General features: G+C 68.6%; 47 protein-coding genes and 1 pseudogene (2 of these 48 running past the window's edge). 31 read left to right on the forward strand and 17 right to left on the reverse strand.

Features of this window, described 5'->3' with window-relative positions; translation table 11 throughout:
• The 3 genes from RTY13_RS08455 to RTY13_RS08465 form a co-directional block, all read right to left on the reverse strand.
• Positions 1-826 carry the 5' portion of a type II secretion system protein N gene (locus RTY13_RS08455; RefSeq protein ID WP_312782637.1) on the reverse strand. The gene continues 50 nt to the left of window position 1, outside the view, so the window shows 826 of its 876 coding nt (coding positions 1-826); its start codon is at positions 824-826; its stop codon lies beyond the left edge, outside the window.
• Between the two features lie 124 nt (positions 827-950).
• Entirely contained in the window at positions 951-3,596 is a 2,646-nt protein-coding gene (locus RTY13_RS08460) for a TonB-dependent receptor domain-containing protein (RefSeq protein ID WP_312782639.1), read from the reverse strand.
• A 98-nt stretch (positions 3,597-3,694) separates the two neighbouring features.
• On the reverse strand, positions 3,695-5,185 hold the full coding sequence (locus tag RTY13_RS08465) for a hypothetical protein (RefSeq protein WP_312782641.1): 1,491 nt from the start codon (positions 5,183-5,185) through the stop codon (positions 3,695-3,697).
• A gap of 302 nt (positions 5,186-5,487) precedes the next feature.
• Here RTY13_RS08465 and RTY13_RS08470 point away from each other — a divergent pair, with 302 nt between their 5' ends.
• Entirely contained in the window at positions 5,488-6,267 is a 780-nt protein-coding gene (locus RTY13_RS08470) for an A24 family peptidase (RefSeq protein WP_312782643.1), read from the forward strand.
• 15 nt (positions 6,268-6,282) lie between these two features.
• On the opposite strand, the gene RTY13_RS08475 is transcribed toward RTY13_RS08470, so the two are convergent.
• Positions 6,283-7,098, reverse strand: coding sequence for a hypothetical protein (locus RTY13_RS08475; RefSeq protein ID WP_312782645.1), 816 nt, complete (start codon positions 7,096-7,098; stop codon positions 6,283-6,285).
• Between the two features lie 385 nt (positions 7,099-7,483).
• Between RTY13_RS08475 and RTY13_RS08480 the strand changes: the two genes are divergently transcribed.
• Positions 7,484-8,056, forward strand: coding sequence for an OmpA family protein (locus RTY13_RS08480; RefSeq protein WP_409450297.1), 573 nt, complete (start codon positions 7,484-7,486; stop codon positions 8,054-8,056).
• 42 nt (positions 8,057-8,098) lie between these two features.
• Here the strand turns inward: RTY13_RS08480 and RTY13_RS08485 are convergent, their stop codons facing one another.
• Positions 8,099-9,718: an acyl-CoA dehydrogenase family protein gene (locus RTY13_RS08485; RefSeq protein ID WP_312782647.1), complete on the reverse strand. Its 1,620-nt coding sequence runs from the start codon at positions 9,716-9,718 to the stop codon at positions 8,099-8,101.
• Positions 9,719-9,805: 87 nt separating this feature from the next.
• Positions 9,806-10,744: a rhodanese-related sulfurtransferase gene (locus RTY13_RS08490; RefSeq protein ID WP_312782649.1), complete on the reverse strand. Its 939-nt coding sequence runs from the start codon at positions 10,742-10,744 to the stop codon at positions 9,806-9,808.
• A gap of 127 nt (positions 10,745-10,871) precedes the next feature.
• Here RTY13_RS08490 and RTY13_RS08495 point away from each other — a divergent pair, with 127 nt between their 5' ends.
• Entirely contained in the window at positions 10,872-11,942 is a 1,071-nt protein-coding gene (locus RTY13_RS08495; protein WP_312782651.1) for a chemotaxis response regulator protein-glutamate methylesterase, read from the forward strand.
• A complete protein-coding gene (locus tag RTY13_RS08500) occupies positions 11,939-12,745 on the forward strand; it encodes a protein-glutamate O-methyltransferase CheR (protein ID WP_312782652.1) in 807 nt (268 codons plus the stop codon). Before RTY13_RS08495 ends, RTY13_RS08500 begins: the two co-directional genes overlap by 4 nt.
• A 243-nt stretch (positions 12,746-12,988) precedes the next feature.
• Here the strand turns inward: RTY13_RS08500 and RTY13_RS08505 are convergent, their stop codons facing one another.
• Genes RTY13_RS08505 through RTY13_RS08515 form a run of 3 tightly spaced genes read right to left on the reverse strand, consistent with a single transcriptional unit; the run spans position 12,989 to position 18,232 of the window.
• Complete coding sequence (locus RTY13_RS08505) at positions 12,989-14,944, reverse strand: PAS domain-containing methyl-accepting chemotaxis protein (protein ID WP_312782653.1); 1,956 nt, start codon at positions 14,942-14,944, stop codon at positions 12,989-12,991.
• A 22-nt stretch (positions 14,945-14,966) separates the two neighbouring features.
• Entirely contained in the window at positions 14,967-15,431 is a 465-nt protein-coding gene (locus RTY13_RS08510) for a chemotaxis protein CheW (RefSeq protein WP_312782654.1), read from the reverse strand.
• Complete coding sequence (locus RTY13_RS08515) at positions 15,428-18,232, reverse strand: chemotaxis protein CheW (protein ID WP_312782656.1); 2,805 nt, start codon at positions 18,230-18,232, stop codon at positions 15,428-15,430. The genes RTY13_RS08510 and RTY13_RS08515 overlap by 4 nt, the downstream gene beginning before the upstream one ends.
• A 176-nt stretch (positions 18,233-18,408) precedes the next feature.
• Between RTY13_RS08515 and RTY13_RS08520 the strand changes: the two genes are divergently transcribed.
• The 3 genes from RTY13_RS08520 to RTY13_RS08530 all read left to right on the forward strand — a co-directional run bounded on the left by RTY13_RS08520 (position 18,409) and on the right by RTY13_RS08530 (position 20,906).
• Positions 18,409-18,795 carry a response regulator gene (locus RTY13_RS08520; RefSeq protein ID WP_312782658.1) on the forward strand — a complete coding sequence of 129 codons (387 nt, stop codon included), beginning with the start codon at positions 18,409-18,411 and terminating at the stop codon, positions 18,793-18,795.
• Between the two features lie 2 nt (positions 18,796-18,797).
• Positions 18,798-19,127, forward strand: coding sequence for a hypothetical protein (locus RTY13_RS08525; protein WP_312782660.1), 330 nt, complete (start codon positions 18,798-18,800; stop codon positions 19,125-19,127).
• A 111-nt stretch (positions 19,128-19,238) separates the two neighbouring features.
• Positions 19,239-20,906, forward strand: a complete 1,668-nt coding sequence (locus tag RTY13_RS08530) for an MFS transporter (protein WP_312782662.1) — start codon at positions 19,239-19,241, stop codon at positions 20,904-20,906.
• A gap of 65 nt (positions 20,907-20,971) precedes the next feature.
• On the opposite strand, the gene RTY13_RS08535 is transcribed toward RTY13_RS08530, so the two are convergent.
• Together RTY13_RS08535 and RTY13_RS08540 are read right to left on the reverse strand one after the other, a co-directional pair.
• Entirely contained in the window at positions 20,972-22,273 is a 1,302-nt protein-coding gene (locus tag RTY13_RS08535; RefSeq protein WP_312782664.1) for a sugar MFS transporter, read from the reverse strand.
• A 127-nt stretch (positions 22,274-22,400) separates the two neighbouring features.
• Positions 22,401-25,178, reverse strand: a complete 2,778-nt coding sequence (locus RTY13_RS08540; protein ID WP_312782666.1) for a TonB-dependent receptor — start codon at positions 25,176-25,178, stop codon at positions 22,401-22,403.
• Positions 25,179-25,450: 272 nt separating this feature from the next.
• Here RTY13_RS08540 and RTY13_RS08545 point away from each other — a divergent pair, with 272 nt between their 5' ends.
• Together RTY13_RS08545 and RTY13_RS08550 are read left to right on the forward strand one after the other, a co-directional pair.
• Positions 25,451-27,295 (forward strand): alpha-amylase family glycosyl hydrolase, encoded by a 1,845-nt coding sequence (locus RTY13_RS08545; protein WP_312782668.1) that lies wholly within the window; start codon positions 25,451-25,453, stop codon positions 27,293-27,295.
• The gene (locus tag RTY13_RS08550) at positions 27,292-28,920 is read left to right on the forward strand and encodes an alpha glucosidase (protein WP_312782670.1); all 1,629 of its coding nucleotides are present in this window, start codon (positions 27,292-27,294) and stop codon (positions 28,918-28,920) included. Before RTY13_RS08545 ends, RTY13_RS08550 begins: the two co-directional genes overlap by 4 nt.
• 7 nt (positions 28,921-28,927) lie before the next feature.
• On the opposite strand, the gene RTY13_RS08555 is transcribed toward RTY13_RS08550, so the two are convergent.
• The gene (locus RTY13_RS08555) at positions 28,928-29,941 is read right to left on the reverse strand and encodes a LacI family DNA-binding transcriptional regulator (protein WP_312782672.1); all 1,014 of its coding nucleotides are present in this window, start codon (positions 29,939-29,941) and stop codon (positions 28,928-28,930) included.
• Positions 29,942-30,096: 155 nt separating this feature from the next.
• Between RTY13_RS08555 and RTY13_RS08560 the strand changes: the two genes are divergently transcribed.
• The 6 genes from RTY13_RS08560 to RTY13_RS08585 all read left to right on the forward strand — a co-directional run bounded on the left by RTY13_RS08560 (position 30,097) and on the right by RTY13_RS08585 (position 39,874).
• A complete protein-coding gene (locus RTY13_RS08560) occupies positions 30,097-32,160 on the forward strand; it encodes a glycoside hydrolase family 97 protein (protein ID WP_312782674.1) in 2,064 nt (687 codons plus the stop codon).
• Positions 32,161-32,240: 80 nt separating this feature from the next.
• The gene (locus RTY13_RS08565) at positions 32,241-33,707 is read left to right on the forward strand and encodes an MFS transporter (protein WP_312783141.1); all 1,467 of its coding nucleotides are present in this window, start codon (positions 32,241-32,243) and stop codon (positions 33,705-33,707) included.
• Positions 33,704-34,633 carry an alpha/beta hydrolase-fold protein gene (locus RTY13_RS08570; RefSeq protein WP_312782677.1) on the forward strand — a complete coding sequence of 310 codons (930 nt, stop codon included), beginning with the start codon at positions 33,704-33,706 and terminating at the stop codon, positions 34,631-34,633. Before RTY13_RS08565 ends, RTY13_RS08570 begins: the two co-directional genes overlap by 4 nt.
• Before the next feature lie 15 nt (positions 34,634-34,648).
• Positions 34,649-37,024, forward strand: a complete 2,376-nt coding sequence (locus RTY13_RS08575) for a glucan 1,4-alpha-glucosidase (RefSeq protein WP_312782679.1) — start codon at positions 34,649-34,651, stop codon at positions 37,022-37,024.
• Positions 37,025-37,171: 147 nt separating this feature from the next.
• Positions 37,172-38,428 carry a D-amino acid dehydrogenase gene (locus RTY13_RS08580; RefSeq protein ID WP_409450298.1) on the forward strand — a complete coding sequence of 419 codons (1,257 nt, stop codon included), beginning with the start codon at positions 37,172-37,174 and terminating at the stop codon, positions 38,426-38,428.
• Positions 38,429-38,521: 93 nt separating this feature from the next.
• Positions 38,522-39,874: a Gfo/Idh/MocA family oxidoreductase gene (locus tag RTY13_RS08585; protein ID WP_312782680.1), complete on the forward strand. Its 1,353-nt coding sequence runs from the start codon at positions 38,522-38,524 to the stop codon at positions 39,872-39,874.
• Positions 39,875-39,879: 5 nt separating this feature from the next.
• On the opposite strand, the gene RTY13_RS08590 is transcribed toward RTY13_RS08585, so the two are convergent.
• A complete protein-coding gene (locus RTY13_RS08590) occupies positions 39,880-40,155 on the reverse strand; it encodes a hypothetical protein (protein WP_312782681.1) in 276 nt (91 codons plus the stop codon).
• A 123-nt stretch (positions 40,156-40,278) separates the two neighbouring features.
• Between RTY13_RS08590 and RTY13_RS08595 the strand changes: the two genes are divergently transcribed.
• From RTY13_RS08595 to RTY13_RS08615, 5 genes are all read left to right on the forward strand, one after another.
• Positions 40,279-40,530, forward strand: coding sequence for a hypothetical protein (locus RTY13_RS08595; protein ID WP_312782683.1), 252 nt, complete (start codon positions 40,279-40,281; stop codon positions 40,528-40,530).
• A gap of 39 nt (positions 40,531-40,569) precedes the next feature.
• Positions 40,570-41,037, forward strand: a complete 468-nt coding sequence (locus RTY13_RS08600; protein ID WP_312783145.1) for a ribonuclease T2 family protein — start codon at positions 40,570-40,572, stop codon at positions 41,035-41,037.
• Positions 41,038-41,096: 59 nt separating this feature from the next.
• Positions 41,097-41,474: a hypothetical protein gene (locus tag RTY13_RS08605; RefSeq protein WP_312782685.1), complete on the forward strand. Its 378-nt coding sequence runs from the start codon at positions 41,097-41,099 to the stop codon at positions 41,472-41,474.
• Between the two features lie 27 nt (positions 41,475-41,501).
• On the forward strand, positions 41,502-42,275 hold the full coding sequence (locus RTY13_RS08610; RefSeq protein ID WP_312782687.1) for a hypothetical protein: 774 nt from the start codon (positions 41,502-41,504) through the stop codon (positions 42,273-42,275).
• A gap of 97 nt (positions 42,276-42,372) precedes the next feature.
• Positions 42,373-42,924 (forward strand): hypothetical protein, encoded by a 552-nt coding sequence (locus RTY13_RS08615; protein WP_312782689.1) that lies wholly within the window; start codon positions 42,373-42,375, stop codon positions 42,922-42,924.
• Here the strand turns inward: RTY13_RS08615 and RTY13_RS08620 are convergent.
• The 3 genes and pseudogenes from RTY13_RS08620 to RTY13_RS08630 form a co-directional block, all read right to left on the reverse strand.
• On the reverse strand, positions 42,921-43,874 hold the full coding sequence (locus tag RTY13_RS08620; RefSeq protein ID WP_312782691.1) for a hypothetical protein: 954 nt from the start codon (positions 43,872-43,874) through the stop codon (positions 42,921-42,923). The two genes, RTY13_RS08615 and RTY13_RS08620, sit on opposite strands and share 4 nt — an antisense overlap.
• Before the next feature lie 98 nt (positions 43,875-43,972).
• Positions 43,973-44,740, reverse strand: a pseudogene (locus RTY13_RS08625) (ABC transporter permease).
• Positions 44,740-45,687: an ABC transporter ATP-binding protein gene (locus RTY13_RS08630; protein WP_312782693.1), complete on the reverse strand. Its 948-nt coding sequence runs from the start codon at positions 45,685-45,687 to the stop codon at positions 44,740-44,742. The pseudogene RTY13_RS08625 and the gene RTY13_RS08630 overlap by 1 nt, the downstream one beginning before the upstream one ends.
• 149 nt (positions 45,688-45,836) lie before the next feature.
• Here RTY13_RS08630 and RTY13_RS08635 point away from each other — a divergent pair, with 149 nt between their 5' ends.
• The gene (locus RTY13_RS08635; protein WP_312782694.1) at positions 45,837-47,156 is read left to right on the forward strand and encodes a sorbosone dehydrogenase family protein; all 1,320 of its coding nucleotides are present in this window, start codon (positions 45,837-45,839) and stop codon (positions 47,154-47,156) included.
• A gap of 55 nt (positions 47,157-47,211) precedes the next feature.
• On the opposite strand, the gene RTY13_RS08640 is transcribed toward RTY13_RS08635, so the two are convergent.
• Positions 47,212-47,781: a hypothetical protein gene (locus tag RTY13_RS08640; RefSeq protein ID WP_312782695.1), complete on the reverse strand. Its 570-nt coding sequence runs from the start codon at positions 47,779-47,781 to the stop codon at positions 47,212-47,214.
• 338 nt (positions 47,782-48,119) lie between these two features.
• Here RTY13_RS08640 and RTY13_RS08645 point away from each other — a divergent pair, with 338 nt between their 5' ends.
• From RTY13_RS08645 to RTY13_RS08690, 10 genes are all read left to right on the forward strand, one after another.
• Positions 48,120-49,919 (forward strand): long-chain-acyl-CoA synthetase, encoded by a 1,800-nt coding sequence (locus RTY13_RS08645; protein WP_312782696.1) that lies wholly within the window; start codon positions 48,120-48,122, stop codon positions 49,917-49,919.
• A gap of 98 nt (positions 49,920-50,017) precedes the next feature.
• Positions 50,018-50,887 carry a flagellar motor stator protein MotA gene (gene motA, locus RTY13_RS08650; RefSeq protein WP_312782697.1) on the forward strand — a complete coding sequence of 290 codons (870 nt, stop codon included), beginning with the start codon at positions 50,018-50,020 and terminating at the stop codon, positions 50,885-50,887.
• A gap of 89 nt (positions 50,888-50,976) precedes the next feature.
• Entirely contained in the window at positions 50,977-51,261 is a 285-nt protein-coding gene (locus RTY13_RS08655; RefSeq protein ID WP_312782698.1) for a hypothetical protein, read from the forward strand.
• A 101-nt stretch (positions 51,262-51,362) separates the two neighbouring features.
• Positions 51,363-51,644: a hypothetical protein gene (locus RTY13_RS08660; RefSeq protein ID WP_312782700.1), complete on the forward strand. Its 282-nt coding sequence runs from the start codon at positions 51,363-51,365 to the stop codon at positions 51,642-51,644.
• 186 nt (positions 51,645-51,830) lie between these two features.
• Positions 51,831-52,115 carry a hypothetical protein gene (locus RTY13_RS08665; RefSeq protein ID WP_312782702.1) on the forward strand — a complete coding sequence of 95 codons (285 nt, stop codon included), beginning with the start codon at positions 51,831-51,833 and terminating at the stop codon, positions 52,113-52,115.
• A 115-nt stretch (positions 52,116-52,230) separates the two neighbouring features.
• The gene (gene mnmC, locus RTY13_RS08670) at positions 52,231-54,045 is read left to right on the forward strand and encodes an FAD-dependent 5-carboxymethylaminomethyl-2-thiouridine(34) oxidoreductase MnmC (protein WP_312782703.1); all 1,815 of its coding nucleotides are present in this window, start codon (positions 52,231-52,233) and stop codon (positions 54,043-54,045) included.
• A gap of 53 nt (positions 54,046-54,098) precedes the next feature.
• Positions 54,099-54,488, forward strand: coding sequence for a DUF6491 family protein (locus RTY13_RS08675; protein WP_312782704.1), 390 nt, complete (start codon positions 54,099-54,101; stop codon positions 54,486-54,488).
• A gap of 109 nt (positions 54,489-54,597) precedes the next feature.
• Positions 54,598-55,011, forward strand: a complete 414-nt coding sequence (locus RTY13_RS08680) for a DUF6491 family protein (RefSeq protein ID WP_312782705.1) — start codon at positions 54,598-54,600, stop codon at positions 55,009-55,011.
• A gap of 155 nt (positions 55,012-55,166) precedes the next feature.
• Positions 55,167-56,303 (forward strand): efflux RND transporter periplasmic adaptor subunit, encoded by a 1,137-nt coding sequence (locus tag RTY13_RS08685; RefSeq protein ID WP_312782706.1) that lies wholly within the window; start codon positions 55,167-55,169, stop codon positions 56,301-56,303.
• A gap of 9 nt (positions 56,304-56,312) precedes the next feature.
• Positions 56,313-57,671, forward strand: the beginning of a protein-coding gene (locus RTY13_RS08690; RefSeq protein ID WP_312782707.1) for an efflux RND transporter permease subunit. Its footprint extends 1,749 nt past the window's final position; the window shows 1,359 of its 3,108 coding nt (coding positions 1-1,359); its start codon is at positions 56,313-56,315; the stop codon falls past the right edge of the window.

The raw sequence follows: 57,671 nt of genomic DNA on the forward strand, positions 1-57,671 counted from the left end.
AGCGGATCTCGGCGGCGCTGCTGCCGGAAAGCTCGCCGCCCAGTTCGGACAGGCGTTCCAGACTGTTCAGTTCGGCCCCGTTGACGGCCAGGATGACGTCGCCCGACTGCAGCCCCGCCGCCCTCAGCGCCGCCCCGTCGCCACGCGCGGCCAGGGTGAAACCCTTGATGCGAAGCCCGTCCATGCGCGGACGCAGCGAAGCCTGGGCCATCAGCCGCTGCGGATCGACCACCGGCCCGGTCGGCGCGGGAGCGGCCGGGGCCGGTGCCGAAACCGGAGCCGGGGCGCCGCTGGTCGGGGTCATGACCTGGGCGGTCGAAGGCGGCGGCGGCGGCGTCGCCGCGCCTGCGGGCGTCTCGGTGAAGACCAGTCGGCTGACCGATCCGCCGCGCGACACGGTGACGAAGTCCTCGCCCACCGAGGCCAGGGTCAGGCCCTCGGAAATGTTTTCGCCCACGCCGACCGAGACCTGCCGTCCGTCGGGCAGGCCGATGATGGCCGAGCCGCCTCCCTCGCCGCCCGCCCGAACCCCGAACAGGCGCAAGGAATCGCTGTCGGCGCCGGCGGCCTCGGCCAGGCTGCTCTTGTCGCCGGTGCGGAAGAAGGCGTCGAAACGCTGAAAGACGGAGGCGTCCACGGGCGCGACGGCGGCGCGCGCGGCGACCGCCGTTTCAGGCTGGGGCGCGACGAAGATCCAGGCCAGACGCCCGGCCTGCACCGCCAGAAGGGCGACCAGGGCGATCTCGACGCCCGCACGAATCCGCCCCGGCCGCGCGGCCATGGCCGTGCGCGCCTGACGTCCCCATTCCCCGACCCGTGCGATCACGCCCGACGCTCCGAACACCCCCGAAAAACGGGACCCCGGCTGCTTACTCCAGCAACCGGGGTCGAAGCCTCACGCGACGATGACGGCCTTGAGACGTTGTCGTGACAACGCCGCCGTATGCGGATCAGAAGGTCGTGGACAGGCTCAGCGAGAAGGTGGTGCCCAGCTTGTAGCCTTCCACCACGCCCTTGCCGCCGTTGGCGAAGGACTGGCTGCGCTCGTATTCCTCGCCCAGGATGTTCTCGACCTTGGCGCCGACGTCATAGTCGCGACCGCCGACGGTGAAGGTCTGGCTGGCGACCAGATCCAGCAGGATCGGCGGGGTCTCGACCACGTCCGGCAGGCGGGTCGAGCCGGTGATGATGCCGGCGTCCGAAATCCGCTCGCCCTGATAGTTGACCAGCAGGGTGGCGCGGCGACGGGCCGTGGTGTTTTCAAAGCCGAGCTGCAGGTTGCCCAGCCACTCCGACTGACCCTGCAAGGCGCGGGTATAGGCGGCGTCGGTCACCTCGGAATCCGACCAGGTGACGTTGGCGACGACGAAGACTTCGTTGTCCTGGAACCAGGTCAGGTTCGGGGCCCAGAGGTCCATCGGCAGGGTGTAGTCGATCTCGGCCTCGACGCCCTTCAGCGTGGCTTCCTGCGCGTTCTGGAACGAGCGGCCGAAACCCTCGCCGATCGGCTGATAGGTGCGCTCGATCGGGTTGTCGAAGGCCTTGTAGAACAGGCCGATGGTGGCCGACTGACGCTGGCCGAAATACCATTCCCAACGCAGGTCGTAGTTCTGGATCTCGGCGATCTTCAGGTTCGGATTGCCGCGCTCCAGGGTGTTGGAGTCGTCGTCCAGGAACAGGGCGTTCGACAGTTCGCGCAGGTCGGGACGGTTGATCGTCTTCGAGTAACCGAAGCGCAACTGCATGTTGTCGGCGAACTCCCAGGTCGCCGTCGCGGTCGGCAGCCAGAAGTCCTGGGCCAGGTTGGCGGCGATGGGGTCGCCCGCGCCCGTCTCGCCCAGCGGGATGAAGCTGTTCACCTGCTGCTTGGAGTCTTCGTAGCGGACGCCCGCCGTGACGCGCAGGTCCTTGATGACCTCGACCTCAGCCGAGGCGTAAGCCGCGTTGATCTCCATGGTCGCGTCGAAGAAGTCCGACGGATCGGTGATGTCGCGCAGAGTGTAGCCGGCGTCGCCGCCGATATTGTCCGGGCTGAAGATGATCTCGGGCACGTAGGACCGCAGTTCCGGCGTGATGATGACGCCCGCCGCCGGCTGGAAGGAGTAGCGACGGCTGGCGAAGTCACGCTCGCGTTCCTGATGCAGGCCGCCGGCCTTCAGGGTGATCTCGCGGTCGGCGATCATGCCGTTCAGGGTGAAGTCGAGGCCGAACTCGATGTTCTCGTCTTCCAGGGCGCTGAAGAAGTTGCGGTTGGAATCCGATCCCGGCGTCAGGCGGAAGACGTTGTCCGGCTCCAGACGATAGGAGTATTCGCGGCGGTAGGGCGTGTCGCGCGAGGCGGTGGAATAGGCCGCGCGCCAGTCGACCTGCAGCTGGTCCAGCGCCATCGGCAGCATGAAGACGTGACGGCCCGACAACTGGTTCGAGTTCATCTGCTGCTCGATCCAGTTCAGACGCTGGAAGCTGCGGATCAGGCCGGGGTCGGCCGAGAACAGGCCGCGCTCGATCAGGGCCTGCTGGCGCGTCTTGCGCAGCAGCAGGGTGGTCAGCTTCAGCTCATGGTTCTCGTTGAACTCGACGCCGAAGGCGCCCAGGGCGTTGAGGGCGTATTCCTGCTCGGTGCGCTGGAAGCCGCATCCCGTCGCGTTCGACAAGCCGCCGGCGCCGGCGCAGGCCTCGGGGCTGATCTGGTCGTTGACGCCGCCGTTGACCTCGAAGGAGTTGCGCACGCCCTCGCGGTTGCGGACCTGGTAGTCGTAGTCGAGGGCGACGAAGCCGCCGAGACGGATGCCGTTCGACAGGTCGACGATCTCGGCGCCCGAGATGTTGAAACCGAAGTCCGGCAGGTTCTTGTCGCCGTCGATCGACCAGATGTTGCGCAGCGAGCGGCCCGCCGCCTGCAGCATGACCGGGTCATTGGCGAAGGATTTCAGCGAGGGGTCGATGGCGATGAACTTGGGCAGGTTCAGACTGTTGTCGGCGATGCCGATGTTCGACAGCTTGCCGCCGGCGTCCCAGTAGAGACCTTCCTTGCCGGTCGATTCCGTCTCGGCGCTGATCGAGGCGCCGAAGGACAGGAAGCGTTCATTGGGAATGGCGCGCGTCGACAGGGCGATCAGGCCGCCGCCGAACTCGCCCGGATACTGGGCCGAATAGGTCTTCTGGATCTGGGCGTTCGAGACCAGCGAGGTCGGGAACAGGTCCAGCGGCACGACGCGCTTCAGCGGCTCGGGGCTGGGCAGGGTCGAACCGTCCAGCACGATGCTGGAATAGCGATCGCCCAGGCCGCGCACATAGACATAGCCGTCGCCGACGATGGACAGGCCGGTGACGCGGGCCAGGGCCTCGCCGATTTCCGAGTCGCCCGAACGCTTGATGTCTTCTTCGGTCAGGATGTTGGCGACCGCCGAGGTCTCGCGCTTGACGTCCGGCACGAAGCGGCCGCGCACGACGATGTCCTCGACCGTCGAGACGGCTTCGGGATCCTGCGGCGCCGGGGCCGAAGGGGCGGCGTCCTGGGCCCAGGCCAGGGCCGGGGCGGTCAAAACCGTGCTGGCGAGCAGGCCGGCGAGGCCGATCGTGCGGGTAGGCGTCATCTCAAGAAGTCCTTCGGTGCGAGCGCCGGAGAGAAGGAGGAAAGGCGAGACGGCGGGCGGCTGATCAGCCGCCCGCCGCTCAAGGATCGAAGCGACCCTTAGTCGTTCAGCCAGCGGGTCCAGTTCAGCGTCCAGTTGGAGGCCGAGTCACGGACGGCGCCGGCGTAGGGGGCGGCGTCGAAGAAGGCGTCGATCGTGCGCGGATCGACCGAGGTCACGCCGTTCTCGTTGACGCCGTTGATGTAGGCCTTGCCGCCCGAAACGTAGGACGACAGGGTCGAGGCGCCCGTGCGGTTGTTGGCGTCCTTGGTGAAGACGGCCTGGGCCTGGGTGCTGTGGAAGGGCGTCGCCGTCGAGATGTAGAAGGAGCGCAGCGACAGGTGACCGGCGTCGGCCTGGGCATAGGTGGCGGCGTCGTCGATGCGCAGACCGCGCTGGAAGTTCCCCGACACGACATGGTTGTAGAGCTTGCCGGCGGTGCCGCGACGCAGGCGCAGACCGGCGCCGGCCGTAGTGTTGCCCACCAGGGTCACGTTCGAGATGGTCGGGGCCGAACGCGGCAGGATGTCGAAGCCCAGCTCGTTGTTGTCGGCCTCGTAACCGGCGTCGCCGGCGGCCTGCAGCGGGTTCTGGGCGATGACCACGTGCTGGACCTTGCCGTTCCAGCCGAAGGTCCAGTCCAGGCTGTCGTCGTCGGCGCCCGTCAGCACCAGGTGCTTGGCGTTGACCGAACCGCCGAAGAACTCGACCGTGTCGTCGCCGCCGTTGTGGGCCTGGACATAGTCGACCGTCGAGCCCGAACCGACGCCCCAGAAGGCGATGGCGTTCAGTTCGTTGGTCTCGGTGAAGCGCACGCCGGCGTATTCGACGCGGACGTAGCGCAGGGTGCCCGAGGTGTCGTTCGGCACATTGCCGCCATAGAGGCCCGAGCCGCCTTCGGCTTCAGCTTCACAGACGGCCGGAGCGGCCGGGCAGTTGTTGATCACGCCGCGGCCGAGCAGCGACAGGCCGCCCCACTCGCCCGAATAGGGGTCGTCGCGGACGCCGGCGCCCAGAGGCGAACGGGCGTTGGCCAGACCCAGGGTCGTGGCGTAGCCGAGCGCATCGGCGCTGGTCAGGATGATGGGCTGGGCGGCCGTGCCCTGGGCATTGATGCGCGAGCCGCGCTGGATGGCCAGTTGCGAGGTGCGGGTGCCGGCGTAGATCTTCACGCCCGGGTCGATCGACAGGACGGCGGTGACGCCGCCAGCCTTCTGGCCGTCGAAGCCGACGTCCTTGCCGACCTTGACCGTGCCGTTCAGCTGATAGGCCGGGCCGGCCGTCAGGGTCAGGTTGGTGGTGATCTCGCCCGAGATGCGGCAGTGCTCCTCGGTGCCGACGGTGACCTTGGTCACGTTCGGGTGGGTCGGGCAGGCGCCGTTCGAGCCGCCCGTGCCGCCGCCGCCGTTGTTGCCGCCGCCGCCCGTTCCCGGGTTGCCGCCGGTATCGCCAGGGTTCTGCAGTTCAGAGGTGCCGTCGCCGCCGCAGGCGGCCAGGGCCAGGGCGCTGGCGGCGACCGCGAGCAGGGTTTTCGTCTTGAGAGCGGTCATCGTCTGCACCGTGTCTGAGCCAATAAGACATGCAGGTGGACGTCCGGACGGATTGTCCGGAGTTGGATGATCGGCGCCCGCCTGCCCGGTGCTTCCCCTAGAAGCTGGATGTGACATGGCCGCCGCCGAACCACGACAGATCAGACGCCGTTCCGTGAAGCTGTGGCGCCGCTTGCGTGAAAAGCCGTCCCGATACGGTGCGGATTTCACAATTCATCGGGACATCGCCGACGATTGCCCCTCCCCCAAAACGCCCGCGCCCGCTAGTGCAGGACAACGACCACGCGCCGGGGAGGCGACCCATGTTGATCCATGCCGCCTTCCTGGGGGGCGTCGGCCTGATCGTCGGCAGTTTCCTGGGACTGGTCAGCCTGCGCCTGCCGCGCGGCGAGGACGTGGTGTTCGACCGCTCGCGGTGCGGCGGCTGCGGGCGCACGCTGAAGCCCTGGCGCATGATCCCCGTCCTCAGCTGGGCCCTGTCGCGCGGGCGCTGTTCCGACTGCGGCTCTGTGATCCCCGTCCGCTATCCGCTGATCGAGCTGGGTTCGGGCCTGATCGGGGTCTGGGCGGGCCTGTCTTCCGGCGACTTCACCATGGCCCTGATGACCGGGGTGCTGGGGTGGAACCTGCTGATCATCGCCCTGGTCGACGCCGAGCATTTCTGGCTGCCCGACCAGCTGACCCTGCCCCTGTTCGTCGGCGGCCTGCTGGCGGCGGTCCTGCTCTATCCCTACGGGTTGAGCGCGGCCGTCCCCTCGGCCCTGATCCCGCTCCCGCCCCTGATCGGCGCGGCGGTCGGTTTCGGCGGTCTGTGGCTGCTGGCGCGTCTTTATAGACTCGTGCGCGGGCGCGAGGGTCTGGGCGGCGGCGACCCCTTCCTGCTGGGCGCGGGCGGCGCCTGGGTCGGCTGGGCCGGACTGCCCAGCGTCCTGCTCTGGGCCTCGGCGGCGGGGCTCAGCATCGTGCTGGCCATGCTGATCGTGCGGCGGCGCGTGTCGGCGACCGACCGCCTGCCGTTTGGCGTCTTCCTGTCCATCGGCCTCTGGCTGACCTGGCTCTACGGCCCCTTGGGTCTGGCCTAGACGCTCTGAGCTAGATCAGCGCAGCAGGTCGGCCCAGCGCCACTGGCCGGTCCCCAGAGCCAGACGCGGCGCGCCGGGGCCATCGCCAAGCGTCAGCAGGACATAGCCCCGCACCGTCTCAGTCTTGCAGGCCCGCGGCGAGAAGCCGACGGTGACGGCCACGGCCTGACGCACGCCCGCCAGCCCCTTGCCCTCCTGGCCCGGGCTCAGCACCCAGTCGCCGTCCCAGACCAGAATGGCCCGACCGTTGGCGCCCGAGGTGCGATAGGCCTCGGTCAGGGCGGCGCGAACGCCGGGCGCGTCGCGCAGGGCGTTCTGCAGACGGCGCACCATGTCGCAGGACCCGCCCTGGCCGGAGCCGGAGCCCCCGCCGCTGCCGGAACCGCTGCCGACGCCGGTCCCGCTGCCCGTTCCTGAACCTGCGCCGTTCCCGGCCCCGCCGCCCGCCGTCATGGCTCCGGCCAGGGCGGCGTCGCCCATGAAGACGTAGGAGACGCTGGGCGCGGGGGCGGTGATCGGCACAGGCGCGACGGTCGGCGAGCGCGGCGCCGGGCGGCTGGGCCGAGGCGAAGGCCGGGTCGGCGCGGCGCGCTGCGCCTTGGCCGGCTTTTTCTCGGGCGTGGGCGTGGGGACGGGCGCAGGGGCCGGCGTCGGCGCAGGCGCGGGCGATCCCCCGCCGCCTTCATCCGGGGCGGCAACCGGCGCCGGGGGCGGAGGATCAACCAGCATCACTTCGATCGGTTGATACTCAGGCGGATAGATCGGCGCCTTGGTCGGGGCCAGAAGTATAAGGGCCAGCACCGCCAGATGAGCGCCGAGGCTGGCCACCACCGTCAGCGCCCGTCGCCTCGCCCTGCGCCGTTCCCGCGAGGCGGCATGGCGTGGAACCGAAAACGCACCGCCTGTTCTTGCCTCGCTCAAGCAGTCGACCCCGCAAGCTTCACTATAAGCAAGATTAAGTTGAACAACATGAATATTTCGCCACGCAACCTCAGGACATAGAGCCTCCATGTGGTAACCCCTCATCCGCGTCAGCATCATGGCGCCGCGCCATGAATACGCCCAACTTTGCAAAACCGGTGATTTCTAAAGTTTTTCTATAGTTAAGCTGAAACCATGTCCTTCGTTGCGCGTCTTTGCTGCGCCGTCTCCTGCATCCGCGGGTGCAGCAACGCGCAATCCCCGGAGTAGCGCCCCGGCACGAAGGAGACATAACTTGATCAAACTGACATCTAAGGCGGTCGCGACCAGTGCAGTGGTGGCGTTGGTGGGACTGACCGCAAGCGGGTGTGCAAGCCATCGCTTCGTGCGTGACAATGTGGCCGTGGTCGACGAACGCGTCACCCAGGTCGACAATCATCTGACCCAGGTCGAAGGCACCGCCGGCGAGGCCCTGGCCCGCGCCAATGCGGCGCACAAGCTGGCCGAGGGCAAGTTCCTCTATGAAATGGTCCTGTCGGACGATTCGGTGAAGTTCCCGGTCGCCCGCGACGCCCTGTCGCCCGAGGCCGAACAGCGGCTGGCCGAACTGGTCCAGCGCCTCAAGGCGGAAAACCGCAACGTCTATCTGGAAATCCAGGGCCACACCGACTCGGCCGGCGACGAGCACATGAACGAGCAACTCGGTCAGGCCCGCGCCGAAGCCGTGCGCCGCTACCTCAGCGACCAGGGCATCGCCCTGAACCGCATGGCCACCATCTCCTATGGCGAGGCCAAGCCGGTCGCGCCGAACAACACCCGCGAAGGCCGGGCCCAGAATCGCCGCGTGGCGATCGTCGTCCTCAGCTGATCGGCGGCGGCGGCTCGCTTGCCCGAGCCGCCGCCTGTTGTTTCAGGCGGGCGAGGCCCGATCCAGGATCGCAGCCGCATCAATCTTCGTCTCGAACGCGCCATAGGCTGCGCCACGCGGCTCCAGACGCAGACGGCAAAAGGCCCCGGCGACGGGGCTTTCGTGCATCAGCAGCACCGCGGCCTGAGCCGCCAGCGCCAGCCGCTCGATCGCCAGACGCGCCGCGCCCTCCGACGACAGGGAGAAGTCCAGACCGTCCAGCCAGAGGTCATAGGCGCCGTCCCGCCCCCGCGCCGCCTCCAAAAACCCGCGCAGCGCCCCGGCCGCCTCAGGCTCGCGCCCGAAGGCCCGCAGAACGTCCAGGGCGATGACATTGCCCGAGCCCTCCCAGATGGCGTTCAGCGGCGACTGGCGGAACAGGCGCGGCATGGGGCCGGTCTCGACGTAGCCGGCGCCGCCCAGGGACTCCATCGCCTCATAGATCATCCCCGGCGCCCGCTTGCAGACCTGGTATTTGGCGATCGGCGTCAGCAGCCGCCCGACCGGGTCGTCGCGATCGAACGTCCCCGCCAGATGCAGCGACAGGGCCGTGGCCGCCTCGCTCTCCAGCGCCAGATCGGCCAGGACTGAGGCCATCATCGGCTGATCGATCAGCCGCTTCTGAAAGGCGGTGCGGTGCTGCGCGTGCCAGATCGCCTGGGCCAGGGCGCCGCGCATCTGCTGGGCCGAGCCGACCACGCAGTCCAGCCGCGTGTGCTGGACCATGCGGATGATGGTGGCGACGCCCCGCCCCTCCTCGCCGATCCTCTGGGCCAGGGCGCCATGGTACTCGACCTCGGACGAGGCGTTGGAGCGGTCGCCCATCTTGTCCTTCAGCCGCATGACGCGGAAGCCCGCGTTGCGCGTCCCGTCCGGCAACCAGCGCGGCAGCAGGAAACAGGTCAGGCCGCCCGACGCCTGGGCCAGAGTCAGGAAGGCGTCGGACATGGGGGCCGAGCAGAACCACTTGTGCCCGGTCAGGCGATACCAGCCGTCCTCGCCCGACGGCTCGGCGCGCGTGACGTTGGCGCGCACGTCGGACCCGCCCTGCTTCTCGGTCATGGCCATGCCGAGGGTCACGCCCGCCTTGTCCGACGCGGGCCGGACGGCGGGGTCGTAGCGCCCGCCCCTGATCTTTTCGATCCACGACGCGCCGACGCCGGGCTCGACCGCGAGCGCGGGAACCGAGGCGTAGGTCATGGTCATGGGGCAGCTGGTCCCCGAATCTGCCTGGCCCGTCAGGAACAGGACGGCAGCGTGCAGGACATGGCCGTTCGGCGTCCCGTCCCAAGCGGCGGAGGCCAGTCCCGCCTCCAGCCCCAGCGCCATCAGCTGATGATAGGCCGGATGAAAGGTCACCTCGTCGATGCGCCGGCCATAGCGGTCGTGGGTGTCCAGCACCGGCGGGACGCGGTTAGCCTGAAGGCCCCAGTCGATGACCTCGGCCGAACCGCAGCGGGCGCCCAGTGCCGTCAGCCGCGCCTCGTGTTGCGTCCCGCCCGCTCGGCGCACGGCATCGAGCAAGGCCCGGTCGCCGCTGAACAGGTTGACCTCCTCCAGCGGCGGCGGCTGGTTGGTCACCTCATGGGTGTCCAGATCGGCGACGGGACGGAAGGACGACATGGGCGGGCTCCGTTCAGGCTGGGAGCCAGCATGGCACGCACGTCGCCCTGCCGCGAGCCTCCCCTCTCCCAGCGGGAGAGGGCAGGTCTATTTCTGCGTCGCGCCCACGTGCTCGATCCCCAGCCGGGCCGCGATCTCCATCTGCTTGTGCCGCTCGGCGTAGCCTTCGCGCTGCTCGTCCGAGCGCGTGTCGTGGCAGCGGTCGCAGCAGACGCCCTCGACATAGAGGGGCGACAGGCGCGCCTCGGGGCTGACCGGCATGCGGCAGCCGCGGCACAGGCTGTGGTCGCCTTCCTTCAGGCCGTGGCCGACCGCGACCCGCTCGTCGAAGACGAAGCAGTCGCCGCGCCACAGGCTCTCGGGCTCGGGGATGGTCTCGAGGTATTTCAGGATGCCGCCTTCCAGATGGAAGACCTGCTCGACGCCCTCAGCCTTGAGGAAGGCGGTGGCCTTTTCGCAGCGGATGCCGCCGGTGCAGTACATGGCGACCTTGGGCGGATTGGGCCGGTCCAGCAGGGCGCGCCCCTCGGTTCGGAACCAGTCAGGAAACTCGCGGAAGGTGCGGGTGTTGGGCTGGATGGCGCCCGCGAACGTCCCGACCTCGACCTCGTAGTCGTTGCGAGTGTCGATGACGATGGTGTCGGGATCGGCGATCAGGGCGTTCCAGTCCTGAGGCGAGACATAGGCGCCGACGCCCTCGACCGGGTCGATGTCGGTCACGCCCATGGTGACGATCTCGGCCTTCAATCGCACCTTCATGCGGTGAAACGGCATGGCCTCGGCGGTCGAGTATTTCAGCTCCAGCCGATCGAAACCCGGCAGGGCGCGAATGCCGTCCACGACGCGGGCGACGGCGGCGTCCGGCCCGGCGATGGTGCCGTTGAGGCCTTCGTGCGCCACCAGCAGGGTGCCGCGCACCTCGGTCCCGCACAGGTCCAGCAGGCGCGCCTGCACGGCTTCGCGATCGGCAATCGGCGCAAAGCGATAGAGGGCGGCGACGCAGACGGGCGTTGCAGGGTCAGTCACGAAAGGCGTTCCGGCGGGGGCGATGAAGGAAGCGGCCTCTATAGGCCTCGCAGGCCCGCGCGTCACGGCGACAGCTTGTTTACAACTTTGAGTTACATTCGACATTCAACCCAGAGGACCGACCGCCTTGCTGGACGCCGCCCCCACGCCTGTTCGAGACTCCCGCATTCGCGTCATGGTCGTGGACGACAGCGCCATCGTGCGCGGCCTGATCGTGCAGACGCTGGAACGCGACCTGGCGCTCAGCGTCGTCGCGCGCGCCGCCAACGGCGAGGCTGCCCTGATCGAACTGGCGCGGACGCCCGTCGACGTGGTGGTGCTGGACATCGAAATGCCGGTGATGGACGGGCTGACCGCCCTGCCCCTGATCCTGCAGCGCCAGCCGGAGGTGAAGGTGGTCATGGCCTCGACCCTGACGCGGCGCAACGCTCGCATCAGCCTGCAGGCGCTACAGGCCGGGGCCGCCGAGTATGTGCCCAAGCCCGAGACGGGCGGCCTGGTCGGGGCCGAGGATTTCGCGCGTGAGCTGACCGCCAAGGTGAAGGCTCTGGGCCAGAGTCGGGGGCGACTGGTCTCGCCTGCGTCCGCCGCTCCCGTCGTCCGCCCCGCCCCCCTGTCGCCGCCTGTCCGGCCCCAGGTCGTGGCCATCGGCGGCTCGACCGGAGCGCCGCCCGCCCTGATGAGCCTGTTCGCCGACCTGAAGGGCGAGCTGGAACAGGCGGTGCTGCTGACCCAGCACATGCCGCCGACCTTCACCGCCATGCTGGCCGAGCAACTGGAACGTGCGGGCGGACGCCCGGCGGCCGAGGCCCTCGACGGCGAGCCCGTCCTGCCCGGCCGCATCTATGTGGCGCCGGGCGGCTGGCACATGACGGTCGGTCAAAGCGGGCGTGTGCCGGTCATCCGGCTGAATCAGGAAGCGCCCGAGCACTTCTGCCGGCCCTCGGTCGATCCCATGCTGCGCTCGGCGGCGGCGGTCTACGGCCCCGGCCTGCTGGCGGTGATCCTGACCGGCATGGGGTCGGACGGCGCCGAGGGATGCCGCGCCGTGGCCGAGGCGGGCGGGCGCTTTGTGGTGCAGGATGAGGCGACCAGCGTAGTCTGGGGCATGCCCGGCGCCGCCGCGAAGACGGGACTGGCCGAGGCGGTCCTGCCGCTCGACCAGATCGCGCCCTGGGTGCGGAGGGCCTGCGCATGACCGTCGCCTATGAGGGCTTCCGCAAGCTGGTGCTGGACCGCTCCGGCCTCGTGCTGACGGCGGACAAGGACTATCTGCTGAAAAGCCGGCTGGAGCCGCTGGCGCGCAAGGACGGCTTTACCGGTCTGGACCAGATGCTGGCCCGCGTCGGCGCCGAGCCGTCCGGAGCCTTGGCCCAGCGCTGCATCGACGCCATGGCGACGCATGAGTCCTTCTTCTTTCGCGACACGACGCCCTTCGACCAACTGCGCGACGTCATCCTGCCCGATCTGCTGGCGGCGCGGGCGCAGAGCCGTTCCTTACGCATCTGGAGCGCCGCCTGTTCCAGCGGACAGGAACCCTATTCCCTGGCCATGCTGCTGATGGAGGAACAGCATCGGATGCCCGGCTGGCGCATCGACATTCTGGCCACGGACATGTCCCAGCCGATACTGGAGCGCGCCCGCAGCGGTCTCTACAGCGACTTCGAGGTCAGGCGCGGTCTGACCGAGGCGCGGCTGGGCCGCTGGTTCACGCGTCAGGGAGATCAGTGGCTGCTGTCGCCGCAGGTGCGGTCGATGGTGCGCTTCGCGCCCCACAACCTGCTGGCCGGGACGGCGGGACTGGGCCGGTTCGACCTGATCTTCTGCCGCAACGTGCTGATCTATTTCGACCGCGCGCATAAGCGCGCGGCGCTGAGCCAGATCGGTCAGGCGCTGGAGCCCCATGGGGCGCTTGTGCTGGGCAGCGCGGAGACCGTGGTGGGGCTGGAGAGCGGGTTTGCGCCGCTCGTCGGGCTGAGGGGCGTGTTCAGGCCAGGCTGAAAGATAAGCCCTCCCCCTCGAGGGGGGAGGGTTGGGTGGGGGTGGAGGCAGGCGTTGTGATGGGAAGACGCCGGAGACGCCGAGACGCCCTCTCGCCTCATGCGCCCACTTGCATATGTCGCGCCCTCACCCCCATCCCCGCCCCTTCCCCCCTCGAGGGGGAAGGGAGACTGGCGTTACTCAGGGGGCGAAGGCGTGTCGCGCGCCCTCGCCCCCTCTCCGTCCCGTCGCGGCCCTCGGGGCTCAGGCGGCGGCGAGACGATCCATTTCCGCCGTCAGGGCCTCGGCCTGGCGGGCCAGTTCGCCCGAGGCGTTGAGCAGTTCCGACGAGGCGTCGCTGGTCTGCACCGCCGCGGCGTTGACCCCGGCGATGCTAGTCGAGACCTGGCGCGTGCCCTCGGCCACCTGGGCGACGTTGGCGGCGATTTCGCGGGTGGCGGCCGATTGCTCCTCGACCGCCCCGGCGATGGCCGAGGCGATGTCGGCCACCTTGCGGATGGTGTCGGTGATGCTGCCGATGGCCCCGACCGAGGTCTGGGTCGCCGCCTGCATGGCCGAGACCTGGGACGAGATTTCGTGCGTCGCCCGCGCCGTCTGGTCCGACAGGCTCTTCACCTCCGAGGCCACGACGGCGAAGCCCTTGCCCGCCTCGCCCGCCCGCGCGGCCTCGATGGTGGCGTTCAGGGCCAGCAGCTTGGTCTGGCCGGCGATGTCGTTGATCAGGGTGACGACATTGCCGATCTTCTGCGCGGCGTCGGCCAGGGTGCGGATGGCCTCGCTGGTGCGGTCAGCCTCGGTCACGGCGTGCTGGGAGATGCTGCTGGACTCGGCCACCTGACGCGCGATCTCGGCGATGGAGGCGGTCAGTTCCTCGCCCGCCGACGACACGGTCTGGACGTTGACCGAGGTGACCTCGGCCGCCGCCGTCACCGACCCGGCCTGACGCGTGGTTTCCTCGGCCGTGCCCGCCATGCCCTCGGCCGTGGCCCGCATCTGCGACGCCGCCGAGGCGACGATGCCCGAGATTTCCGTGACCCGCGCCGCCACCTGCTTCTGGGCGGTGATGTCGGTGGCGTACTTGACCACCTTGTAGGGTCGGCCGTTCAGATCGAGGATCGGGTTGTAGCTGGCCTGAATCCAGATCTCGCGCCCGCCCTTGCCGATGCGGCGATACTGGCCCGCGTCATAGTCGCCGCGCCGCAGCTTGTCCCAGAAGGCGGCGTAGTCGGGCGAGCGGTCGTGGCCGGACTCGACGAACAGGCTGTGGTGACGCCCCACCACCTCGTCGCGACGATAGCCGACGGTGTTCAGGAAGTTGTCGTTGGCGTCGCGGATGGTGCCGTCCATGTCGAATTCGATCACCGCCTGGGCCTTGTTGATGGCGGCGATCTGGCCTTCGAAGTTGGCGGTGGCCTGCTTCTGGTCCGTGATGTCGACGGCGTACTTCACCACCTTGAAGGGGGCTCCGCGCGCATCAAGGATCGGGTTGTAGCTGGCCTGAATCCAGACCTCGCGTCCGTCCTTGCCGACCCGGCGGTACTGGCCGGCGTCATATTCGCCCCGCCCCAGCTTCTCCCAGAAGGCGCGATAGGCGCCGGACTGCACCTCGGCCGGATCGACGAACATGGAGTGATGGCGGCCGACGATCTCGTCCAGCCGATAGCCGACCGTGTTCAGGAAGTTGCCGTTGGCGCTCTGGATCGTTCCGTCCAGGCTGAACTCGATCACCGCCTGGGCCTTGCTGAGCGCCTCCAGCATCCCGGCATGCTTGCGCAGCTCGGTGACGTCGTTCCACTCCAGCACGTTACCGACGTAGTCGCCCGTCGCATCCAGAACCGACATGACCCTGAGGGCGAAGCGCAGGTCGCCGACGCTGATCTCAGCGAGGTGCGGGCGGGCCAGGGGTTGGGCCAGCATGGCGCGCTGGTGCGACGGGTCCTTGTGGAAGACGTCGATGGAGGTCCCGACCATCCGCTCCAGATCCACGCCGGGGAAGGCGCGGGCGAAGGCGGCCTCATTGGCCTTGAGCAAGGCGCGCGTCGCATCGTTCAGGTCGATGATGGTCAGGTCGCGGTCGACCATCATCAGGGCGGCGGAGGTGGACCGCACCACCGCGCGGGCGAAGGCGTCGGGATCGTCCTCGAGCCCTGCCACGATCAGGTCATCCAGGCGTTCGGCGGCGTTGGCGGTGCGCGACATGGCAGGCTCCTTGGTGCTCCGCTCAGGCCGCGACGGCCGGAACGGACAGGGTGAAGGTCTGTTCGATGTTGAGGATCAGCAGGGAGGCGTCGTCGTGGCGGTACAGGCCGTCGCACAGAGCCCGCCATTCGGGGGCCAGGGTGACGGGCAGAGGCTCCCTGGCCGCGCGGTCCAGCCACAGGACGTCGCCGACGTCCTCGACCTGCAGGGCGTAGAGCTCGCCCCCGCGCTCGACGATGACGCTCATGTGCGGCTGGCCGATCTCGCGCGGCGGCAGGCCCAGACGGCGGCGCATGTCGACCGCGGTGATGATGCGGCCGCGCAGGTTCAGCGACCCGGCCACCTCGAACGGGGCCAGAGGCACGCGATCGATACGCACCGGAGCGATCACGTCCTGAACCCGCAGCAGCGGCACCCCGATCATCTGTTCGCCGACGCGAACAGACACGAAGCCTTCGAGCGAAGGGTCTGTCGAAGCAGGGTTCATGCGGCCTCCTGATCGTTGGAAAGGACTTCGGCCACCTCGCTGAGCAGGGCCTCCTGCGGCGGCCCGCTGAGGAAGGCGGCGCCCAGGCCCAGCAGGGGCGTGGCGTGCCAGGCCGAGGCGCGGCCAAAGGCGGTCGCCATCCGCCGCGCCGTCGATCCGGCAGGGCTGGTGTCGGCCAGGATCAGGTCGAAGGCTGCGCCCGCGTCATGCAGGGCCAAGGCCGCCTCAGGGTCGGAGGCCACCTCGACATCATAGCCCGCCTGGCCCAGCAACGGCCCCAGCAGCATCCGCACGAAGGGGCTGTCGTCCACGACCAGCAGACGCTTGGGGACGCGGGCGGGCGCGGGCGCGAGCGGAACGGTCGCCTCGCCCTCCCGCCCGGCCTCGCTATCACAACGCCGCCAGTAGAAGTCCACGTCGATCAGCTCGGTGGCCCGGCCCGCCACCACCAGACTGCCGCTGACGCCGGTAGAGGCTCCCGTCAGTTCGGCGCTCGCCGTCGCCTCGATGATGTCGACGATCTCCTCGGCCATCAGGCCCAGACTGCGCGCGCCGCGCGAGAAGACCAGCAGGGGCCGCTTGGCCTCAGGCGCGCGCGACAGGGCCGCCCCGTCGGCGCCCAGCACCGGCATCAGTTGGCCGCGATACTGGACCAGCGAGCGCCCGTCGGCCCATTCCAGCATCGAGGGCTCCAGCTCCTCGATGCGCGCCACGCCCGCCAGCGGTGCGGCCTTCAGCCCGTCGTCGGCGGCGCGGAAGACCAGCAAGGCCTCGGCGTCGGCCTCGCCGGTCGCGGCCTCGATCAGGACCTCGTCGCCGCCGTTCAGCAGGGCGCCGGCGCCCGCTTCGACCGCCATGCCCTTGAAGTCCAGGATCATGATGACCGCCCCGTCCCCGAGGATGGTCGCGCCGGAATAGAGCTTCAGGTGACGCAGGATCGAGGCTGTCGGCTTGACCACGATCTCCTCGGTGTCGAACACCCGGTCGACGATGACGCCGAAGTCGAAGGCCCCGACCCGGGCCACGACGATGCAGGCCTCGCCGCGCGGTCCCTCGGGCGCCTCCAGCCCCAGCAGGGCCTGCAGGGACACCAGCGGCAGCAACCGGTCGCGCAGGCGCAGCACCTCGGCGCCGTTGATCTGTTCGATGCGGCGACCGGCCGTGCCGTTGGCGCTGACCAGTTCGATGATGCTGGCCTGGGGCATAGCGAAGCGCTCGCCGCAGCATTCCACCACCAGCCCTGCGATGATGCTGAGCGTCAGGGGGATGCGGATGGTGAAACGCGTCCCCTGCCCCTCGACGGAGGCCAGTTCGATGGCCCCGCCAATGGCCTCGATATTGGTGCGCACCACGTCCATGCCGACGCCGCGTCCCGACACCGCCGTCACCGAAGCGGCGGTCGAGAAGCCGGGCAGGAAGATCAGCTGGCGGGCTTCGGCGTCGCTCATGGCTGTCGCCTGGGCGGCGGAGATCAGACCGGCCTCGACCGCCTTGTCGCGGATACGGGCGGCGGGCAGGCCGCGCCCGTCATCGGCCATCTCGATTAGGATGGCCCCGCCGTCATGCCGGGCCGACAGGGTGATGCGGCCCATCTCGGGCTTGCCCGCCGCGCGACGTTGATCCGGCGTTTCCAGCCCGTGATCGGCGGCGTTGCGGATCATGTGGGTCAGGGGATCGCGGATCAGTTCCATGACCTGACGATCCAGCTCGGTCTCCTCGCCGGTCATGACCAGGTCGATGCGCTTGCCCAGGTCCGAGGCCAGGTCGCGCACCAGTCGCGGCAGCTTGGCCCAGGCGCCGCCGATCGGCTGCATACGGGTGGTCATCACCCCTTCCTGCAGTTCGCTGGTCACTTGATTCAGGCGGTGCAGCGGCCCGGCGAAAGGGGTCTCGGGCTGGTCGCGCAGGGTCTGGATCAGCTGGTTGCGGATCAGCACCAGTTCGCTGACCATGGTCATCAGGCCTTCCAGCGTCTCGACGCCGACGCGGATGGTCTGGGGGCCCTTGGCCGGTTCAGCGACGGCGCGGTCGGGGCGCGGCGGCTCGGCCGCGTCAGAGACTTCCGATGGCGGGACCGTCAGCAGCAGCTCGACCGCTTCCGGCTCGGCCTCGAGATCCAGCATGCACTGGCGAACAGCCTGGACGAAGGCCGCCTCATGCCCTTCCAGCGCCGCGCCGAAGGTCGCGCTCAGGGCAGCTTGAAAAGCGCCGGGCGCCGCCGTGGCGCGAGCGACGCCGCACAGGGCCTCGCGCCACTCGGCCTGCACCCGGTCCAGATCGACGCCCGCGAACAGGGGGCCGGTTTCAGGCGATGCGACCAGCACGGCCAGCGCGCCTTCGCAGGCGGCGTCCAGCGTGGCCTCGCCGCCGACCCGTTCCAGCAGGGAGCGCGACGCGGCGGGCGCGACCGTCGCCGATGCGCCTTCGCCCGCGTGAATGCGGTCCAGCCGGGCGATCAGGGCGCGGTCGTCGCCCTCGGGCTCCACGCCGGTTTCGGCCAGACCCTCGATGATGTTGCGGACCACATCGACCGCGTCGAGGATGACGGTGACGGAAGGCCCGTCCACCGCCAGGGTCCCGTCGCGATAGAGGCCCAGCACGTTCTCGGCGGCATGGGTCACGTTCTGCAGCCGCATCAGGCCGAGAAAGCCCGAGCCGCCCTTGAGGCTGTGGATCAGACGGAAGATGTCGCCCAGCAGGTCCGGGTCATCCGGCGTCTGCTCGAAACGGACCAGCTTGGCGTCCACGGCCTCGATGCCCTCGCGAGCTTCGGACACGAATTCGATGATGACGTCGTCCACGATCGATCACCCCCCGAGAGCGGCGAAACCGCCCCTGCCGAACACAACTTTCAAGGGAAAACAGTTAATCCAAGCTTAAGAAAATACACCTTAAAGCTGTATCGTCGCCCAACAGGGTCGGCGCGTCCTTCAATCACAGCGGCCCGTACGGCCGCGCCTGTGCAACGAGGAATGGAATGGCCGCAGACAAGAGCATGAACGTCCTGGTGGTGGACGACTACAAGTCGATGGTGCGGATCGTGCGGGGGATGCTGAACCAGCTGGGCTTCGTCAACGTCGACGACGCGCCCGACGGCGCGGCGGCCATGGCCCTGCTGAAAGAGAAGACCTACGGCCTGGTGCTGTCGGACTGGAACATGCAGCCGGTCACGGGACTGGAGCTGCTCAAACAGGTTCGCGCCGAGGAGAAGACCAGGACCACACCCTTCGTCATGGTCACCGCCGAAGCCAAGGTCGAGAACGTCATCGCCGCACGACAGGCGGGGGTGAACAACTATGTCATCAAGCCCTTCACCTTGGCGGTGCTGAAACAGAAGCTGACCTCGGTCGTGGGCGAGATCTGATCATGACCCCGCAACAGATCCTGGCCGAGATCGACCACTTGAGGCGCGAACTGGCGATCGCCGCCGATGACCTTCTGTCCGCCGCCGAACAGGGCCTGGCCTTGACGCAGGCCGAGCCTCTGGACGCCGAGGCCGTGACTGCCGCCTTTCACCGCATCCTTGCTGCCTGCAGCTTTCAGGACCTGGCCGACCAGAGGATCGCCCGGTTGCTGACCGCCCTGACCGGACGCAAGGACCCGCCCCGCCCCGACGCCGCCCTGCTGAACGGCCCGGCGCTGGCGGGCGAGACGGGATTGAACCAGTCGGCGGCGGACGCCCTGTTGGCGAGATAAGGCCGCTTCACGGCTTGCAAAGCCGTCGCCAAAGGGGTGCATTGGGGGCTCGTTCCGCAGTCACTGTTCAGGCGTCGCCATCCTGATCTTCCGCCACAGCCGGTCCGCCTCATGACCGTTCCCGAGACCGCGCCGCCCGTGCGCACCGGGGCGCTGGCGCCGCTGAACCATCCGGTCTTCCGCGCCGTCTGGATCACCAGTCTGGTGACCAATTTCGGGGGGCTGATCCAGTCGGTCGGCGCCGCCTGGATGATGTCCTCCATCGCCTCGGCCCAGATGGTGGCCCTGGTCCAGGCCTCGGTCACCCTGCCCATCATGCTGCTGTCGCTGGCGGCGGGCGCCCTGGCCGACACGGTGGACCGGCGCAAGATCATGCTGGCGGCCCAGAGCTTCATGCTGCTGGTCTCGGCCGGGCTGGCGGTCATGACCTATCTGGGGCTGATCACGCCCTGGGTCCTGCTTTGCTTCACCTTCCTGATCGGCTGCGGCACCGCCTTCAACGGCCCGGCCTGGCAGGCCTCGGTCGGCGACATGGTCCCGCGCGAGGATCTGGCCGGGGCCGTGACGCTGAACTCCATGGGCTTCAATCTGGCCCGCAGCGTCGGCCCGGCCATCGGCGGCATGATCGTGGCGGCGGCGGGGGCGGCGGCGGCCTTTGCGGTCAACGCCGTCAGCTATCTGGGCCTGCTGGTCGTCCTGTTCCGCTGGAAGCCCGAGCGGCCGAAACAGACCCTGCCGCGCGAGGGACTGCTGACGGCCATGGCAGGGGGTCTGCGCTACGCCTTCCTGTCGCCGCGCGTGACGGCCGTGCTGCTGCGCGCCGTCGTGTTCGGCGTCGGGGCCAGCGCGGTTCAGGCCCTGATGCCCCTGGTGGCGCGCGAGGGCGGCGGCGGGCCTCTGGCTTTCGGTCTGTTGCTCGGCGCCTTCGGCATCGGCGCTGTCGGCGGTGCCCTGTTCGTCGGTCGGCTGCGGGCCAAGTATGAGACTGAGACCGTGGTGCGCGTCTCAACCCTGGCCTTCGCCGTCGCCGCCGCCGTGGTCGGCTTCAGCCCCTGGCTGGCCCTGACCCTGCCGGCCCTGATGATCGCGGGCGCGGGTTGGGTGCTGACCCTGTCCAGTTTCAACGTCACGGTGCAGATGTCGGTGCCGCGCTGGGTCGTGGCGCGGGCCCTGGCGCTTTATCAGATGGCGGCCTTCGGCGGCATGGCGGGCGGCAGCTGGCTGTGGGGCTCGCTGGCCCAGGCGCAGGGGCTGGACATGGCGCTGGGCCTGTCGGCCGGCGTGCTGGTCCTGTGCGTCCTGATCGGGCTGAGGGTCCCCCTGCCCTCGACCGCCAACCTGAACATGGATCTGCTGCGGCGCTGGACCGAGCCGCAGACCCAGCTCGCCATCGAGCCGCGCAGCGGGCCGGTGGTCGTCACCATCGCCTATCGCATCCGCGAGGAGGACATCGACGCCTTCCTGGCCGTGATGGACGAGCGCCGTCGCGTGCGCCGCCGCGACGGGGCGCGCCAATGGCATCTGATGCGCGACCTGGCCGAGCCCGACATCTGGGTCGAGAAATACCAGACCGCGACCTGGCTGGACTACGTCCGCCACAACCAGCGCATAACCCAGGCCGACGCCGACATCTCGCAACGCATCTACGCCCTGCATCAGGGACCGGACAAGCCGGTGGTGCATCGCCTGATCGAGCGGACGACCGCGCCCCTGGCCGCCAACCTGCACGGCGACCGCCACTATGGCGAGCCGCTGACGGACGCGACGCGGTCATCCTGACGGCTCAATAGAAAAGGCCGCGCCCGAGCGATCGGACGCGGCCCCTTCCCGTCGATGTCGCGGGCCTAGTGCGGCGAGGCCACCGGTCCTTCGCTGTCACGACCCTTGGTGCGGGCGCAGGCGACGGCGAAGACGGTCAGCAGCAGATAGCCCGCCACCGGCACGAAGAAGCCCAGATGGATGTCGCCCGAGCGGTCGGCCACCTGGGCCGCCAGCAGGGGCAGCAAGGCGCCGCCGATGATGCCGAAGACCAGCAGGCCCGAGGTCGCGGCGGCCGGCGCCGAGGAGCGCTCCAGCGTCAGGGTGAAGATGCTGGGGAACATGATGGAGTTGAAGAAGCCGACGGCCAGGGCGGCATAGGCCGCCGTCACGCCGCCCGTCTGGGTCACCAGCAGGCACAGCGAGGCCGCGACCACGGTGCAGAGGCTCAGCAGGACGCCGGCGTGGATGCGCGTCAGCAGCCAGGAGCCGATGAAGCGGCCGACCATGGCTCCGCCCCAGTAGAGGGCGACCATCTTGCCCGCCGCCTCGACAGGGATGTTCAGCACGTCGGGACCGGACAGGAAGTTGGTCAGCATGTTGCCGATGGCCACTTCGGAACCGACATAGATGAAGATGGCCAGGGCGCCGAACAGGGCCCAGCGCGACTTCAGCGCCGAGAAGATGGCGGCGGCGCCGACCGGCTCAGCGGCGTCATGAACCGGGGCGGCGGCGTTGATCTGTTTCCTCGCCGAGAAGATGAAGGCGGCGATCAGGGCGAAGAAGGCGCCCATGCCCAGGAAGGCGATGTCGATGCTGCGCAGGGACTCGCCGCGCGTGGCCACGGTGACGACCGCCCCGGCGGCGAACACCCCGCCGGTCAGCAGGACGTGCGCCCCCAGCCACGGCCCGACCGTGGCCCCCAGGGAGTTGAAGGCCTGGGAGAAGACCAGGCGGAAGTGCGAGCTCTTCTTGGTGCCCAGCTCGGCCACCAGAGGATTGGCGGCCACCTGCAGCAGGGTCACGCCCGAGGCTATGACGAACAGCGCCAGCAGGATGCCGGGATAGAAGTCGATGATGGTGGCGACCGGCACGATCAGGCAGCCCAGGACCATGGTCAGCAGGGCGGCGATGATGGATCGGCTGTAGCCCAGGCGCGACAGCACCGCCGCCGCCGGCAGGGAGGCCACGCCATAGGCGATGAACCAAGCGAAGGTGGTCAGGAAGGATTCAGTATAGCTGAGGTCGAACACCCGTCGCACCGCCGCGATCAGCGGATCGATCAGCGAGGTGGCGAAGCCCCAGGCGAAGAAGAGGCTGGTGACATAGGCGAAGGCGAGGCCCGTGCCGCGCGTGGCGGCCCCCGTCCCGGTCTGAGGCTGGCTCATGATGGCTCCCCGAAGGACCGCGACGACGACGCCGCGATGGATAGTCTGGCCTGCAATCTCGATCAGGCAAAAAAGAGGGGGCCGGCCTCGAAAGACACGGCCCCCAGTCGGCTCAGAAGAGAAGGGATCAGAAGCGGTAGTTGGCGCCGACCAGGAAGGTGCGGCCGTACTTCTGGAAGTCGATGGTGCGGCGCTCGTCGCCGTTCTCGAAGGTCTTGAACGGCTCGTCGGTCAGGTTGTTGACCTGGGCCAGGATCGACAGACCCTCGGCCGGACCCGACTGGAACTCATAGCCGATCTGGGCGTCGATGATGCTCTCCGCCGCGACCGAACGCAGGGTGCGGCCGTTGCCGAAGCCGGCGACCTCGCCCAGGAAATCCGAACGGTAGCGGTGCGAGACGCGGGCCTGGAAGCCGGACTTCTCGTAATAGACCGTGGTGTTGATCACCGTTTCCGACAGACCCGGCAGGGTGGTCGGCGCCTGGGTCGGATCAGGCTGGATCTCGCTGTCGGTCCAGGAGGCGCTGAACTGGCCGCCGAAGCCATCCAGCATCGGATGGAAGACGTCGAACGGCGCCGAAACGGCGAATTCCGCCCCCTTGATCCAGCCGCCGTCGCCATTGTCCGGCGCGCCGATCAGGCCTTCACGCAGGACCGGCTCGGGGTTGCCGACGCCGATCGGGTAACCGGTGAAGTCGAAGACCTGGTTGTGGTTGTAAACATAGCTCTCGAGGTTCTTGTAGTAGGCCGCCAGCGAGACATAGCCCCGACGGTTGGCGAAATACTTCTCGATCGAAATGTCGGCCACGTCAGCGATGAAGGGACGCAGTTCCGGGTTGCCGCCGCCGCCCGACCAGGGCGACCGGTTGATGTCGCCGGACTGGGCCAGGGCCGGGTTGTAGCTGTAGTTCCGCGAGGCGCGCATGTCGTCCATGCGCGGGCGGGCCAGGGTGCGGGCCGCCGCGAAGCGAACGAAGAAGTCGTCGCCGGCCTCGACGATGAAGTTGGCGCTGGGCAGGATCTCGAGGTAGTCGACGCCGCCCGAGACCGCCAGGGTCTGGGACACGCCCGGCGCCAGCTGGCTGGCCGAGAAGCCGCTCGACGACTGGTCGGTATAGACGGCCTGAACGCCGACGTTGCCGGTCAGCGGCTTGCCGAACAGGTTGTGGTCGATATTGGCGCGGATGAAGGTGGTGGTGACCTTTTCCGACACTTCCCAGTTGCCGGCGGCGACGTCGGCGTTGGGGTTGCGCACCTTGGCCAGGGCACCGCTGTTGATCACGCCGAGCGCGTCATAGCTGATGACCTTGGAGATGCCGAGGTAGCCCAGATCGGTGGGGTCCATCAGGAACTGGGTCGGGATGGCCAGGTCGCCGCCGCCGGGCACGGCCAGGTAATACTGGTCGTTGACGAAGGTCTTCTCGCGTTCCGAATAGTTGACGCCGAAGTCGATCGAGCTGAACGGGCTCTGATGCAGCTGGCGGGTGGTGACGAAGCGGACCGCCTTGATCTCGTCCTCGATGGACGGGGTGTTCATGTAGCCGGCCTGACCGCCCGGAATGACGTCACCGCCCCAGCCCTGCGGGCTGGTGATCTTGATCAGGTTCGGATCGGAATAGTCCAGCTGGCTGGTGAAGCGGGTCACGCCGTCGTCGGTCAGCTCGAAGCCCAGGGTGTCCAGGGCGCCATTGATGTTGCGACCGGTGCCGGCGTTGGTCTCCAGGATGATGTCGTTGCGTTCGACCTTGGAGTAGTTGAGGTCCAGATTGAACGACCAGTCGTCATTGGCGACGAACTCGGTGTTCCAGCCGATGGCCGTGATGTTGCTGTCGCGCTTGTTCAGGTCGTTGCGGACCACGCCCTTGATGTTGTCCCAGGTGCCGGCGACGATCATGCCGTCCTCGACGGTGTAGCCGGGGCGCAGCGACGGGCCGGGACGGCAGTCGGCGAGCGAACCGGGGCAGGCGCCCGACGATCCGCCCCAGGCCAGCGGGAACTCGATGCCGCGCAGGACCTGGGTGTTCTTGAACTCGGAGTAGAAGGCGTCGATCGTCGAGTGGAAGCGATCGTTCGGGCGCCATTCCAGCACGCCCATATAGCCGTCGCGCTCCAGTTCCGAGGACATGACGTAGGGCTTGACGCCGCCGGTCAGCAGGTTGCCGTCGCTGTAGGTCGGATAACCCCAGGCGTTGAAACGCTCCGACTGATAGGGCGACGTCATGTGGGCGTAGCCCAGGGCGATGCCGATGGTGTCGTCCGCGAACTGGTCGATGTAGCTGAAGGTGTAGCGGCTGCCGTTGTCGGTGGTGCCCGAGTTCAGGGCGCCGATGTCGTTCCACTCATAGCGGGCGTTGGCCACGATGGCGCGACGGCCGTAGTCCAGCGGACGCACGGTCTTCATGTCCACCGTGCCGGCCAGCCCCTGACCGGTCAGGGCGGCGTCGGGCGTCTTGTAGACGATGACGCTGGACATCAGCTCCGAGGGGAACTGGTCGAATTCGACGCCGCGGTTGTCGCCGGTCGTCACCATCTCGCGCCCGTTCAGCAGGGCGGTGGTGAAGTCCGGGCCGAGGCCGCGAATGGAGATCTGCTGGCTGCGGCCATCGAGGCGCTGCATCGTCACGCCCGGCAGGCGCGCCAGGGACTCAGCGATGGACACGTCGGGCAGCTTGCCGATGTCTTCGGCCGAGATGACTTCGACGATCGAGGTGTTGCGGGCCTTGGCCGAGATCGAGGCCTCGATTGAGCGGCGGATGCCGGTGACGACGATCTCGTCGACCTGGGTCGCCTGCTCGTCCTGCGAGGCCGTCTGCGCCTGGGCGCCGCCCGCGAGAGCCAGGGTCATGACGACGCCCAAGGCGCCGCCGGTCATGAGGCGCGCACGCCGGGTGAAACCAGAAGCCATCGTCATCCTCCCATGGGTGTCGCTCTCTGATGAAGCGATCTGACGCAAACTTATGCAAATCTATGACAACCTTGCAAGCCGGTAATATTTGAGGCCGGACGATGTTCGCTCAAAGAACCCGCGAATTGGCCCATTATTGCGGCGCACCATAGAAGGAGCCTTGGAAAACAAGGCGAAAACGGCGCAGTTGACAGGCCCGCCCGTCGCTGCAAAAACTTGCAAATCGATCTTTCCGGCATCGTATCGGAGGGACAGGACAGGGAGGGCCGCCAATGCCCAGGACGCCACGCCGCTGGAACGCTCTGCTCGGAGCCGTGTCCGGACTGAGCCTGCTGGCCGCCGGAGCCGCCGCGGCCCAAACAGCGGCCCAGACGCCCGCCGCCTCGACCGTCGAGGCCATGCGCCAGCGCCCGCCCCAGGACGAGATCATCTACTTCCTGCTGCCCGACCGCTTCGCCAATGGGGACACCGGCAACGACCACGGCGGTTATGCGCCCGACCGGCTGGTCAGCGGCTTCGATCCGTCCAGCCCGGAATTCTATCACGGCGGCGATCTGGCCGGGGTGATCCAGAAGCTGGACTACCTGCAGGGCCTGGGCGCCACCGCCATCTGGCTGGCCCCGGTCTTCAAGAACAAGCCGGTGCAGCCGACCGTCGGCCGACCGATGGCGGGCTTCCACGGCTACTGGATCACCGACTTCACCCGCCCCGATCCCCACTTCGGCGAGCCGGAGACGATGAAGGCCCTGGTCGAGGCGGCCCATGCGCGCGGCATGAAGGTCTATCTGGACATCGTCACCAACCACACGGCCGACGTGATCCAGTATCGCGAATGCCCGGCCAACGACTGCGGCTATCGCTCGGTCGCGGACTATCCCTGGACCCGTCGCGGCGGGGTGGGCGGGGCGGCGGTCAACGACGGCTTCCGCGGCGACGGGGATGCGTCGGACTTCGCCAAACTGACCGATCCGACCTGGGCCTATACGCCCTATGTCCCGGCGGGCGAAGAGACGGTGAAGGTCCCGGCCTGGCTGAACGATCCCCTGCTCTATCACAACCGGGGCGACTCGACCTTCCGAGGTGAAAGCTCGACCCACGGCGACTTCGCCGGGCTGGACGACCTGTTCACCGAGAACCCGCGCGTGGTTCAGGGCATGATCGAGATCTTCGGCGACTGGATCGACGACTACGGCATCGACGGCTTCCGCATCGACACCGCCAAGCATGTGAACCCCGAGTTCTGGCAGGCCTTCGTCCCCGCCATGATGGAGCGGGCCAGGGCGCGCGGCATTCCCAACTTCCATATCTTCGGCGAGGTCTATGATCACGACCCGGCGGCCCTGGCCCGGCACACGCGGGTCGACAGGCTGCCCGCCGTGCTCGACTTCGCCTTCCAGTCGGTCGCCACCGACGTGGCCAATGGCGCCAAGGCGCCGGACGCCCTGGCCAAGATGTTCGCCGCCGACGTCCTCTATGAAGGCGGAGCCGAGGCCGCGCTGCAACTGCCGACCTTCCTGGGCAATCACGACATGGGCCGCATCGGCGGCTTCGTGCTGAAGGCCCACCCCCAGGCGCCGGACGCCGAACTTCTGGCCCGCACCACCCTGGCCCACGCCCTGATGATGTTCAGCCGGGGCGTGCCCACCCTCTACTACGGCGACGAACAGGGTTTCGCCGGCGGCGGCGGCTACGGCGGCGGGCGTCAGGACATGTGGGACGGCCAGGTCGAGACCTATCGCACCGAACAGCGCATCGGCGGCCTGCGCGACCCTTACGACCGCGAAGCCCTCCTCTATCGCGCCATCAGCGAAATGGCCCGGCTGCGCGCCGCCGATCCGGCCCTGCGTCGCGGCGCACAGACGGTGCGCGCCGCCGCCGAGGCGCCCGGCCTGTTCGCCATCAGCCGCGCCCTGCCCGGCCAGGCGGGCGAGACCCTGGTGGTGTTCAACACGGGAACCGAGCCGCTGAGCGCCAATGTCGTGGTCGACCCGTCCTCGACCCGCTGGACCGCATCGCGCGGGTCCTGCCCCGCCGTTTCCGCCGCGCCGGGCGTGGTCCGCGTGACCGTGCCGCCGCTCGACTACATGATCTGCGTATCCGAAGGCCCCGCCCAGTGACCCAAGCGACCCTCCCCGTCGTCCCCTCTCCGGAGCAGGCCCATCAGGAATGGTGGCGCGGCGCCGTCGTCTATCAGGTCTATCCGCGCAGCTTCGCCGACAGCAACGGCGACGGCGTTGGCGATCTGAACGGCATAACGGCCCATCTGGATCATATCGCGTCGCTGGGCGTGGACGCGGTGTGGATCTCGCCCTTCTACACCTCGCCGATGAAGGACTTCGGCTATGACGTCGCCGACTATTGCGACGTTGATCCGGTGTTCGGGACCCTGGCCGACTTCGATCGGCTGGTGGAGAAGGCCCATGGCCTGGGACTGAAGATCATCGTCGATCAGGTCTGGTCGCACACCTCAGACCAGCATGACTGGTTCAAGGCCAGCCGTCAGGACCGCACCAACGCTTTCGCCGACTGGTACGTCTGGGCCGACGCCAAGGCCGACGGCTCGCCGCCCAACAACTGGCAGTCCGTCTTCGGCGGGCCGGGCTGGACCTGGGACGCGCGGCGCGGCCAGTATTATCAGCACAACTTCCTGCCCGAGCAGCCGCAGCTGAACGGCCGCCATCCGGCGGTGCAGGACGCGCTGCTGGCCGCCGGCAAGTTCTGGCTGGACCGGGGGGTCGACGGCTTCCGCCTGGACGCCATCAACTTCATGATCAACGACCCGTCGCTGAAGGACAATCCGGCCTTCCCGGCGGGGGGCAAGCGGACCCGGCCCTTCGACTTCCAGGACAAGATCTACAACCAGTCCCACGCCGACATCGCCCCCTTCCTGGAGCGAGTGCGGGCGCTGACCGACAGCTATGGCGACGGTCGCTTCACCGTGGCCGAGGTCGGCGGCGACCACGCCGACCGCGAGATGAAGGAATACACGGCCGACGACCGTCACCTGCACAGCGCCTACGGCTTCCTCTACCTCTACGCCGAGCGGGTGTTCGCCGACCTGGTGAAGACGGGCGCGGCCATGTGGCCCGGCGCTCAGGGCGAGGGCTGGCCGTCCTGGACCTTCTCCAACCACGACGCGCCCCGCGCCATCTCGCGCTGGGCCGAGGGCCGCAACGAGCGCCAGCTGGCCGAGATGCTGATGCTGCTGCTGGTCTGCCTGCGCGGCAATGTCTTCGTCTACTACGGCGAGGAACTGGGCCTGCCCCAGGGCGAGGTGCCGTTCGAGCGCCTGGTCGATCCCGAGGCTATCGCCAACTGGCCGCAGACCCTGGGCCGCGACGGCGCCCGCACGCCGATGCCGTGGACGGCCGACGCCCCCTTCGCCGGCTTCTCGAGCGTCGAGCCCTGGCTGCCGGTGGACGCGCGTCACCCGGCGATGGCGGTCGATGTGCAGAACGCCGACCCGAAGTCGATGCTGCACGCCACGCGTCGCATCCTGGCCCTGCGCCGCGCCCATGCGGCCCTGCGCGTCGGCGAGATGACGGTGCTGACCACCGAGCCTGCGCTGACCTTCACGCGTGAAGGCGGCGGCGAGGCCCTGCTGGCGGTCTTCAACCTGGGGCATGAGGCGCAGGAATGGACCGCGCCTGCGGGTTACGCGGTCATCGACAGCGTCAACCTGACCGAGGCTGGCGTCCTGCCGCCGCTGGGCGGCGTCCTGCTGCGCAAAGAGGCGGGCTGAGGTGGGATCAGCCGCCGCAGCTCTCGCGCACGATGAGGTCGGTGGGCACGCGCTCCGAGCGGCCGGCGGCGTCGCCGCCGTGGTCCAGCAGTTTGGACACCATCAGGCGACCCGCCTTCATCGTGTCCTGGGCGATGGTGCTGAGCGCCGGGCTGGAGTAGCGGCTGAAGGGCACGTTGTCGAAGCCGATGACCGAAACGTCGCCCGGCACGCTGCGGCCCGCATGGATAAGGGCGCGCACGGCGCCCAGGGCGATCTGGTCGCTGGCGCAGACCACGCCGTCAAAGACGACGCCGCGCCGGATCAGGGACTCGACCGAGGCCTCGGCGGACTCGACCTCGAAGTGGGCGTCAACGATCAGGGCCGGATCGACCGGCAGACCCGCGCTGGCGAGGGCGTCCAGATAGCCGCGATGGCGCTGCATGGCCTCGGGCGGATCAAGGTCGCCGAGGAAGACGATGCGCTTTCGCCCCAACCGCGCCAGATGCAGGGTCGCCCGACGCCCGCCATTGATATTGTCCGAGCCGATCGAGCAATAGAGCTGATCGGGCAGTTCGGCGCCCCAGACGACAAAGCGCGCCTCGGTCTCGACCAGGCGGTTGAAGGCGGCGTGCAGGGTGCTTTGGCCCAGGAAGATGACGCCGTCGGCGCGGCTGGTGGTCATGGCGGCGGCCACGTCTTCATAGGTGGCGGGGGCCAGATGGCTCATGATCAGGTCGCAGCCGCGCTCGCGCGCCGCCTCGCCCACCCCAGCCAGCAGTTCCAGAAAGAAGGGGTCGCTGAGACGCCCTTCGCGCCCCTGCGGACGCGGCACCACCAGGGCGATGGTCGCCTCGGCGCCGATGGGACCGGCGGGCATGTAGCGACGGAACGGATAGTCGTGCTCGCGCGCCAACTTCCAGATCAGCTGCTTGGTCCGGTCATTGACCGCCGGATGGTCGTTCAGGGCGCGCGACGCCGTGGAGATGGAGACCCCCGCCAGCTGGGCCAGGTCTTCCAGTCGCGTGGACTTGCGGCTCAAGGGTCGCGGGCTCCGGAATCAGTCGCTGCAAAATTTGCTGCAAATCTTGCTCTCTCATGCGCCCGTCAAACGGCGTCTGGCAAGAGCCTTCGTAACCGGCCTCAAGCAGTCCCGCGCCGTGCGCGCGGCGATAGGCCCAAAAGGGTATCCTGAAAATGTTGAAACGCCGCTCCTTCCTCGCCCTGGGCACGGTCTCGGCTCTCGCTTTCGGCGCGCCCGTGGCGGCGCAGACGACCTCGAACGCCGTGCGCGCCTCGTCGCCGGGCGGGGTGCTGACGATCGAGATGGCCACCGACAACGACGGGCGCCCGACCTATGCGGTCAGCCGTCTGGGCAGGAAGGTCGTGGACACCTCATGGCTGGGCTTCCTGCTGACCGATGCACCCATGCTGGAGCGCAACATGACCCTGACGGCGGGCGCCCCCGTCACGGTCGACGAGACCTGGGAGCAGCCCTGGGGCGAGCGCCGCTATGTGCGCAACCACTACAACGAATGGCGGGTCTCCTTCGCCGAGAAGGCGGGTCTGCGCCGTCGTTTCGACGTGGTCTGCCGCCTCTATGACGACGGCCTGGGCTTCCGCTACGAATTCCCCGAACAGGACGGGCTGAAGACCGTCCGCATCGGCGCCGAACTGACCGAGTTCAACCTGTCGGAGGACGGCGAGGCCTGGTGGATTCCAGCCTGGGAATGGAACCGCGAGGAATACCTCTACAACCGCACCCGCATCGACGCGGTCGGCAGCGCCCAGACGCCGATGACGGTGCGCGGGGACTCGGGCCTGCACGTCTCGATCCACGAGGCGGCCCTGATCGACTATGCGGGCATGAACCTGCGCCGCGCCGAGGGGCTGAAGTTCCGCGCCCAGCTGACCCCCGGCCTGACCAACGCCGCCGTGGTGCGGCAGGCCCCCTTCCACACCCCGTGGCGCACGCTGCAGATCAGCGACAGCGCCGCCGGCCTGGTCGAATCCAGCCTGATCCTGAACCTGAACGAACCCAACAAGCTGGGCGACGTCAGCTGGTTCAAGCCGATGAAATACCTCGGCGTCTGGTGGGAGATGCACCTGGAGCTGAAGTCCTGGGGGTCCGGCCCCAAGCACGGCGCCACCACCGAAAACGCCATCAAACATATCGACTTCGCCGCCGAGCACGGCTTCGGCGGGGTGCTGGTCGAGGGCTGGAACAAGGGCTGGGACGGCGACTGGTTCGCCAACGGCTCGGACTTCAGCTTCACCGAATCCTATCCCGATTTCGACATCGAGCGGGTGACGGCGCACGGCCGGGCCAAAGGCGTGCAGCTGATCGGCCACCACGAGACGGGCGGCAACGCCTTCCACTATGAGCAGCAGCTCGAACCGGCCATGGCCCTGTATCAACGGCTGGGCATGCATTCGGTGAAGACCGGCTATGTCGCCGACGCCGGCGGGGCGCGTGTGGCCGGACCCGACGGCCGCGCCGTCATGGCCTGGCACGAGAGCCAACCCATGGCCCAACACCACATGCGCGTCATCGAAACGGCGGCGAAACATCAGGTCGCGGTCAACGCCCACGAACCGTTCAAGGACACCGGCCTGCGCCGCACCTACCCCAACATGATCAGCCGCGAAGGCGCGCGGGGCATGGAGTTCAGCGCATGGGGCCAGCCGGGCAACCCGCCCGAGCACGAGGCCAATCTGGTCTTCACCCGCCTTCTGGCCGGGCCGATGGACTATACGCCCGGCATCTTCGGCATGGAGACGCGCAGCCCCGGCGGCATCCAGACCACCTGGGCCAAGCAGTTGGCCCTCTATGTCGTCATCTACAGCCCGATCCAGATGGCGGCCGACCTGCTGGTCCACTACGAGGCCAACCCCGCGCCCTTCCAGTTCATCAAGGACGTGCCGGTCGACTGGGCCGAGACCAAGGTTCTGGACGGCGAGATCGGCGACTTCGTCGTGATCGCCCGCAAGGATCGCCAATCCGACGTCTGGGCCCTGGGCGCCGTGTCGGATGAACATCCGCGCAGCCTGAGCGCCTCGTTGAGCTTCCTCGACGCCGGTCGCCGCTATCGCGCGGAGATTTATCGCGACGGCCCCGACGCCGATTATCGCGGCAAGCGCGAGGACATCGTCATCGAGCAGCGCGAGGTGACGTCCACTGATACCCTGACGCTGAACCTGGCCCCCGGCGGCGGTCAGGCCATCCGCTTCGTGCCGCTGGGAAGGAAGTCGCGTCGATGAGCGAAGCCGCCCCCGTCCTGTCCGCTGAGGCCGGAAAGCCGCGCGCCACGCGTCCGAAACTGCCCCGCCCTCGTCTGTCGATGTGGGCGATCTGGAACATGTGCGTCGGCTTCTTCGGCATCCAGATCGGCTTCGGTCTGCAGAACGCCAACACCAGCCGCATCTTCCAGACCCTGGGCGCCGAGATCGACAGCCTGGCCATCCTATGGATCGCCGCGCCGGTGACGGGCCTGCTGGTCCAGCCGATCATCGGCCACTTCAGCGACAAGACCTGGGGGCGGCTGGGCCGTCGTCGGCCCTACTTCCTGTTCGGCGCCCTGCTGACCTCGGCGGCCCTTGTAGCGATGCCGAACAGCCCGACCCTGTGGTTCGCCGCCGCCATGCTGTGGATCATGGACGCCTCCATCAACATCACAATGGAGCCGTTCCGCGCCTTCGTCGGCGACAATCTGCCGGAGGAGCAACGCACCGCCGGCTATGCCATGCAGAGCTTCTTCATCGGCACGGGTGCGGTCTTCGCCTCGGTCCTGCCGTGGCTGCTGTCCAATGTCTTCCACGTCGCCTCGACGGCGGCGGAGGGGGCGGTGCCCCTGTCGGTGAAGATCGCCTTCTACGTCGGGGCGGCGGGCCTGCTGGCCACGGTGCTTTGGACGGTCTTCACTACCAAGGAATACAGCCCCGCCGAGATCGCCGCCTTCGACGGCGTGGCCGAGAACGACCCGGCCCCGACTTCGCCGGAACGGGGCGCCGGCCTCTATGGCCTCGGCGGCCTGACCTTCCTGGGCCTGGGCGCGGCGGTCGCCGCCGTCGTCTTCGCCTCGGGATGGGAAAAGGAGCTCTATATCCTGGCCGGGGCTTTGGCCGTCTTCGGCGCCCTGCAGTTGGCTGTCGCCGCCTTCCGCCGGGCGGCGCAGACCAACGGCCTGACCGAGATCCTCGACGACGTCTTCGCCATGCCCGACACCATGAAGGGTCTGGCCGTGGTCCAGTTCTTCAGCTGGTTCGCCCTGTTCTCGATGTGGATCTACACCACGGCCACGGTGACGGCGGTCCACTATGGCTCCTCCGATCCGACCAGCGCGGCCTACAACGCCGGGGCCGACTGGGTGGGGGTGCTGTTCGGGATCTATAACGGGGTGGCGGCGCTGGCCGCCTTCCTGATCCCGGTCGTCGCCCGGCGGACGGGCCGTCGCGGCGCCCACGCCATCAATCTAGTGCTCGGCGGTCTGGGCCTGATCGGCGTGGCCGTCATCCGCGATCCGGCCCTGTTGTGGCTGCCGATGATCGGGGTGGGCTTCGCCTGGGCCTCGATCCTGTCCATGCCCTACGCCATTCTGGCGGGCGCCCTGCCGGGGCGGAAGATGGGCGTCTACATGGGCGTCTTCAACATCTTCATCGTCGTGCCCCAGCTGCTGGCCGCGACCATTCTGGGCCTGATCCTGAAACACCTGTTCGCGGGGCAGGCGGTCTATGCCCTGATCATCGGCGGCGTCAGCTTCTTCGTCGCCGCCGTCTCGGCCCTGTTCGTGCGCGAGCACAAGGCATGAGCCTCTCGCGCCGCATGACCCTGGGCCTGCTGGCCTCCCTACCCTTGGCAGGCAAGGCGATGGCGGACATCCCGGTGGATGGCAAACTGGTCGAACACCCCGACTTCGCCTCCGCCCACGTCCAGCCGCGCAACGTCACCGTCTGGCTACCCCCCGGCTATGAGGCGGGGTCGAGCCGCCATCCCGTCCTCTACATGCACGACGGCCAGAACCTGTTCGACGCCTCGAAAGCCAATTTCGGCGAGTGGGGCGTGGACGAGCATCTGGGCCGACTGATCGCCAAGGGCCAGGTCCGCGCCCCGATCGTGGTGGGGATCTGGAACACGCCGCTTCGCTTACGTGAATATGTCCCCGCCGACCTGATCCAGGCCCTGCCCGCCGAGGTCCGCGACGATGTTCAGGCCATCTATGGCGGCGCGCCGCTGTCGGACGCCTACCTGCGCTTCATGGTCGAGGAGCTGAAGCCCTTCATCGACCGGACCTATCGCACCCTGACCGGACCGGCGGACACCCTGATCAGCGGCTCCAGCATGGGCGGTCTGATCTCCCTCTATGCGGTGATGAAGCATCCCGAGGTCTTCGGCGCCGCCGCCTGTCTGTCGACCCACTGGCCCCTGCGCATCGATGGTCTGGACGACCCGGCGGCCCTCGCCGTCTGGCGCGACAAGGTGGTCGGGGCCTGGACCCGCGTGGTGGCGAACGGTCTGCCCGCGCCGGGGTCGCACCGCTTCTATTTCGATCGCGGCGACGAGACCCTGGATCAGTTCTACGCCGTCTTCCAGAGCCGCATCGACGCCGTCTTCCGCGAGCGCGGCTACGGCCCGCGCGACTTCCAGACCCTGTTGTTCCCCGGCGCCCAGCACAATGAGGCCTCGTGGAACGGCCGCCTCGACGTGCCGCTGAAATTCCTGCTGACGCCTGCCTGAGTGAAAGGTTTTCCCATGCGTATCTTCAAGAGCCTGATCCTGGCCGGCGCCGCCGCCTCCGTCCTGACCGGCGCCGCCCATGCCCAGGTCGCGCCCAATGTCGCCCCGGGCGCGCCGGGCGAGGCCCCGACCTGGGCCTATGCCGCCAAGGTCGGCGCCGGCACGGCCTATGAAGCCTATGTCGACGGCGCCTATCGCGACGGCGGGCCGACCGGGACCGTCTCCAAGGTCTGGTTCTCCATCGCCGACGGGGTGCTGACCGAGACCATGTACGGCCTGATCCATGAGGCCCAGATCAAGCAGCTGCGCCTGGCCGTGATGACCGACAGCGGCCTGGCCGTCGAGGGAACGGACACCGACTTCACCATCGACTACCTGCACAAGGACGCGCAGGGCCGCCCCCTGTCGCCCGCCTATCGCGTGACGACGACCGACAAGGCCGGGCGCTTCGCCATCGACAAGCAGGTCTTCACCGACCCCGACCGTCAGGCCCTGATCCTGCGCGTCACCGTGCGGGCGCTGAAGGGCAGCGTGACCCCCTATGTCCTGCTGGAGCCGCACATGGCCAATACCGGCGTGGACGACCGGGGCGAGGCGGCCTCGACCGGCCTCTACGCCCACGAAGGCGCCGTTCATCTTTCCTTACGTCCCAGCGCTCCGTTCGAGGCCGCCAGCGTCGGCTTCATGGGCGCATCGGACGGCCTGACCGGGCTGAAGGCCGGCGCCCTGCCCGCCTTCACGACCACGGGCGACGCAGGCGGAAACATCATGCTGACCGGCGCCCTGCCGCGTCTGGAACAGGGCCAGAGCCTGAGCCGCGACTTCGTCATCGGCTTCGGCGACAGCCGCGCCGCCGCCGAGGCTCAAGCGGACGCCGCCTTCGCCACCGGCCTCGACGAAGTGCTGAAGCGCTTCAACGGCGAGGGCGAGCGAGTGGGCTGGGAGGACTATGTCGCCTCCCTGAGTGAGCTGCCGCGCGTGGCGGCGCAATCCACCGACGGCGGCAAGCTGGCCTATGCCTCGGCCTTGATGCTGAAGGTTCAGGAGGACCACACCCACGCCGGCGCCCTGATCGCCTCCCTGTCCAACCCCTGGGGCGACACGGTGGACGCGTCGAAGCCCTCGACCGGCTACAAGGCGGTCTGGCCGCGCGACTTCTATCAGGTGGCCATGGCCTTCGCGGCGCTCGGCGACAAGGAGACGCCCCTGGCGGCCTTCCACTACCTGCCCCAGGTCCAGGTCGGGTCGGACACGCCGGGCAACAAGGGCGACGGCGGCTGGTTCCTGCAGAAGACCCATGTCGACGGCACGCTGGAATGGATGGCGGTCCAGCTGGACCAGACGGCCATGCCCATCATGCTGGGCCATCGCCTGTGGACCATGGGCTGGCTGTCCGACGCCGACATGACCGACATGTACGCCAGGATGCTGAAGCCCGCGGCCGACTTCCTGGTCGACGGCGGCAAGGTGGACATCGACTGGAACCAGAACGAGATCCGTCCGCCCTTCACCCAGCAGGAGCGCTGGGAGGAGCAGCAGGGTTATTCCCCGTCCAGCACCGCCGCCGTCGTGGCCGGTCTGACGGTGGCCGCCGAGATGGCGCGGGCCGCAGGCGATGCGCCGGGCGCCGCCCGCTATCAGGCCGCCGCCGATCGCTACGCCGGTCAGATCGAGGCCAGCATGTTCACCACCAGCGGCGACTTCGGCGACGGGCGCTACTACGTCCGCATCACCCGCAACACCAACCCCAATGACAAGGCCCCGATCGGCGAGGCCAACGGCCAGATCGCGCCCCCCGAGGACCATGTGATCGACGGCGGCTTCCTGGAACTGGTGCGCTATGGCGTGCGGGCGGCCGATGACGCGCATGTCGTGGCGACCCTGGGCGAATACGATGACACGGCGCGCGAGGACCTGTACCGCGTCCGCTATGATTTCGGACCGGCGGACGACACCACCCCCGGCTGGCGTCGCTACGGCGTCGACGGCTACGGCGAGGACGTCTCGGACGGCAAGGGCTACGGCGTCGGCGGGATCATGGCGCCGGGCCAGCGCGGCCGGGTCTGGCCCTTCTTCACCGGCGAGCGCGGCCACTATGAGCTGGCCCGCGCCCTTCAGGCCGGGACCGCCGACGCGGCCGCGCTGAACGCCATCCGCCAGACCTATGTGCGCGGCATGGAGCGCTTCGCCAACGCGGGCCTGCTGCTGCCCGAACAGGTCTGGGACGGGGTCGGCGCTCCGACCGCGCACAACGAGGCCATGGGCGAAGGCACCAACTCGGCCACGCCCCTGGCCTGGACCCACGCCGAATACCTGAAGCTGCTGCGCTCGCTGGCGGACAAGGCGGTCTGGGATCGCTACGCCCCGGTGGAGGCGCGCTTCATAAAATGAGCAAATAATCGGCCCGGATCAGCGCGATCCGGGCCGAACTGTTTCAACAAACACACATGGTGCAGCGCACACGTTCCGGCGGCGCTCGACAAACGCAAAAACTGGTCTAGGGAACTGGCGCGGGGAACTTCGCGTAAGGTCAAGACCATGAAGATCGCAGTCCTGGGCGCCGGCGTCATCGGGGTGACGACGGCCCACTATCTGGCCAAGGCCGGGCATGAGGTCACGGTGATCGACCGCCAGAGCGGCCCGGCGCTGGAGACCAGCTTCGCCAACGCCGGCGAACTGTCGCCCGGCTATTCCTCGCCCTGGGCCGCGCCGGGCATCCCGGCCAAGGCGGTCAAGTGGCTGTTCATGCGTCACGCCCCGCTGATCCTGCAGCCCCACATGAATGTGGCGACCGTGCGCTGGCTGCTGGCCCTGCTGCGCAACTGCACCTCGGCCCGCTATGCCCTGAACAAGGCGCGGATGGTGCGTCTGGCCGAGTACAGCCAGGAGGTTCAGACCGCCCTGAACGCCGAGCTGGGCCTGCAGTACGACCACCGCACCCAGGGCACCCTGCAGCTGTTCCGCACGCAAAAGCAGCTGGACGGCATCTACAAGGACACCGAGGTCCTGCGTCAGGGCGGGGTGCCGTTCGAGGTGCTGGATCAGGACGGCTGCATCGCCGCCGAGCCGGGCCTGAAGGCCACGCGCGACCTGTTCGTCGGCGGCCTGCGCCTGCCCAAGGACGAGACCGGCGACTGCTTCAAGTTCACCAATGCGCTGGGCGATGTGGCGGTCGGTCAGGGCGTGACCTTCCTCTACGACACCGCCATCAAGGCTCTGGTCACCGACAAGGGCCGCATCTCGGGCGTCGAGACCAGCCGGGGCCGTATCACCGCCGACGCCTATGTCCTGGCCCTGGGCAGCCATTCGCCGCAGATGGTCAAGCCGCTGGGCCTGACCCTGCCGGTCTATCCGGTGAAGGGCTATTCGATTACCGCCCCGATCATCAACGAGTCCGCCGCCCCCGTCTCGACCATCATGGACGAGAGCTACAAGGTGGCCATCACCCGTCTGGGCGACCGCATTCGCGTCGGCGGCATGGCCGAGATCTCGGGCTACAACAACGTCCTGCCGGCACAGCGCCGCAACACGCTGGAGCATTCGGTCGGCTCGCTCTTCCCCGGCGCGGGCGACCTGAAGGCGGCGACCTACTGGTCCGGCCTGCGCCCGATGACGCCGGACGGCACCCCGGTCATCGGGGGGACGAAGTTCGACAACCTCTTCCTGAACACCGGCCACGGGACGCTGGGCTGGACCATGGCCTGCGGCTCGGCCCGCGTCATCGCCGACATCGTCAGCGGCCAGACCCCGGACATCGAGACGGCGGATCTGGGGATTGCCCGGTACGGGCGCTGATCGGCCGGCCTCGCCCCTCGCGGGCGAGGGATGACGCGCACTACATGATCGCCTAAGCCAGGGTGGACCACCGAACATTCGGAGCCCCCGCCCATGGACCGCCGCGCCTTCATCGCCGCTTCTTCCGCCGCCGCCGCGAGCCTGGCTACGCCCGCCCTGGCCCGGACGCGCGACAGCACCGACCGGCTGCAGATCGGGATCATCGGCACGGGCCTGCGAGCGCAGAGCCTGATGCCCATCCTGCTGAAGCGCGACGACGTGGACATTGTCGCCATCTGCGACATCGAGCCCCTGATGATCGCCCGCGCCAAGGGCATGATCGCCGCCGCCGGCCGCCCCGCGCCGCGCGCCTATGAGGGGGCGCCCGACCGGGCCTATCTGGACCTTCTGGCCCATCCCGACCTCGACGCCGTGGTCATCGCCACGCCCTGGGAATGGCACGCCCCCATGGCCATCGCCGCGATGGAGGCGAAAATCCCCGTCGCCTGCGAGGTCATCGCCGGTGTGACGCTTAAGGACCACTGGGACCTGATCGAGGTCCATGAGCGCACCGGCACGCCGTACATGGTGCTGGAGAACGTCTGCTATCGCCGCGACGTCCTGGCGGCGCTGAACATGGTGCGGGCCGGTCTGTTCGGCGAGCTGGTCCACCTGCAAGGCGGCTATCAGCACGACCTGCGCGCGGTGAAGTTCAACAGCGGCGACCCGCAGAAACCCTATGGCGGCGGCGTCGAGTTCGGGCCGAAAGGCTGGTCCGAGGCGCGCTGGCGCACCTGGCACTCGGTCAACCGCAACGGCGAACTCTACCCCACCCACGGCATCGGCCCGATCGCCAACTACATCGACCTGAACCGGGGCAACCGGATGGTCAATCTGACCAGTCATTCGTCGAAGGCGCGCGGCCTGCACGACTATGTGGTCAAGACCGGCGGGGCCGATCACCCCAATGCCGCGGTCAAGTTCAAGCTGGGCGACGTGGTCACCACCTCAATCACCTGCGCCAACGGCGAGACCATCCTGCTGCAGCACGACACCAGCCTGCCCCGCCCCTATTCGCTGGGCTTCCGGGTCCAGGGTACGGGCGGCCTCTGGATGGATCTGAACAAGTCGGTCCACATCGAGGGCCGCAGCCCGGCCCATCAGTGGGAGGCCCAGGACGCCTGGTTCGAGCAGTACGACCACCCCCTATGGAAGACCCATGAGAGCGTGGCCGCAGGATCGGGCCATGGCGGCATGGACTTCTTCGTCATTCACGCCTTCATCGAGGCCCTCAAGGCCAAGGCCCCCATGCCGCTGGACATCTATGACGGGGTCAGCTGGAGCGCGATCACGCCCCTGTCGGAACAGTCGATCGCGGAGGGCAACCGCACCCTGGACTTCCCCGACTTCACCCGCGGCCAGTGGAGCCAGCGCCGGCCCAGCTTCGGCTTCGACAGGCGCTACTGACCGCCCTAGCGCTTGCCCATCAGGGGCGAGAACAGGGTGTTGACCTCGTCCATCTGGCCATGGCCCTGGGCGGCGCGATGCTCCAGGTCGTCGGCTCTTTCCTGCAACTCCCTGGCCCGGGCCGCGCGCGGATCGTCCTCGGGCACGGCGGCCAGGGAGGGGCGCCGCGCCTCCAGCTCGGCCAGAAGCTCGTCGAACCGGGCCTGGTTCATCGCCTCCCCCTGTTCGAACAGGGCGATCGCCTCTTCCAGAGCGGCTTCGAAGGCGGCTTGATCGGGCATGGACCTCGTTCCTCTTATGCTCACGCTTTTCAATGAGCGGAGGCGCGAGCGGGTTCCGTCTTGGCCGTCGCTCACGAAGGGTTTACGGCGGGTCCTGTCCTTCTCGCCTGCGGAGCGCCCCTGATGCGGACCCCGAACCTGCCCGCCGCCCTGCTGGCCCTGCCCCTTCTGCTGGCCGCGTGCGAGGCCCTGCCCCCGGCGCCGGCCAGCCAGACGGCCGCCGCCGAGGGCGCCGTCTGCGCCGTGCCCGCCGACCTGACCCCCGCCCGCCCCTATGCCCCGCCCGCCGACGAGGTGGCCGCTGACGTGCCGGTCGCCTTCAACATGCTGGCCGTCAGTTGGTCGCCCCAGGCCTGCCGCTCGGGCAAGGACTAGCCGGACGAACGCCATCAGTGCGCCGACAACCAGTTCGGCCTGACCCTGCACGGCCTGTGGCCCAATGGCGCCGACAACAGGCACCCGCGCTACTGCGCCGCCCCCGGCCCGGCCATCCCCGTCGCCACGGTGAAGAAGCACTTCTGCATGACCCCCTCGCCGTCCTTGCAACAGCACGAATGGGCCGCTCACGGCACCTGCGGCTGGGACAGCCCCGAGGCCTATTTCGAACAGGCCGCGCGCATGTGGAACGGCCTCAACAAGCCTGACCTGGAGGCCATCCCGGCCGAGCGCCTGACCGCCGGCGCCATCCGCGACGCCTTCGTGGCCTCAAACCCCGGCCTGCCGCGCGAGGGCGTCTTCATCGCCACGACGGACGGCTGGTTCCGCGAGGCCCGGCTCTGCTACTCCAAGGACTATCGCCCCATGCGCTGCCCGCGCGGCCTGGGCGCCCCCGACCGCGAGCGGCTTAAGCTGGCGCCCACAGGGCCGCAAACGACCCGTTAACCGAAGCGGCGCAGCCTGGCATCCGCAGCCCCTGCGGGCCGTCTAGTGGAGCGCCGCCGATGTCGACCGTGCTGACCCAGAGCTATCGCCGCCAGCGCGACCATTTCGAGCCCCAGGACCTGGACCCACAGGAGCAGCGCCGCCTGCGCGGCCTGCTGGAGCAGATCGACTACGCCGCCTTCATCTCGAACCGCGAGGTCCTCGGCCAAACCCTGTCGCGAGTGGACGTCGGAACCTTTCAGAAGCTGGCGGTCCTGACCGCCAATGCCCGCGCCCGCTGGGCCGCGGAAGCCCTGCGCCTGTCGGAATCGGGCTCGGCCGTGACGGTCGACCAGACCGCCCGCCTGACCGCCGCCCGCACCGCCTACGAGGAACTGGCCGAAGCCTACGAGGCCCTGCGCCGCATGGTCGAACGCGGCTACCTGACCTTGCGCTAGGCGCCGTCCCATGCGCCTATCGGCGACATGATCGCCCCGGCAGCCCTTCTATTCGCCCTGCTCGCCGTCGCTCCGGCGGCCGCCCAGGTCGAGGACGGCTGGACCGTGACGGAGGCGAGCGGCGCCCTGATCGCCAGCGCCAGCTATGAGAGCGGCCAGTCCTTTGTCGTCCGATGCCGCAATAAGCGCCTGGACGTCATGATGACCGGCCTGCCGACCGAATCCGGCCCGCAAACCCGTCGGCTCGAATGGGCGGTGCAAGGCGAGAAGCATCAGAGACAGACCTGGCTCAACCTTCCCGATCAGCCCATGATCTTCGCCAGTCGCCCCGTCCATGTCGCCCGCATCTTGAGAAAGGGCGGCACGGCTTCCGTTCGATTGCCAGCCAGCAGCGAAACCGCCCCGGCGCGTCGATACGACCTGCCTCTCCCATCTGACGCTGACGGCCTCGATCAGGTCCTCGCCGCCTGCGAGGCCCGGCTGGACGATCCGCGTGACGATCTGATCGAGATCGATCCGCCCTATGAACGTCCCGGCGTCTTTCCCGACATCTGGCAAAGGCACGCGACACCGCAGTACCCCAACAGCGCCATGTCGGCCGGAGCCGGGGACGTCCTGTTCAGTTGCATTGTGGCCGAGGCCGGTCGAGTTCGAGACTGCCGCATCGAGATGGAGACCCCGCCTCGCGTCGGATTCGGTCAAGCGACGCTGGACGCCCTGCCTTCCTCGCGCCTGCGCCTCGGACCGGGCGTCGAGCCTGGCCGTCTCGTCATCAGCCGTATCCGCTACCGCCTGGACTAGAAGGGCCTGTCCAACCGCACGACCGGCCCTCGCCTAGATCACAGAACAACGATACCCAGACTTGCGCCAAGCGTTGCCGTTCCCCTTATCCAGGGGCATGAAACACCTGGCTCCCCTGCTCGCCGCCCTGCTCCTGCTCACGGCCTGCGGTCCCTCGACTCGCCCTGACGACGCGCCCGCACCCGTGGCCGACAACCGGAAGCTGACCGCCCTGTTCAATGCCGACCAGAAGGCGCGCAAGGGCGGCATCCCTGATCTGAAGGAGGGCTTGAGGATGAGTCTGGCCGACGCCGAGCGCCGGGCGCAGGTCCGGGCCATGCTGGACCGGGACGAGGTGCGTTCCGGCAAGGACTACTGGCGTGCTGGCTTCATCTTCCAGCATGGCGACCGGCCCGAAGACTTCCTGCTGGCCCACGCCCTGGCGACCGCCGCCCTGAACCTGGGGGAACAGGACGGCGCCTGGCTGGCCGCCGCCAGCCTGGATCGCTACCTGCTGGCCACAGACCGACCACAGATCTACGGCACCCAGTACATGGCGTTGTCGGGCCAGCCGACGATCCAGAGCGCCCTCGACCGCGACCTGCTCACCGACGCCGTTCGCAAGGCGACCCGCGTGCCGCCCCTGGCCGAGCAGACGCCCCCGCCCTAATCCAGCGGCTGCGGCTTGGTGACCACCGGGGCGTCGGGATCGGTCTGCGGCGGACGCGCCGCCGTCGGCGGGGGGCCTGGGGGCTGAACCGGCTCAGGCTCGGGCGCTGGAGCGATCACCACCACGGGCGGCGGGGGAGCTGACGTCTCGACGTCGGCCGGAGGGGCCGAGTTGGCGGCCAGGGCTTCCGGCGAGGCGGCGGCCCGGCGCGGCGCAGGCCTGTTCCGCGCGACGGCGGGCGGCGTGGCGGCCTCAGCGGCGACGGTCTCCAGCGCGACGGGCGCCGCGATCGCCGCTGCGAGAGGTGTCTCAGCCGGAACCGACGAAGCGGCAGGCGCCGAGGGGGGCGCGACAGGAGCCGGTTCGCTGTTCGAGCGCGTGATGAGCCAGGTGGCCACCGGCGCCCCGATCACGACCACGGCGGCGGCGGCGATGTAGAAGGGCGAGCGGCTGCGGGCTCGGGCCTTGGACGTCGCCGCCAGGGGGGCCTCGATCACAGGCGCAGAGGCGACGCCCCGAGGCGCGGGCGTGGGCTCAGGAGCAGGCTTGGGCGCGGCGTGCGGCGTCGGGGCGCGGGGCGCGACCGGAGCCTCCGGCAAGGGCCGGGGCGTAGCGTCGACGGGCGCTGCCGGGGCGACGGGACGCGGGGGCGTCGGCGCGGTCGGCATCGGCGCCGTGAGCAGGGTCGGTCCGGCGGCGGGCGGCGGCGCGCGACGCTGCGGCACCAGGGAGCCGCCGAAGACCCCGCTCGAACCTTGCGAAGGAGCCGGACGCGGCGCGGTCGCCGCCGGAGCCGCCGGACGGGGCGCAGGCTTCGGCGCTTGCGGCATGGGCGGCGTCAGTCCCGTACCGCGCGGCAAAGGCCCGGCCATGAAGGTCGTCTGGGGCGGGCGGCCCCACTGCACCTGACGGCGGGCGAAGGGAACGGGCTTGTCGTCGGCGTCGGACATTCGGGCTCCGGCGCCGGGCGGCGCGCATCACGAAGGGGGTCGGCAGACCATCAAACTGCTGAGCGAGTTCGGCGGTTTCGTGACAGTCGCGCGCGTCCTCAATTCTTCAACCGATAGCCCGTCTTGAAGATCCACCCCACCACCGCCAGACAGGCGAAGAAGAAGCCCAGGGTGGCCGTCAGGCTCAATCCCACGCTGACGTCGCCGACGCCGTAGAAGGCCCAGCGGAAGCCCGAGATCAGATAGACCACCGGGTTGAACAGGGTCACCGTGCGCCAGGCCTCGGGCAGCATGTCGATCGAATAGAAGGCCCCGCCCAGGAAGGTCAGCGGCGTGACGATCAGCATGGGGATCATCTGCAGTTGCTCGAAGCTCTGCGACCAGACGCCGATGATGAAGCCGAACAGGCTGAAGGTGGTCGAGATCAGGATCAGGAAGGCCAGCATCTAGAAGGGGTGCAAGATCTGCAACGGCACGAACAGGGCCGCCGTCGCCAGGATGATCAACCCCAGCACCGCCGACTTGGTCGCCGCCGCTCCGACATAGGCGATGACGATCTCCAGCGGCGACACGGGCGCCGACAGGATCTCGTAGATGGTGCCGGTGAATTTCGGGAAATAGATGCCGAAGCTGGCGTTGAAGATCGACTGGGTGAACAGGCTCAGCATGATCAGGCCCGGCACGATGAAGGCGCCATAGGGCACGCCCCCGACCTCCTGCATCCGGCTGCCGATGGCTCCGCCGAAGACGACGAAATAGAGGGCCGTGGTGATCACCGGTGTGACGATCGACTGCCACAGGGTGCGCAGGGCCCGCGCCATCTCGAAACGATAGATGGCCCAGACGCCATGTCCGTTGAAGCTCATCACGCGGCCTCCCCGCCACTGTTGCTGTCGCGGTGAACCAGGCTGACGAAGATGTCTTCCAGCGAGCTCTGGCGGGTGTTCAGGTCCTTGAAGGCGACGCCCAGATCGGACAGGCGGCGCAGCAGCGACGGCACCCCGGTCTTCTCGGCGTGGGCGTCGAAGGCGTACTCCAGCTCCCCGCCCTCGTTCTTCAGGCTCAGGTCCCATTCGGCCAGTTCCGGCGGGATCGTCGCCATCGGCTCCTGCAGGTTCAGGGTCAGGGTCTTCTTGCCCAGCTTGCGCATCAGGGCCGCGGTCTTCTCGACCAGGATCAGCTCGCCCTTGAGGATGACACCGACCCGGTCGGCCATCTCCTCGGCCTCCTCGATGTAGTGGGTGGTCAGGATGATGGTGACGCCCTGATCGCGCAGCTGGCGCACCAGACCCCACATGTCGCGGCGCAGTTCCACGTCCACGCCCGCCGTGGGCTCGTCCAGGAACAGGATGTCGGGCTCGTGGCTCAGGGCCTTGGCGATCATGACGCGGCGCTTCATCCCGCCGGACAGGGTCATGATCTTGGCGTCCTTCTTGTCCCACAGACTGAGGTCGCGAAGGATGCGCTCGATCAGGGCCGGGTTCGGCGCCTTGCCGAACAGGCCCCGGCTGAAGGTGACGGTGGCCAGCACGGTCTCGAAGGCGTCGGTCGTCAATTCCTGCGGCACCAGGCCGATCTTGGTGCGGGCGGCGCGATAGTCCTTTTGGATGTCATGGCCGCCGGCGATCACGGTCCCGGTCGAGGGCGTGACGATGCCGCAGATGATCGAGATCATCGTCGTCTTGCCGGCCCCGTTCGGCCCCAGAAGGGCGAAGATCTCGCCCTTCTCGACCTCCAGATCGACGCGTTTCAGCGCCTGATGGCCGGATTTATAGGTCTTGGTCAGACCCTGAATGGTGATGACTGGCGGCATGGGCCCTCCCCGGCGTGGGATCGCAGATAGGCAGAGGGCGAGACAGGCTCAAGGCCCCCGCTCCGACACGGATCATTCGCACGACAACCGGGTTATAGAAGAAGCGATTCGCCCCTTCTTTTCTGATCGTCGAACGCAAGGCCCGCTTCATGTCCGCACGCCATCTCATCGCTGTGGCCGCCCTGCCCTTGATCCTGGCCCTCTCCGCCTGCGAGACAGAGAGCGTCCTGCCTGAAAGCGTGGGCTTCGGCGCCGACCCGCAACTGCCGCAGGCGCGCGTCCAGCGCGTCCCGACCGTCAAGATCGCCCCCGCCGTCGGCTGGCCCGAGGGCCGCACGCCAGTCGCGGCGCAAGGCCTGGCGGTGAACGCCTTCGCCATCGGGCTGGACCATCCGCGCTGGCTCTATGAACTGCCCAACGGCGACGTCCTGGTGGCTGAGACCAATGCTCCGCCCAAGCCGGAGGGGAATGGAGGCGGCATACGCGGCTGGTTCGAGCGCCGCATCATGGGCAAGGCCGGCGCCCGCGCGCCCAGCGCCAATCGCATAACCCTGCTGCGCGACGCCGACGGCGACGGCGTGGCCGAGACCAGAAGCGTCTTCCTGTCCGGCCTGATGTCGCCCTTCGGCATGGCCCTGATCGGCGAGCGCCTGTTCGTCGCCAACGCCGACGCCCTGGTCGTCGTCCCCTATCAAACCGGCCAGACGCAGATCACGGCGACGCCGGTCAAGGTCGCGGACCTGCCCGCCGGGCGAAACCACCACTGGACCAAGAGCCTGGTGGCTTCGAGGGACGGCTCGAAGCTCTATGTCGGGGTCGGCTCCAACTCCAACGTCGGCGAGAACGGTCTGAACGAAGAGGTCGACCGCGCCGCCGTGCTGGAGATCGATCCGGCCACCGGCGCCCGGCGCGTCTTCGCCTCGGGCCTGCGCAATCCGGTCGGCATGGCCTGGAACCCCGAGGACGGCCGCCTGTGGGTCTCGGTCAATGAACGCGACGAGATCGGCGACGACCTGGTCCCCGACTACATGACCTCGGTCACGCCCGGCGGCTTCTACGGCTGGCCGTGGAGCTATTACGGCCAGACCGTCGATGCGAGGGTCCAGCCGCCCCGCCCCGACATGGTCGCCAAGGCCATCAAGCCCGACTACGCCCTGGGCTCCCACACCGCGTCGCTGGGTCTGACCTTCTACATCGGCGCCCTGATGCCCCGGTGGCGTAACGGGGCCATCGTGGGCCAGCACGGCTCGTGGAACCGCAATCCGCCCGCCGGCTACAAGGTCATCTTCATCCCCTTCAGCGGCGGCAAGCCCGCAGGTCCGCCGCAGGACGTCCTGACCGGCTTCCGCAATGAGAAGGGCGAGGCCATGGGTCGTCCGGTCGGGGTGCTGGGCGTCCGCTCCGGCGCGCTTCTGGTCGCCGACGACGTGGGCAATGTCATCTGGCGCGTGACGCCGGCCCGCCCCTGATCCCTGAATGAAAAGGCCCGGCGTGAACCGGGCCTCTCAGACTGCACCGTCCCAATCAGTTCGGCGGCGTGATCACAATGGGTGCGGGCGGCGCTGCGGGCGTAGCGGGCGCCGGAGCCGACGGCGTCGCGGCGGGGATTTGCGGCGCGCCCGACAGATAGGGCTGCGGTCCTGGCGACACGATCGGCGCGACCGGTTCGACCGCCGGTTCAACCGGCGCAGGCGCGGCGCGTTCAGCCCTGGCTAGAGGCGCCGACGCCCTGGCCGGGGCCGGGATCATGCGACGTTCGACCGGCGCGGCGCCCGCCGGCGGAATGGGCGTCGCCGTCGTCAGTTCGGCCGGCGTCTGCATGGGAATGGTCGCCGCCGTCAGCGGTGAAACCTCGGGCGTGACGGCGGAAGGCGCGACCTCCACGGTCGCCAGCGCCGCCGGCTCAGCGGGCTGCATCAGCATGGCGGCGGCCGCACCGCCGAGCACCAGAACGCCCAGAGGCGCCAGGATCATCCAGGTCTTCACCGGCTTGTTCGACTTGCGAGCGCCGTTGCGGGCGTAGACCGGGACATAGGCCTCGTGGTCGACGCCAGCGGCGGCGCGGCTAACCTGATCAGTATAGGTCACGGACATATTGCCTTCTCCTTTGATCCAGAGCCAGACAACCCGATCCAAAAGAGCAAGGTTCCGCCAATATCACCGCCACCCCGAAGAAACACCACCCCCGCCACAGTTCAGGCGAAAGCATGATCAAGTCATAGGATTGTCATTTCCTTCAGCCTTCTTTCGACAGATCGCCACGGAGGTTGACGTAACGTCGCAAACCAACCTTACGCAACGTCATCGAAAACGAGGCCCAAGCATCGCATTCGTCAAACATTGTGGCGATGCGCGCTTGCGACCTGTTGACCCGCCGCCGTCGCCCGTCCATCACCCTTGAAAGGCATAATTCGGGAAGAGGCGGCGCAACCATGGGTCTGGCAGCGAACATCCGGCGCGATATGAAGTTCGCGGGCGGGCTGTACCGTCTCCTGAAGCGCATCAAGCCCATCACCCTCGACAGCGACGTCCTGGTCTGTGACGACATCGAGGAAGCGGTCGACAAGTTCCCCGACAATGTCGCGGTGGAAGACGAGAACCGCCGCCTGACCTATCGTGAGCTGGACGCCCTGGCCAACCGCTACGCCCACTGGGCCAAGGCGCGGAACCTCAAGCGCTCGGACGTCATCGCCCTGGTGATGCACAACCGGGTCGAATACCTGGCCGCCTGGTTCGGCTTCTCCAAGGTCGGCGTGGCCACGGCCCTGATCAACACCAATCTGACGGGCCAGGCCCTGGCCCACTGCCTGACCATCTCCAACGCCTTCAACGTGGTGACGGACCAGGACTGCTGGCGCGCGGTGGAGGAAGCCCGCCCCTTCGTCGATCGCAACCTGATGAGCTGGGTCCACGGCCTGGCCGACGAGGACGAAAGCAATGACCGCCGCGACATCGACAACGCCGTGCGCAGCGCCTCCTCGGTGCGCCCCGACAAGAGCCTGCGCAGCGGTCTGACCAACCGCGACACGGCCCTGTTCATCTTCACCTCGGGCACGACCGGCCTGCCCAAGGCCGCGCGCATCCCCCATTCGCGCGCTCGCACCTATATGCGCGCCTTCGCCGGGGCCACGGCCTCGACGACCAAGGACGCCCTCTACAACTGCCTGCCCCTCTATCACTCGACCGGGGGCCTGGTCGGGGTCGGCTCGATCCTGCTGAACGGCGGACGGATGATCATTCGCCGCCGCTTCTCCTCGACCCATTTCTGGCCCGATGTGAAGACGTCCGGCGCCACCATGTTCGTCTATATCGGCGAGCTGTGCCGCTATCTGGTCAACTGCCCGCCCAACGAGGACGAGCGCGCTCACAAGCTGCGCCTGGCCTTCGGCAACGGCCTGCGCCCCGACGTCTGGACCGAGTTCCAGAAGCGCTTCGGCATCAAGGACATCATGGAGTTCTACGGCTCCACCGAGGGCAACGTCTCCCTGTTCAACTTCGACGGCAAGGCCGGCGCCATCGGCCGCGTGCCCAGCTATCTGAAGTCGCAGATCAACATCCGCCTGATCGCCCTGGACCCGGAAACGGGCGAGCCCCTGCGCCGTTCGGACGGCCTGTGCCAGCTGGTCTCGATCGGCGAGACCGGCGAGGCCATCGGCCAGATCGCCTCGGACATCCGTCACGACTTCTCGGGCTACGCCGACAAGAAGGCCTCGGAGAAGAAGATCCTCACCGACGTCTTCAAGAAGGGCGACCGCTGGTTCCGCACCGGCGACCTGATGCGTCAGGACCGCGACGGCTATTTCTACTTCATGGACCGCCTGGGCGACACCTATCGCTGGAAGGGCGAGAACGTCTCGACCGCCGAGGTCGAGCAGCGCCTGCATGACGCCCCTGGCGTTCAGGAGGTCATCGCCTATGGCGTTTCCGTCCCTGGCCAGGAAGGCAAGGCGGGCATGGCGGCCCTGGTTTTGGAGGGCAAGTTCGATCCCGCCGCCTTCGCCGCCTACGCCGACGAGCAACTGCCGCCCTACGCCCGTCCCGTCTTCCTGCGCCTGATGAAGTCGGCCGAGACCACCGGCACCTTCAAATACCGCAAGGTCGATCTGGTCGCCGACGGCTTCGATATGGAGAAGGTCGAGGGCGCCGTCTATGTCCGCGGCGGCAAGGCCGGCTACCAGAAGCTGACCGCCAAGGCCTATGAGGCGATCCTGAGCGGCGCCACGCGGCTCTGAGTTTGCGTCCCGAACCGGGATTCGTGAAACTCGCCCTTAAGCATTAACGCCGATAACGGGCGTCCTGAGTTTTCTCCCGCAGGACGTCCGACCGCCCCATGTTCCAGATTATCGGCATTGTCTTGCTGTTCGCCATGGTGTTCGGCAGCTACGTCCTGGCGGGCGGCAAGTTCGGCGTCATCATGCACGCCCTGCCGCACGAGTTCATGGCCATCGGCGGCGCGGGCGTCGCCGCCTTCCTGATCTCCAACAGCCTGCCGGTGATCAAGGCCTCGCTGGGCGGCCTGGGCAAGACCTTCGCCGGACCCAAGTGGAAGAAGCAGGACTACAAGGACCTGCTGTCCCTCCTGTTCCAACTGACCAAGACGATGAAGTCCAAGGGCGTCATCGCCCTGGAAAGCCACATCGAAAAGCCGGCCGAGAGCACCATCTTCCAGAAGTACCCCAAGGTGCTGAAGGATCACTTCGCCACCGACTTCATCTGCGACACCCTGCGGATGATGACCATGAACCTCGAAGATCCGCATCAGATCGAGGACGCCATGGAAAAACAGCTGGAGAAGCACCACCACGAAGCCCTGGCCTCGGCTCACGCCCTGCAGAACCTGGCCGACGGCCTGCCGGCGCTCGGCATCGTCGCCGCCGTTCTGGGCATCGTGAAGACCATGGGCTCGATCACCGAGCCGCCGGAAGTCCTGGGCGGCATGATCGGCGGCGCTCTGGTCGGCACCTTCCTCGGCGTCTTCCTGGCCTATGGCCTGGTCGGCCCCTTCGCCGCGCGCCTCAACGCCATCATCGAAGAGGAAGGCGCCTACTACAAGATCATCCAGTCGGTGCTGGTCGCTCACCTGCACGGCAACGCCGCCCAGATCTCGGTCGAGATCGGTCGCGGCGACATTCCTTCGACGGCCCAGCCCTCCTTCTCCGAGATGGAAGAAGCCCTGGCCGCCGCCCCCACGGACGCCTGATCGGTCCTCGATCCGCCCGTCAGGGAACACGAACGGCTCACGTCGGTTCTCCAGGGGTCACGTTCGCGTGCATCCCCGCGGAGACCCGCATGAAAGCCCTCCACCCCCTGTTTTTCGGCGCCTGCGCCCTGCTGACCCTGGCGGCCTGCAAGGACACGGCCGCCCCACCCCCGATGACCCCCGCGCCCGAATCGACGGCGACGCCGGGCGACGCGATCGCCCCCGCCGCCTCGCCGGATACAGCCGCCCCGCCGCCCGGCGAGTCCGCAGCCCCGACGCCCTCTCCACCTGCACCGACGCCGCCGACCCTGCCTGAGGATCGGCCGCCGACTGATCCCATGGACCCGCCCGGTCGCCCCCTTCCCCCGACCTAGGCCCCGCTCGAACGGGCTTGTCGAACCCGGTGATCTCGCGTTACGCCTTTCATTGGCGGGATTGTCCCGCCGAAACTCGAAGTCAAAGGGGCTATAGTCACATGACCATCCGTCGCCTGATGATCGTCGCCGCGGGCCTCAGCGCCCTGTCGCTGGCCGCCTGCCAACAACCGGCGCCCAAGACCGAAGAAGCCGCCGCCGTCGCCGACGCGGCCGCCGACACCGCCACGGACGCGGCGGCCACCGCCGCTGACGCCGCCACGGCCGCAGCGGGCGCCGCCACCGACGCCGCAGCCTCGGCCGGCGACGCCGCGCAGACGGCCGCCGACACGGCCGCCGCGGCCGCGACTCCGCCGCCGCCCGCCGAGAAGGCCGCTCACTAAAAAATCGATCCCCCAAAGATCGTCAAAAGGCCGCTCCGACGGAATGTCGGGGCGGCCTTTCTGTTTGGGAATAACGAGACTTCACGAACCCGTGAGAATTTCGCTTGCGGATTCCCTCACGATCCCGTTATCTCCCTCTCAGCGAGGGTTCATGATCTCGCTTTTACCTTCTGAAGGATAACAACTATGCGCATCACCGCTCTGATCGCCGCTTCGGCCGCTGCTCTGGCCCTGGCCGCTTGCCAACCCGCCGCCACCGACAAGGCTGAAGACGCCGCTGCCGACGCCACCGACGCCGCTGCGACCGCCACGGACGCCGCCGCCACCGCCGACGCCGCCGCCACCGACGCTGCTGCCGCTGCTGGCGCCGCCACCGACGCTGCCGCCGCTGCTGCTCCGGCTGCTGCCGACGCCGCTGCTGCTCCGGCCGCCGCTGCTCCGGCTGCTGCTGCTCCGGCCGCCGCTCACTAAGACTTACGTCTTGGATCGCGGCCTCCGGGTCGCGATGCGGAAAGGGGTCGTCTTCGGACGGCCCCTTTTTTCGTGCCCGCTATCCAGCCGAGGCGCGGGCGGCTAAAGCCCCGCCATGATCGACGACCCGCGCGAACCGTCCCCCGCCTCGCCCCAACTGGTCTGGGCTGAAGACGGCTCGCCCCGCTCCGGTCGATTCGGCGACGTCTACTTCTCCAAGGACGACGGCCTGGCCGAGACCCGCGCGGTCTTCCTCGAAGGCTGCGGTCTGCCGGACGCCTGGGCGGGACGCGCCGCCTTCACCGTCGCCGAACTGGGCTTCGGCACCGGGCTGAACATCATCGCCCTGCTGGACCTGTGGCGCCGCGCCCGGCCGGCTGACGGCCGTCTGCACGTATTTTCCATCGAAGGCTTTCCCCTGAGCCGCCAGGAGGCCGCCCGCGCCCTGTCCGCCTGGCCGGAACTGACGGACACCGCCGCCGCCCTGCTCGCGGTCTGGCCCGCCGGAACGCCCGGCTTCCACCGCCTGGACCTGCCGCAGTGGAACGCGACCATCGACCTGGCCGTCGGCGACGCCCAGTGGGCGCTGGAGCAGTGGTCCGGCCCCGCCGACGCCTGGTTCCTCGACGGCTTCTCGCCCGCCCTGAACCCCGGCATGTGGTCCCCCGAGATCATGGCCCTGATCGGTGCTCGCTCCGCCCCCGGCGCGCGGGTCGCCACCTTCACCGTGGCGGGCGCCGTGCGACGCGGCCTGGCCGACCAGGGCTTCGTCGTCGAGAAGAAGCCCGGTCACGGCCGCAAGCGCGAACGGCTTGAGGCCCGCCTTCCTTCGCCTTGCTCCGCGCCGCAGCCGCAACCCCACGTCGCCGTCGTCGGGGCCGGGATCGCCGGGGCCTCGGTCGCCCGCGCCCTGATCGCCGGCGGCGCGCGCGTCACCGTCATCGAGGCCGAGCGCCCCGGCGCGGGCGGATCAGGTTTCCCCGCCGCCCTGGTCACGCCGCGGCTGGACGCAGGCGACGCCGTGATCGCCGGCTTCCACGCCCAGGCGTTGGAACGCGCCGGAAGCCTCTATCGCGCCCTGCCGGACGCTGTGATCGCTGAAGGCGTGCTGCAACTGGAACAGGCGCCGCGCGACGCGGCGCGCTTCGACAGGATCGCCGCCCAGGATCTGTGGCCCGGCGGCGCCATGACCCGGCTCGACCGGGACGCCGCGTCGGGCCATCTGAATGCTCCCGTCCAGACCGGCGGCCTACTCATGCAGGGAGCCTTGGCGCTGCGCCCCTCGGCGGTGCTGGAGCCCTGGTTGACCGGCGCCGAACGCTTGGCGAACCGCGTCTCGGCCCTGCAGCCTAAAGACGGCGCGTGGCGATTGCTCGACGCCGACAGGACGCTCCTCATCGAGGTCGACGCCGTGGTCCTGGCCGCCAGCTGGGGATCGGCCGCCCTCGTCCCCAGCCTGCCCCTCATGCCTGTCGCGGGCCAAGCCGACTGGGTCCAGGGTCCAAGCACGCCGCCTGTCGCCTGGGGCGGCTACGCCGCGCCGACGGGCGACGGCCTGTTGTTCGGCGCGACCCATGACCGTGGGCTCACGGACGTCAAACCTGCGTCGGAGGCCTCGGCGCGTAATCTCGAGACCTTGAACGCCGCCCTGCCCACCCTCGCGACCCAGGTCGAAGCCGCCGCTCCCTCTCGCTCCCGCACGGCCGTCCGCGCCACGACGCCGGACCGCCTGCCGATCGTCGGCCTCTTGGACACGCCTGGCCTCTATGTCCTGACCGGCTTGGGCTCGCGCGGCTTCTGCGTCGCCCCCCTGCTGGGCGAACACCTAGCGGCGCAGATTCTGAAACACCCGTCCCCGCTGCCTCGCGTCGCCCAGCAACGGCTATCGCCGAATCGTTTCGCGGGACGACCGGGATGCCGACCGAAGTAGCGCGGGCCGTGTGCTTGCATTACGCTGATCCACCACTTGTCACGGAGGCTCAGATGTCTCGCACGACACCTAGGCTCACGATTGGCCTGCTCGCTCTGGCCGGGTGCGCGCCCGTCCCTGCCCCGCAACCACTCGCCGCCGCGCCGTCACATCGACAATGCCTGTTCCCGGACGACGTCCAGGACTTCCGCGTCGTTTCCAAGACAAAGACGGTCCTTGTGCGCGACACGGGCAACGCCGTCTTCGAGCTTCGGCCTGCGGACGGCTGCCGCGATCTGTCGAGCGCCATGAGGTTGGCCGTGGCCGACCAGGCGACACGTCTCTGCGCGGGCGACTGGACCATGATCTCGACCTCTTCGGCGCCGGGGTCCTGCCGCGCGCGGATCATCAAGCGCCTAAGTCCGACCGAGGTCGCCGCCCTGCCTGATCAGGATCGTCCCTGAGACGCTAGCCGGTGCGCGCCTGGCAACCCGCCGAAGGTTCGAGCGCTTAGACAGCCAAGGTTCATCTTTTCGGCGTTAGGGAACCGCAGAGCTTTCAAGGAGCCTCCCCATGCCCCGCCATACCCCCTCCCTGCTGATCGCGACGGCAGGCCTCGTCGCCCTGGCCGGCTGCGCCCCGACCGCCTCAAGCCCCGAGGCCTCGACCTCCACGGCAGCACGCCAGTGTCTGTTCCAGAACGACGTCCAGAGCTTCCGCGTTCGCTCGTCGGACCAGACGGTGTTCGTGCGCGGCATCGGCAAGGCCGTGTTCGAGCTTCAGGTCTCAGGCGCCTGCCGCGACATGGACCACGCCATGGGCATGGCCTTCTGGCCGCAGCATGGACTGGATCGCCTGTGCACCGGCGACCGGACCCAGATCATGTTCTCTGGCGGGACGCCCCCGGCGACGCCCTGCTTCGCCCGCGTCGTCAGGAAACTGTCCGAAGCCGAGGTCGCCGCCCTGCCCGAGCGGGACCGCCCCTAGCCCGACCGACGGCAGGATTACTTCGCGGTAATCCTGCCGTGCGAGGTTTGAGAACGGCTCGCTGAAACGCTAAGAACGAGCCCAATCCATAACTGCGTTCCGGCGTCGGACAGAAGGTTCGCGCCCTGCCCCGACCCTCTCAAGGATCCTCGCACGTGGCGAAAACCTCTCGCACCCCGGCCCTCTTCCTGACGGCCGCCGCAGCCCTGACGCTCGCCGCCTGCGGCGGACACGGCGACGACAAGTCGAAGACCGGAGAAAAGGCGGGCGCCTCGCGCCAGACGGTCAGCGTCGCCACGGCGACCGAGGTCGCCCTGCCGCGCGCCATCATCGCCTCGGGCAGCGTCTCGGCCTGGGAAGAAGTGCCGGTCGGCGCCGAGACCGGCGGTCTGACCGCTGTCGGCGTCTATGTCGACGAAGGCTCCTACGTCCGTCAGGGTCAGGTCCTGGTCAAGCTGAACGACGCCCTGCTGCAGGCCCAGCTGCGTCAGCAACAGGCGGGCGTGCAGACCGCCGAAGCCAACGCCGCCCGCGACGACGCCGCGCTCGGCCGCGCGCAGGAATTGAAGTCTCGCGGCTTCCTCAGCCAGGCCTCCCTGGACACGGCCCTGGCCAACCAGCGCGCCTCGCAGGCCAATCTGGCTTCGGCTCGGGCCTCGCTGTCGGAAACCCGCACCCGCCTGGCCCAGAGCGAGATCAAGGCGCCTGTTTCGGGTCTGATCATCAGCCGCAGCGTGACCAAGGGTCAGATCGTCGAGGCGGGAACCCAGCTCTTCCGCATGGTCCGCGACGGCCGTCTGGAACTGGACGCCCAGGTGCCCGAGACCGACCTGCCCGCCCTGCGCGCCGGTCAGACCGCCACCGTCACCTCCAACGAGGGCGTGGCCACCAGCGGCACGATCCGCATCGTCACCCCCGAGGTCGACTCCCAGACCCGCCTGGGTCTGGCCCGCATCACCCTGTCGCCCGGCAGCGGCCTGAAGCCCGGCATGTTCGCCCGCGCCTCGATCAACGCCGGCGCCCAGCCCGCGACCGTGGTGCCCACCGGGGCCGTCCTCTACCGCAGCAACAAGTCGGGCGTCTTTGTTCTCGACGCGCAAGGCGCCGCCCACTTCCGCCCGGTGACGGTCCTGTCGCGGCGCGACGACCAGACCTCGGTCAGCGGGATCGAACCCGGCGTCCGCGTCGTGGTCCAGGGCGCCGGCTTCCTGAACGAAGGCGACAAGGTGACGGTCGCCGCGGCGCCCGCCGCAGCCGCCGCGCCCGCGGCCGCCGCTCCGGCCCGCAAGTAAGGCCCGGCCATGAACCAGATCTCCTCCTGGGCCATCAAGAACCCCATCCCCATCATCCTGCTGTTCCTGCTGCTGACGCTCGCGGGCGTGACCGGCTTCATGGGGATGCGGATCAACAACAACCCCGACATCGACTTCCCCCTGGTCTCGGTCACCGCCGCCCGCCCGGGCGCGGCCCCGGCCGAGATGGAGGTCCAGGTCACGCGGGTGATCGAGGACTCGATCGCCGGCCTGTCGGGCGTGCGCCACATCTATTCCAACGTCACCGACGGCGTGTCCTCGACCACCATCGAGTTCGAACTGGGCACCGACACGGAGCGCGCCACCAACGACGTGCGCAACGCCATGAGCGGCGTGCGCGGCTCCCTGCCCCAGGACATGCAGGAGCCGACGGTCCAGCGCATCGACATCACCGGCGACGCCCTGATCACCTATGTGGTCCGCTCGCCGACCATGTCGCCGGAACAGATCAGCTGGTTCATCGACAACGAGATGAGCCGCGCCCTGCTGGCGCTGGGCGGCGTCGGCGAGGTCAACCGCTCGGGCGGCGTCGACCGCGAGATCCGCGTCGAACTGGATCCCGTGCGCCTGGCCTCCTACGGCGTCACCGCCGCCCAGGTCAGCCAGGCCCTGACCAACGTCAACAACAACCTGCCCGGCGGCCGCGTCACCGTGGCCGGGTCCGAGCGCGCCGTCCGCACCCTGGGCGCCGCCGGTTCGGTCGAGCAACTGCGCGAGACCCTGGTGCCGCTGGGCGACGGCAAGAGCGTGCGCCTGGGCGACCTCGGCGCCGTGGTCGACAAGTGGGGCGAGCCCCGCCGCCTGGCCCGCTACAACGGCCAAGAGGCCGTGACCTTCAACTTCCTGCGCTCGCGCGAGGCCAGCGAGGTCAAGGTCGCCGAAAAGGTCCGCGCCGAGGTGGCGAAGATCGACGAGGCCCACCCCGAGCTGACCATCGAACAGGTCACCTCCAGCGTGAAATACATCGAGGAGAGCTATCTCGCCTCGCTGGAGGCCCTGGGCCTGGGCGCCGTTCTGGCGGTCATCGTGGTCTTCATCTTCCTGCGCGACTGGCGCGCGACCCTGATCGCGGCGACGGCCATGCCCATGTCGCTGATCCCCACCTTCGCGCTTCTGGCGCCGATGGACCAGTCGCTGAACGGGGTGACCCTGCTGGCCCTGTCGCTGACCATCGGCATCCTGGTCGACGACGCCATCGTGGAGATCGAAAACATCGTCCGCCACATGCGCGACGGCAAGCCGCCCTATGACGCCGCCTTCGAGGCCGCCGACGAGATCGGTCTGGCGGTCGTGGCCACGACCGGCACCATCATCGCCGTCTTCGCCCCCGTCGGCTTCATGCCGGGC

Origin of the sequence: Brevundimonas sp., from assembly GCF_032055285.1 — a bacterium.
In the GTDB taxonomy this organism is placed as follows: Bacteria; Pseudomonadota; Alphaproteobacteria; order Caulobacterales; family Caulobacteraceae; genus Brevundimonas.

Bases quoted from the DNA above. Each gene is read 5' to 3' on its own strand.
- RTY13_RS08645 (WP_312782696.1), top strand. From the start codon at position 48,120: ATGGGTCTGGCAGCGAACATCCGGCGCGATATGAAGTTCGCGGGCGGG.
- RTY13_RS08530 (WP_312782662.1), top strand. From the start codon at position 19,239: ATGACCGTTCCCGAGACCGCGCCGCCCGTGCGCACCGGGGCGCTGGCG.
- RTY13_RS08640 (WP_312782695.1), bottom strand. From the start codon at position 47,781: ATGTCCGTGACCTATACTGATCAGGTTAGCCGCGCCGCCGCTGGCGTC.
- RTY13_RS08675 (WP_312782704.1), top strand. From the start codon at position 54,099: ATGTCTCGCACGACACCTAGGCTCACGATTGGCCTGCTCGCTCTGGCC.
- RTY13_RS08525 (WP_312782660.1), top strand. From the start codon at position 18,798: ATGACCCCGCAACAGATCCTGGCCGAGATCGACCACTTGAGGCGCGAA.
- RTY13_RS08605 (WP_312782685.1), top strand. From the start codon at position 41,097: ATGTCGACCGTGCTGACCCAGAGCTATCGCCGCCAGCGCGACCATTTC.
- RTY13_RS08680 (WP_312782705.1), top strand. From the start codon at position 54,598: ATGCCCCGCCATACCCCCTCCCTGCTGATCGCGACGGCAGGCCTCGTC.
- RTY13_RS08535 (WP_312782664.1), bottom strand. From the start codon at position 22,273: ATGAGCCAGCCTCAGACCGGGACGGGGGCCGCCACGCGCGGCACGGGC.
- motA (WP_312782697.1), top strand. From the start codon at position 50,018: ATGTTCCAGATTATCGGCATTGTCTTGCTGTTCGCCATGGTGTTCGGC.
- RTY13_RS08585 (WP_312782680.1), top strand. From the start codon at position 38,522: ATGGACCGCCGCGCCTTCATCGCCGCTTCTTCCGCCGCCGCCGCGAGC.
- RTY13_RS08620 (WP_312782691.1), bottom strand. From the start codon at position 43,874: ATGTCCGACGCCGACGACAAGCCCGTTCCCTTCGCCCGCCGTCAGGTG.
- RTY13_RS08665 (WP_312782702.1), top strand. From the start codon at position 51,831: ATGCGCATCACCGCTCTGATCGCCGCTTCGGCCGCTGCTCTGGCCCTG.
- RTY13_RS08510 (WP_312782654.1), bottom strand. From the start codon at position 15,431: ATGAACCCTGCTTCGACAGACCCTTCGCTCGAAGGCTTCGTGTCTGTT.
- RTY13_RS08590 (WP_312782681.1), bottom strand. From the start codon at position 40,155: ATGCCCGATCAAGCCGCCTTCGAAGCCGCTCTGGAAGAGGCGATCGCC.
- RTY13_RS08500 (WP_312782652.1), top strand. From the start codon at position 11,939: ATGACCGTCGCCTATGAGGGCTTCCGCAAGCTGGTGCTGGACCGCTCC.
- RTY13_RS08540 (WP_312782666.1), bottom strand. From the start codon at position 25,178: ATGGCTTCTGGTTTCACCCGGCGTGCGCGCCTCATGACCGGCGGCGCC.
- RTY13_RS08470 (WP_312782643.1), top strand. From the start codon at position 5,488: ATGTTGATCCATGCCGCCTTCCTGGGGGGCGTCGGCCTGATCGTCGGC.
- RTY13_RS08615 (WP_312782689.1), top strand. From the start codon at position 42,373: ATGAAACACCTGGCTCCCCTGCTCGCCGCCCTGCTCCTGCTCACGGCC.
- RTY13_RS08580 (WP_409450298.1), top strand. From the start codon at position 37,172: ATGAAGATCGCAGTCCTGGGCGCCGGCGTCATCGGGGTGACGACGGCC.
- RTY13_RS08465 (WP_312782641.1), bottom strand. From the start codon at position 5,185: ATGACCGCTCTCAAGACGAAAACCCTGCTCGCGGTCGCCGCCAGCGCC.
- mnmC (WP_312782703.1), top strand. From the start codon at position 52,231: ATGATCGACGACCCGCGCGAACCGTCCCCCGCCTCGCCCCAACTGGTC.
- RTY13_RS08570 (WP_312782677.1), top strand. From the start codon at position 33,704: ATGAGCCTCTCGCGCCGCATGACCCTGGGCCTGCTGGCCTCCCTACCC.
- RTY13_RS08460 (WP_312782639.1), bottom strand. From the start codon at position 3,596: ATGACGCCTACCCGCACGATCGGCCTCGCCGGCCTGCTCGCCAGCACG.
- RTY13_RS08610 (WP_312782687.1), top strand. From the start codon at position 41,502: ATGATCGCCCCGGCAGCCCTTCTATTCGCCCTGCTCGCCGTCGCTCCG.
- RTY13_RS08630 (WP_312782693.1), bottom strand. From the start codon at position 45,687: ATGCCGCCAGTCATCACCATTCAGGGTCTGACCAAGACCTATAAATCC.
- RTY13_RS08635 (WP_312782694.1), top strand. From the start codon at position 45,837: ATGTCCGCACGCCATCTCATCGCTGTGGCCGCCCTGCCCTTGATCCTG.
- RTY13_RS08575 (WP_312782679.1), top strand. From the start codon at position 34,649: ATGCGTATCTTCAAGAGCCTGATCCTGGCCGGCGCCGCCGCCTCCGTC.
- RTY13_RS08545 (WP_312782668.1), top strand. From the start codon at position 25,451: ATGCCCAGGACGCCACGCCGCTGGAACGCTCTGCTCGGAGCCGTGTCC.
- RTY13_RS08560 (WP_312782674.1), top strand. From the start codon at position 30,097: ATGTTGAAACGCCGCTCCTTCCTCGCCCTGGGCACGGTCTCGGCTCTC.
- RTY13_RS08565 (WP_312783141.1), top strand. From the start codon at position 32,241: ATGTGGGCGATCTGGAACATGTGCGTCGGCTTCTTCGGCATCCAGATC.
- RTY13_RS08520 (WP_312782658.1), top strand. From the start codon at position 18,409: ATGGCCGCAGACAAGAGCATGAACGTCCTGGTGGTGGACGACTACAAG.
- RTY13_RS08655 (WP_312782698.1), top strand. From the start codon at position 50,977: ATGAAAGCCCTCCACCCCCTGTTTTTCGGCGCCTGCGCCCTGCTGACC.
- RTY13_RS08485 (WP_312782647.1), bottom strand. From the start codon at position 9,718: ATGTCGTCCTTCCGTCCCGTCGCCGATCTGGACACCCATGAGGTGACC.
- RTY13_RS08505 (WP_312782653.1), bottom strand. From the start codon at position 14,944: ATGTCGCGCACCGCCAACGCCGCCGAACGCCTGGATGACCTGATCGTG.
- RTY13_RS08660 (WP_312782700.1), top strand. From the start codon at position 51,363: ATGACCATCCGTCGCCTGATGATCGTCGCCGCGGGCCTCAGCGCCCTG.
- RTY13_RS08595 (WP_312782683.1), top strand. From the start codon at position 40,279: ATGCGGACCCCGAACCTGCCCGCCGCCCTGCTGGCCCTGCCCCTTCTG.